The organism is Thalassotalea eurytherma (genome assembly GCF_030161415.1).
Lineage (GTDB): Bacteria > Pseudomonadota > Gammaproteobacteria > Enterobacterales > Alteromonadaceae > Thalassotalea_G > Thalassotalea_G eurytherma.
Map to the genome: position 1 here is coordinate 57,672 of NZ_BSSU01000001.1, position 57,671 is coordinate 115,342.

At 39.6% G+C, this 57,671-nt stretch carries 47 protein-coding genes and 2 pseudogenes (2 of these 49 cut by a window edge); 30 read left to right on the forward strand and 19 right to left on the reverse strand.

The features are described from left to right. Together QQK02_RS00280 and glmS are read left to right on the forward strand one after the other, a co-directional pair. Window positions 1-625: the 3' portion of a DeoR/GlpR family DNA-binding transcription regulator gene (locus tag QQK02_RS00280; RefSeq protein WP_284205920.1), read on the forward strand. Its footprint begins 152 nt before the window's first position; the window shows 625 of its 777 coding nt (coding positions 153-777); its start codon lies off the left edge, out of view; it ends in the stop codon at window positions 623-625. Between the two features lie 13 nt (window positions 626-638). Further along, entirely contained in the window at window positions 639-2,471 is a 1,833-nt protein-coding gene (gene glmS, locus QQK02_RS00285; RefSeq protein WP_284205921.1) for a glutamine--fructose-6-phosphate transaminase (isomerizing), read from the forward strand. Between the two features lie 627 nt (window positions 2,472-3,098). Here the strand turns inward: glmS and QQK02_RS00290 are convergent. Beyond that, window positions 3,099-4,856 (reverse strand): carboxypeptidase regulatory-like domain-containing protein, encoded by a 1,758-nt coding sequence (locus tag QQK02_RS00290; protein ID WP_284205922.1) that lies wholly within the window; start codon window positions 4,854-4,856, stop codon window positions 3,099-3,101. Continuing rightward, window positions 4,853-5,683, reverse strand: a complete 831-nt coding sequence (locus QQK02_RS00295; protein WP_284205923.1) for an SDR family NAD(P)-dependent oxidoreductase — start codon at window positions 5,681-5,683, stop codon at window positions 4,853-4,855. The genes QQK02_RS00290 and QQK02_RS00295 overlap by 4 nt, the downstream gene beginning before the upstream one ends. 83 nt (window positions 5,684-5,766) lie before the next feature. Here QQK02_RS00295 and QQK02_RS00300 point away from each other — a divergent pair, with 83 nt between their 5' ends. Further along, a complete protein-coding gene (locus tag QQK02_RS00300; protein ID WP_284205924.1) occupies window positions 5,767-6,789 on the forward strand; it encodes a helix-turn-helix transcriptional regulator in 1,023 nt (340 codons plus the stop codon). Window positions 6,790-7,209: 420 nt separating this feature from the next. Further along, on the forward strand, window positions 7,210-9,276 hold the full coding sequence (locus tag QQK02_RS00305) for a TonB-dependent receptor (protein ID WP_284205925.1): 2,067 nt from the start codon (window positions 7,210-7,212) through the stop codon (window positions 9,274-9,276). A 340-nt stretch (window positions 9,277-9,616) separates the two neighbouring features. Here QQK02_RS00305 and QQK02_RS00310 read toward each other — a convergent pair whose 3' ends face one another. The 4 genes from QQK02_RS00310 to QQK02_RS00325 form a co-directional block, all read right to left on the reverse strand. Then, window positions 9,617-10,960: a DUF3300 domain-containing protein gene (locus QQK02_RS00310; protein WP_284205926.1), complete on the reverse strand. Its 1,344-nt coding sequence runs from the start codon at window positions 10,958-10,960 to the stop codon at window positions 9,617-9,619. Between the two features lie 75 nt (window positions 10,961-11,035). Further along, window positions 11,036-12,376, reverse strand: a complete 1,341-nt coding sequence (locus tag QQK02_RS00315) for an ATP-binding protein (protein WP_284205927.1) — start codon at window positions 12,374-12,376, stop codon at window positions 11,036-11,038. After that, window positions 12,366-13,043: a response regulator transcription factor gene (locus QQK02_RS00320; RefSeq protein WP_284205928.1), complete on the reverse strand. Its 678-nt coding sequence runs from the start codon at window positions 13,041-13,043 to the stop codon at window positions 12,366-12,368. The genes QQK02_RS00315 and QQK02_RS00320 overlap by 11 nt, the downstream gene beginning before the upstream one ends. A gap of 12 nt (window positions 13,044-13,055) precedes the next feature. Continuing rightward, entirely contained in the window at window positions 13,056-13,313 is a 258-nt protein-coding gene (locus QQK02_RS00325; RefSeq protein ID WP_284205929.1) for a PepSY domain-containing protein, read from the reverse strand. Between the two features lie 206 nt (window positions 13,314-13,519). Between QQK02_RS00325 and QQK02_RS00330 the strand changes: the two genes are divergently transcribed. The 5 genes and pseudogenes from QQK02_RS00330 to QQK02_RS00350 all read left to right on the forward strand — a co-directional run. After that, the gene (locus QQK02_RS00330) at window positions 13,520-14,341 is read left to right on the forward strand and encodes a choice-of-anchor H family protein (RefSeq protein WP_284205930.1); all 822 of its coding nucleotides are present in this window, start codon (window positions 13,520-13,522) and stop codon (window positions 14,339-14,341) included. Window positions 14,342-14,517: 176 nt separating this feature from the next. Then, window positions 14,518-15,582: an AI-2E family transporter gene (locus QQK02_RS00335; RefSeq protein WP_284205931.1), complete on the forward strand. Its 1,065-nt coding sequence runs from the start codon at window positions 14,518-14,520 to the stop codon at window positions 15,580-15,582. Further along, a complete protein-coding gene (locus QQK02_RS00340) occupies window positions 15,582-16,679 on the forward strand; it encodes an HlyD family secretion protein (RefSeq protein ID WP_284205932.1) in 1,098 nt (365 codons plus the stop codon). Before QQK02_RS00335 ends, QQK02_RS00340 begins: the two co-directional genes overlap by 1 nt. Beyond that, complete coding sequence (locus tag QQK02_RS00345) at window positions 16,669-17,706, forward strand: DUF2955 domain-containing protein (protein WP_284205933.1); 1,038 nt, start codon at window positions 16,669-16,671, stop codon at window positions 17,704-17,706. The genes QQK02_RS00340 and QQK02_RS00345 overlap by 11 nt, the downstream gene beginning before the upstream one ends. A 144-nt stretch (window positions 17,707-17,850) precedes the next feature. Then, a pseudogene (locus QQK02_RS00350) lies at window positions 17,851-18,363 on the forward strand (redoxin family protein); the annotation flags it as partial. Window positions 18,364-18,420: 57 nt separating this feature from the next. Here QQK02_RS00350 and QQK02_RS00355 read toward each other — a convergent pair. Then, window positions 18,421-20,226 (reverse strand): GGDEF domain-containing protein, encoded by a 1,806-nt coding sequence (locus tag QQK02_RS00355; protein WP_284205934.1) that lies wholly within the window; start codon window positions 20,224-20,226, stop codon window positions 18,421-18,423. A 154-nt stretch (window positions 20,227-20,380) separates the two neighbouring features. On the opposite strand from QQK02_RS00355, the gene QQK02_RS00360 reads away from it, so the two are divergent. From QQK02_RS00360 to bla, 6 genes are all read left to right on the forward strand, one after another. Then, on the forward strand, window positions 20,381-22,183 hold the full coding sequence (locus tag QQK02_RS00360) for a diguanylate cyclase domain-containing protein (RefSeq protein WP_284205935.1): 1,803 nt from the start codon (window positions 20,381-20,383) through the stop codon (window positions 22,181-22,183). A 120-nt stretch (window positions 22,184-22,303) separates the two neighbouring features. Next, complete coding sequence (locus QQK02_RS00365; protein ID WP_284205936.1) at window positions 22,304-22,516, forward strand: hypothetical protein; 213 nt, start codon at window positions 22,304-22,306, stop codon at window positions 22,514-22,516. Between the two features lie 171 nt (window positions 22,517-22,687). Further along, window positions 22,688-23,314, forward strand: coding sequence for a TetR/AcrR family transcriptional regulator (locus QQK02_RS00370; RefSeq protein ID WP_284205937.1), 627 nt, complete (start codon window positions 22,688-22,690; stop codon window positions 23,312-23,314). 28 nt (window positions 23,315-23,342) lie between these two features. Then, complete coding sequence (locus QQK02_RS00375) at window positions 23,343-23,795, forward strand: RidA family protein (RefSeq protein WP_284205938.1); 453 nt, start codon at window positions 23,343-23,345, stop codon at window positions 23,793-23,795. 23 nt (window positions 23,796-23,818) lie between these two features. Beyond that, window positions 23,819-24,337: a DUF1697 domain-containing protein gene (locus tag QQK02_RS00380; RefSeq protein ID WP_284205939.1), complete on the forward strand. Its 519-nt coding sequence runs from the start codon at window positions 23,819-23,821 to the stop codon at window positions 24,335-24,337. Further along, window positions 24,337-25,062: a subclass B1 metallo-beta-lactamase gene (bla, locus tag QQK02_RS00385; RefSeq protein ID WP_284205940.1), complete on the forward strand. Its 726-nt coding sequence runs from the start codon at window positions 24,337-24,339 to the stop codon at window positions 25,060-25,062. Before QQK02_RS00380 ends, bla begins: the two co-directional genes overlap by 1 nt. Here the strand turns inward: bla and QQK02_RS00390 are convergent. Further along, on the reverse strand, window positions 25,059-25,712 hold the full coding sequence (locus QQK02_RS00390; protein ID WP_284205941.1) for a LiaF domain-containing protein: 654 nt from the start codon (window positions 25,710-25,712) through the stop codon (window positions 25,059-25,061). The two genes, bla and QQK02_RS00390, sit on opposite strands and share 4 nt — an antisense overlap. A gap of 346 nt (window positions 25,713-26,058) precedes the next feature. On the opposite strand from QQK02_RS00390, the gene QQK02_RS00395 reads away from it, so the two are divergent. Continuing rightward, entirely contained in the window at window positions 26,059-27,048 is a 990-nt protein-coding gene (locus tag QQK02_RS00395) for a phosphotransferase (RefSeq protein ID WP_284205943.1), read from the forward strand. Here QQK02_RS00395 and QQK02_RS00400 read toward each other — a convergent pair. Continuing rightward, window positions 27,045-27,597, reverse strand: a pseudogene (locus QQK02_RS00400) (methyl-accepting chemotaxis protein); the annotation flags it as partial. The gene QQK02_RS00395 and the pseudogene QQK02_RS00400 overlap by 4 nt on opposite strands. A 200-nt stretch (window positions 27,598-27,797) precedes the next feature. Further along, entirely contained in the window at window positions 27,798-28,769 is a 972-nt protein-coding gene (glpQ, locus tag QQK02_RS00410; RefSeq protein WP_284205946.1) for a glycerophosphodiester phosphodiesterase, read from the reverse strand. A 139-nt stretch (window positions 28,770-28,908) separates the two neighbouring features. On the opposite strand from glpQ, the gene QQK02_RS00415 reads away from it, so the two are divergent. From QQK02_RS00415 to QQK02_RS00430, 4 genes are all read left to right on the forward strand, one after another. Next, complete coding sequence (locus QQK02_RS00415; RefSeq protein WP_284205947.1) at window positions 28,909-29,934, forward strand: energy transducer TonB; 1,026 nt, start codon at window positions 28,909-28,911, stop codon at window positions 29,932-29,934. A 78-nt stretch (window positions 29,935-30,012) separates the two neighbouring features. Then, window positions 30,013-30,780 (forward strand): hypothetical protein, encoded by a 768-nt coding sequence (locus QQK02_RS00420; protein ID WP_284205948.1) that lies wholly within the window; start codon window positions 30,013-30,015, stop codon window positions 30,778-30,780. A gap of 542 nt (window positions 30,781-31,322) precedes the next feature. After that, complete coding sequence (locus QQK02_RS00425; protein WP_284205949.1) at window positions 31,323-32,930, forward strand: GMC family oxidoreductase; 1,608 nt, start codon at window positions 31,323-31,325, stop codon at window positions 32,928-32,930. 182 nt (window positions 32,931-33,112) lie between these two features. Next, entirely contained in the window at window positions 33,113-34,474 is a 1,362-nt protein-coding gene (locus QQK02_RS00430) for a MipA/OmpV family protein (protein ID WP_284205950.1), read from the forward strand. Between the two features lie 55 nt (window positions 34,475-34,529). Here QQK02_RS00430 and QQK02_RS00435 read toward each other — a convergent pair whose 3' ends face one another. Then, window positions 34,530-35,306 (reverse strand): DUF3313 family protein, encoded by a 777-nt coding sequence (locus QQK02_RS00435; protein WP_284205951.1) that lies wholly within the window; start codon window positions 35,304-35,306, stop codon window positions 34,530-34,532. Window positions 35,307-35,569: 263 nt separating this feature from the next. Here QQK02_RS00435 and QQK02_RS00440 point away from each other — a divergent pair, with 263 nt between their 5' ends. From QQK02_RS00440 to QQK02_RS00450, 3 genes are all read left to right on the forward strand, one after another. Continuing rightward, entirely contained in the window at window positions 35,570-36,613 is a 1,044-nt protein-coding gene (locus tag QQK02_RS00440) for an AraC family transcriptional regulator (RefSeq protein WP_284205952.1), read from the forward strand. Window positions 36,614-36,776: 163 nt separating this feature from the next. Continuing rightward, the gene (locus QQK02_RS00445) at window positions 36,777-38,192 is read left to right on the forward strand and encodes a coniferyl aldehyde dehydrogenase (protein WP_284205953.1); all 1,416 of its coding nucleotides are present in this window, start codon (window positions 36,777-36,779) and stop codon (window positions 38,190-38,192) included. A gap of 17 nt (window positions 38,193-38,209) precedes the next feature. Beyond that, window positions 38,210-39,766 carry an AMP-binding protein gene (locus tag QQK02_RS00450; RefSeq protein WP_284205954.1) on the forward strand — a complete coding sequence of 519 codons (1,557 nt, stop codon included), beginning with the start codon at window positions 38,210-38,212 and terminating at the stop codon, window positions 39,764-39,766. 68 nt (window positions 39,767-39,834) lie between these two features. Here QQK02_RS00450 and QQK02_RS00455 read toward each other — a convergent pair whose 3' ends face one another. From QQK02_RS00455 to QQK02_RS00465, 3 genes are all read right to left on the reverse strand, one after another. Then, window positions 39,835-42,270 carry an ATP-binding protein gene (locus QQK02_RS00455; protein WP_284205955.1) on the reverse strand — a complete coding sequence of 812 codons (2,436 nt, stop codon included), beginning with the start codon at window positions 42,268-42,270 and terminating at the stop codon, window positions 39,835-39,837. A 140-nt stretch (window positions 42,271-42,410) separates the two neighbouring features. After that, entirely contained in the window at window positions 42,411-42,719 is a 309-nt protein-coding gene (locus tag QQK02_RS00460; protein ID WP_284205956.1) for a hypothetical protein, read from the reverse strand. A 4-nt stretch (window positions 42,720-42,723) separates the two neighbouring features. Continuing rightward, window positions 42,724-43,578, reverse strand: coding sequence for an EamA family transporter (locus tag QQK02_RS00465; protein WP_284205957.1), 855 nt, complete (start codon window positions 43,576-43,578; stop codon window positions 42,724-42,726). A gap of 212 nt (window positions 43,579-43,790) precedes the next feature. Between QQK02_RS00465 and QQK02_RS00470 the strand changes: the two genes are divergently transcribed. The 3 genes from QQK02_RS00470 to QQK02_RS00480 all read left to right on the forward strand — a co-directional run bounded on the left by QQK02_RS00470 (window position 43,791) and on the right by QQK02_RS00480 (window position 47,042). Next, window positions 43,791-44,558, forward strand: coding sequence for a SapC family protein (locus QQK02_RS00470; RefSeq protein ID WP_284205958.1), 768 nt, complete (start codon window positions 43,791-43,793; stop codon window positions 44,556-44,558). 164 nt (window positions 44,559-44,722) lie between these two features. Beyond that, complete coding sequence (locus QQK02_RS00475) at window positions 44,723-46,420, forward strand: coiled-coil domain-containing protein (RefSeq protein ID WP_284205959.1); 1,698 nt, start codon at window positions 44,723-44,725, stop codon at window positions 46,418-46,420. 37 nt (window positions 46,421-46,457) lie between these two features. Continuing rightward, window positions 46,458-47,042, forward strand: coding sequence for a YjaG family protein (locus QQK02_RS00480; RefSeq protein ID WP_284205960.1), 585 nt, complete (start codon window positions 46,458-46,460; stop codon window positions 47,040-47,042). Window positions 47,043-47,054: 12 nt separating this feature from the next. On the opposite strand, the gene rsmD is transcribed toward QQK02_RS00480, so the two are convergent. Next, window positions 47,055-47,636 (reverse strand): 16S rRNA (guanine(966)-N(2))-methyltransferase RsmD, encoded by a 582-nt coding sequence (rsmD, locus tag QQK02_RS00485; protein ID WP_284205961.1) that lies wholly within the window; start codon window positions 47,634-47,636, stop codon window positions 47,055-47,057. 126 nt (window positions 47,637-47,762) lie between these two features. Here rsmD and ftsY point away from each other — a divergent pair, with 126 nt between their 5' ends. From ftsY to ftsX, 3 genes are all read left to right on the forward strand, one after another. Then, window positions 47,763-49,001: a signal recognition particle-docking protein FtsY gene (ftsY, locus tag QQK02_RS00490; protein ID WP_284205962.1), complete on the forward strand. Its 1,239-nt coding sequence runs from the start codon at window positions 47,763-47,765 to the stop codon at window positions 48,999-49,001. Window positions 49,002-49,067: 66 nt separating this feature from the next. Continuing rightward, window positions 49,068-49,763, forward strand: coding sequence for a cell division ATP-binding protein FtsE (gene ftsE / locus QQK02_RS00495; RefSeq protein ID WP_284205963.1), 696 nt, complete (start codon window positions 49,068-49,070; stop codon window positions 49,761-49,763). Next, complete coding sequence (gene ftsX, locus QQK02_RS00500) at window positions 49,756-50,727, forward strand: permease-like cell division protein FtsX (protein WP_284205964.1); 972 nt, start codon at window positions 49,756-49,758, stop codon at window positions 50,725-50,727. The genes ftsE and ftsX overlap by 8 nt, the downstream gene beginning before the upstream one ends. Here ftsX and QQK02_RS00505 read toward each other — a convergent pair. After that, entirely contained in the window at window positions 50,705-51,931 is a 1,227-nt protein-coding gene (locus tag QQK02_RS00505; protein WP_284205966.1) for an EAL and HDOD domain-containing protein, read from the reverse strand. The genes ftsX and QQK02_RS00505 overlap by 23 nt on opposite strands. Window positions 51,932-52,172: 241 nt before the next feature. On the opposite strand from QQK02_RS00505, the gene rpoH reads away from it, so the two are divergent. Next, window positions 52,173-53,036 (forward strand): RNA polymerase sigma factor RpoH, encoded by an 864-nt coding sequence (gene rpoH, locus QQK02_RS00510; protein WP_284205967.1) that lies wholly within the window; start codon window positions 52,173-52,175, stop codon window positions 53,034-53,036. Window positions 53,037-53,163: 127 nt separating this feature from the next. Here the strand turns inward: rpoH and QQK02_RS00515 are convergent, their stop codons facing one another. The 3 genes in view from QQK02_RS00515 to QQK02_RS00525 are tightly spaced (each overlapping or abutting the next) and all read right to left on the reverse strand, a layout consistent with a single transcriptional unit that may run on beyond the window. Beyond that, the gene (locus tag QQK02_RS00515; RefSeq protein WP_284205968.1) at window positions 53,164-56,289 is read right to left on the reverse strand and encodes an efflux RND transporter permease subunit; all 3,126 of its coding nucleotides are present in this window, start codon (window positions 56,287-56,289) and stop codon (window positions 53,164-53,166) included. Beyond that, window positions 56,289-57,533, reverse strand: coding sequence for an efflux RND transporter periplasmic adaptor subunit (locus QQK02_RS00520; RefSeq protein WP_284205969.1), 1,245 nt, complete (start codon window positions 57,531-57,533; stop codon window positions 56,289-56,291). The genes QQK02_RS00515 and QQK02_RS00520 overlap by 1 nt, the downstream gene beginning before the upstream one ends. Beyond that, window positions 57,520-57,671, reverse strand: partial view of an efflux transporter outer membrane subunit gene (locus QQK02_RS00525; protein WP_284206134.1) — the end only. The gene runs 1,255 nt beyond the window's last position; the window shows 152 of its 1,407 coding nt (coding positions 1,256-1,407); its start codon lies off the right edge, out of view; the stop codon is at window positions 57,520-57,522. The genes QQK02_RS00520 and QQK02_RS00525 overlap by 14 nt, the downstream gene beginning before the upstream one ends.

Consider the following 57,671-nt stretch of genomic DNA (forward strand, 5'->3'; position numbering starts at 1 on the left):
ACTGCTTCGCCGATATGGTGGTGCGGTGCCATTACCGCAAGAAATTACTGACGCTAAAGAGTCAAAAGTTTCGGTTCAAAAGTTAGCGATAGCAAAAAAAGCAGCAACGCTCATTAAAGATCATTATCGCGTGGTAATAGACAGTGGTCGAACAACATCAACCATCATTGAGCATTTAGCTGATAAACGTGGTTTAGTCGTGATGACTAACTCAATGAAAATCGCGGGTCGTTTACATGAATTAGAAAATGAACCGACTATTTTGATGACCGGTGGAACGTGGGATCCTACCTCTGAATCATTTCAGGGACAAATTGCTGAGCAAGTTTTGCGATCATACGATTTTGACCAATTATTTATTGGTGCTGATGGTATTGATGCTTTGAGGGGTACTACAACCTTTAACGAGTTAATAGGCTTAAGCCGAGTAATGGCTGAAGTTGCCAGAGAAGTTATAGTTGTGGTTGAATCCGACAAAATCGGTCGAAAAATCCCCAATTTAGAGTTGACGTGGCAACAGGTAGATACATTAATTACTGATGATCTTTTAGCTGATTCAGTAAAAAAACAACTAATCGAGCAAGGTGTAAATGTTGTTATTGCACCACTCAATAATCAAATATAAAAAGGAAAGGTGTATGTGTGGCATTGTAGGTGCAGTAGCACAGCGTGATGTAGCGGATATTTTAGTCGAAGGTTTAAAGCGTCTAGAATACCGAGGTTATGATAGTGCTGGTGTAGCAATTATTGATAGCGAAAGCCAACTAAAACGTGCTCGTCGTTTAGGTAAAGTGCAAGAATTGGCTGACGCATTATCTGAACAACCACTTACCGGTGGTACAGGTATCGCTCATACGCGTTGGGCAACGCATGGCGTGCCAAGTGAAGCAAATGCTCATCCACATATTTCTTCAGATAATATCGCTGTTGTACACAATGGTATTATTGAAAACCATGAAGAATTACGTACGCAGCTTCAAGGCTTAGGCTACGTATTTACTTCAGAAACGGATACTGAAGTTATTGCTCACCTTGTTCATCATGAATTAAAAAATCACGATACCTTATTAAGTGCTGTGCAAGCGACAGTTAAGCAACTTGAAGGTGCTTACGGTACAACAATCATGGATACAAACGATAAAGATCGTGTTGTTGTTGCCCGTTCTGGTAGCCCATTAGTCATAGGCTTTGGTGTTGGTGAGAATTTTATCGCATCAGACATGATGGCATTATTACCGGTTACTCGTAAATTTTGTTTCTTAGAAGAAGGTGACGTTGCCGAAGTAACACGCTTTGAAGTTAACATTTTTGATTCAGCAGGCAAGCCTGTAATACGTGAAGCAAAAGAGTCTGAAGTAAGTCATGATGCCGGTGACAAAGGTGAATATCGTCATTACATGCTTAAAGAGATTTACGAGCAACCAACAGCCATTCGTAATACGTTAGAAGGCCGTTTTGAGCAAGGTTTATTAGATACCCAAACATTTGGCCCTGGTGCTGATGAAATCTTTAAAGAGATTGAGCACGTGCAAATTATTGCCTGTGGCACGTCTTACCACTCAGGTATGGTTGCCCGTTACTGGTTAGAAGCACATGCCGGTGTGTCTTGTAATATAGAGATTGCCAGTGAGTTCAGATACCGTAAATCTCACGTGCCTAAAAATGCGATGATCGTGACTATCTCACAATCTGGTGAAACAGCAGATACGTTAGCAGCACTTCGCTTAGCTAAAGAGTTAGGTTACCGTTCAAGTTTAACGATTTGTAATGTGCCGGGTTCGAGCTTAGTACGTGAATCAGATTTGGCGTTTATGACTAAAGCTGGCGCAGAGATTGGTGTGGCTTCAACTAAAGCGTTTACGACACAGTTAGTTGGCTTAATGATGATGACCTTAGCTTTAGGAAAACATCATGGTATGAGTGAAGAAGCGCAAAAAGAAATGGCGAGTGCGCTAGTGACTTTACCTAATAAAGTTGAAGAAGTGTTAGCTTTAGCTGATTCTATCGAAGGTTTAGCAGAAGATTTTGCTGATAAGCACCATTCACTATTCTTAGGGCGCGGTGATCAATACCCTATCGCTATGGAAGGAGCATTAAAACTTAAAGAAATCTCATACATTCACGCAGAAGCATATGCTGCAGGTGAACTTAAACATGGTCCATTAGCATTGATTGATGCTGAAATGCCAGTGATTGTAGTAGCGCCAAAGAATGACTTGATTGAAAAGTTAAAATCAAACGTTGAAGAAGTGCGCGCGCGTGGTGGTTTAATGTATGTATTTGCCGATAATGACGCTAAGTTCGAAAGCGACGATACAATGAAAGTGATTAACGTGCCTCATTGTGACGATTTAATCGCGCCAATAGTTTACACGTTACCATTACAGTTACTTTCATATTACGTAGCTATAATTAAAGGCACAGACGTTGACCAACCGCGTAACTTAGCTAAGTCGGTTACTGTTGAGTAACTAATTGATTTAATCTATTAAGTTGTAGATTCTAAATAAAGTTGGAAACAACACTCAGAAAAGCCCTAGCATTTACATGTTAGGGCTTTTTTTATGATCCCATTGCGCATGCCAAGCACTCGTATGGTAAGTGGCTTTAAATGTTTATGCCTTACCTATGTATATGAAATATATAATAAATAGGAGTTGACGTAATAGTGGCGGCGCTTAACCTTAGCCCTGCCTGTATTAAAACACTATTCGCAGTTGAGGCAGAACCAAATCGTTCTAATCAACATGAATTAAATGGCGTAGCACAACTAAAGACCATCTTGGGTTTACCTAGGCGACCTTTTAATGCACGCTTTTCTATTCGAGGCTAAGGCTGCAGTGGTAGAGTGATTTTGGCCACCTAAGTAGAGGATGTTATGATTAATTCATAGCAGTATTAGGTGAAGATAATGGCGAAGACGTCACGTAAAAATTTCAGTCCTGAATTTCGACTTTTACTACCGAAGCAAGAAAAGTGGCGGTAAAACGGCTGAGGTTCGCGTTCTGGATCAATGATGACCTAATTTAGCCGATAGAAAGTTAAAGCTTTACAACGCCGCTATAGTGGTTATCACTATAGCGGCGTTTGAGTTCACTTCAACGATTCGGCTGCCAGAAACAGATGAACGATGGTCTGCCACCTTCTATGGCATAAGCTGGTAAATTCGACGAGCTGGAGCAAACCTTACCCTCTTTGGTAAAGACCATATCTCGCAGGAAAGTCACACGAGTAGGGCTTGGGAAAGCTCTAAAGCTTTCGGTCACAGGGTCAAAGGTAAACACTCGGTCTGAAGCGTTTGACGTGAGCCAAATTTCACCAGTCTTCGGATGGATATTCAACGCGTACGGTGTTTCGACCTGATTGTCAGCCAAGGTTGGAATGTCATAGGTCGAGAACTTTTTGGTAGCGCTATCAAACTTCATTAGCGCGCCCTCTTCGAACGAAGGAATCCACAGGTTTCCATAGGTATCAAATCGCGGGCGTCGCGGCCCCTTAAGTGGGGTGTCAAATTCTTCGATATCTAATGTATCTGGATCGATGACGCCAATTTTGTGGGCATCTAGTTTCGAATACCAAATTTGCCCTGTCGTTGGGTGAACATCGAGCCCATAGGGCATCGTCAGCACCTCACGACCAATCTGCATTGTTTTATGGTGCGACCAATTCGGATAGATATCCCAATCTTTAAAGTTTGCAGCCAGATCGAGCACCGTTGGAAGAAATGCATCAGTCATCCAACGCTTCCATCCATTAGAGGGAAGATCAATGATTTCCTTTTCTTTGCTAATTGGATCGAAACGTACCACCTGATTCGAGGCCGCCACGGTGAACCAGAGGATCCCATCATCATCAATACGAATAGTATGGAGATAGCGGGTATCTTCTCCAATATCAAACATTTCAAATTGCTTCGTGTGAATATCGAAGCTAATTAGGTACGAGCTTAGTGAATTGGTAATCCACAGCTTATTGGTACGTTTGTCCTCGACCATACTGTGCGGGCCGTGCTTGCCCGTGAAAATACCCAACGGTAGCTCTAAACCCGAAAAGTAGCCACCCACCGGCATGTCGATATCAGGAAGTGGATATTCAACAATTTTGCCAGTGATAGGATCCAGCTCCCAGATAATGTCATGGCCTTCATCCGCACCGTAGAACTTCCCATTACTCGCAACATCAGCATCATGAATAAACGATAAGCCGTCGCCTGCAAACCATTCTTCGATCACTGTTTGTGATAGCTGATCATGATCTTCATAGGTTTTCACCGAATCAATCATTTGACCATCGAAGCCTTCAGCGAGCACTTGAGCGATTCGCTGGGCTTCATCATCTGTCAACATCGAAATATACCCCTCCATGCGATTGATAGTTTGCAACCACGCTCCTGCATCACGACGGGTACGAGTTAGTGAATTACCGATTTGATGACAGTAATTACATTGGCTAACAAACGCTTCATGAGCGTCTTCGACACCGGTCCAATCAAGCATGGCGGCGTGAGCGGAAGCAGGCAGACTCTCTGTTTTTTCACGGTCATTTTTTTCGCGCTCAAGGGTAAAATTGATATCCATCACGTGATCACCCTGCTGGGTAATCGTTTGGGAATAATCGGCATAAAACGGTGTCCGTACGCGAATAGGTAAGCTACCTTCGAATTCGTGCACCAGTTGAAAGTTTCCGTCAGTATCGGTGAATCCAGTCTTGCGAATCTCACTATCGCTAGAAGAGATACTAATCATCGCTCCGCTGACCGGCAGCCCCTCTGGCGAAAGAACCTGCCCGTTGATAGTACCTGCAGTAACTGCTGTTGCCGCCATCGAAAGGCTGAGGCCCATCACTACTTTTCTCATTGTTGAACCTCCTTTCCGTAGCCAACGATCACGCTCAATTTACGAAGTAATCTTCTATAGGTTGTTTTGGGTAATAAACGGCTGATTAAATTGGTCACTTTCCCATTTGGGCCAGTGTAGAGAACCTGCTGTCCGCGCACTACAGCTCTTACGATATCATTCGCCACGACACTCGGGTGTGCGCCATGATTTACGTAATAGTTCTGCAATCGCTCCAATTGTTCCGCAGTGATATCTGAGCCAATCATCCCCGTATTTTTGACAATAGCAGTATTGATCACGGCCGGATGAACGCATAGCGTCGACACATTTGAGCCAGCAAGTTCAATCGCCAGTGACTCGGTAAACCCCTCGACCGCATACTTTGATGACACATAAGCAGTCAGATTAGGCATGGGTGACTTGCTTGATAGTGATGATACATTTACCAATACACAGGATTGGTCACTATCTTTCATTGGCTGTAAAAATGCTCGGCAGCCTGATACTACCCCAAACACGTTGATATCATAGGTTTTTCGCCACATTTCAGGTGTGGTCGCTTCGAAGCCCGCATGAAACCCAATACCGGCATTATTGATGACCACATTAGGGCAGCCCATTTGCGCGATAACTTCATTAGCAACCAGAATAAATTGCTCTTCATTTGATACATCGAGCTGGTATGTGCGGCAGTCGACTCCGAGCGCGGAAATCATTGTCTTAGCGCGAACTAAGCCAGCCTCATTAATATCTGTTGCTGCAATTGAGTACCCCTCTCGAGCAAACGCGAGTGCGCATTCGAGACCAATGCCGTCTGCAGCACCGGTAATAAACACAATATTCATTGTTAACTTTACCCAAATTATTGTTATTGATAATTCATACTACGGGCGTAAACTAAGCGAAAATTGATTTTTCACGCAACTCAATGATTTCTATACGCCACATTCAATTACCGATTACCGCCACCGCCGGCCTCGATTACGTACTCAAGAGTTATGGCTCTTCATTAATTGAGCTATTGACCGAGCTGAAACTGACCTACGCTGATTTCTACATCGATGATAAGACTGTCGATGGGCTTGTTTTTAACGACGTGATCGAGCAGGCCGCATATCAATTTAGCAACGCCAATTTAGGAATTGAGCTCGCGAAGTATCAAAGCTTTGAAATTCTCAACACAGCATCACCCGATATCACCGCCAATTGTATTGGTGACATTGTCGAGCAAATGATGAGTCGATTAGCCATACACTCACCTGCGCTTGCTGTGCACATCATGGGGGAAGACCCTATTGGAATTTGCTATGAGATCAGCACGTCCGCGTTTCCGTCATCGTATCGCCGTCGTCACCTCTCCGAACGGCAAGTCACAGAGCTTGGTTTGGCTATATGCGTTTATGAGTTCAAAGCGTTACTAGGGGCATTGTGGCAACCGGCCTATTGCTTGTTTCGGCACAGTTCGCCCTCAACAAGCGGATTATCAAAGTCGGTATTCGGGGGTAATGTTTTCTATCAACAGGATGTAAATGGAGTATTCCTGTCGAAAGACGACTGGTATCGTCAATTTGACTCTTCATCCACACGTCTTGCAGAGGCGTTCACTCAACGAGAACAGCCCCTCCCTTTGGTCTATCAAGTCCAACGGACAGTCAAGTCATTGTTTTCATATTCCAAGCCTACGCTGGCAACAACGGCGGAGTACTTGAGTCTCTGTAGGCGAACACTGCAGTTTCAGCTCCAACGCGAAGGGCAAACTTTTCAGCGAGTTCTCGACGGCGTTCGCTTAGATCTTGCAAACTACTATTTGGCTACCACGCCATTGAGCATCGCGGCAGTCAGTGAACGACTGCATTTTTCGGAGTCTGCGGTGTTTACTCGGTTTATCAAGAAACATACTGGATTAACACCTAAACAATATCGACGTTTATTGAAAGATGGCATTGATTAAAAATTTGATGCAAAGACATTAACGTACTTCGAGATATTACCGAGTTTGCGCGGTCGACCTAGCTAGACTTAATCGAGCATGCAACACTAAAAACAATGTAAGGTTACAATGAATAGAGCACCGAGGGATGGTGCAGAGAAGATAAGGAATTTATAAATCATGACTTAGAAACGCCGTATTCTCGTGCTGTCTACATACCCCTAACACCGTCTCTGACGTTAATGAGCTTCCACAATACTTCCATCAATGAACAACCACTGAGGGGCATTTAAACGAGATATAAATTGAAAAACCTCAGTTATTACGCCTTTACTAGACCAAAAATTAAAGCCGTCTAAATACGGCACCCCTTGCACTAAAGTACTTATTTTTATCTTTAATTTAGGTAATATTAGATTTACACAGAAAAAGAATCAATTTATGACGAAGCACTTAAAAACCTTTTCTTTATTAGTAAGTAGCGCATTAATATACGCATCAGTATTTTGTAATTTGGCTTTTTCTAAAGAATCAAATAAAGCTGAAGATATCGAAAAAATTGTTGTCACCAATTCGCGATATGCCACCGAACTTGGCGCTATCAGTCGTTCAATAAACATCTATGACGCTACGTTGATCGAACAAGTACAAGTTGACCATATTCAGCAGGTATTAAATCAACAAGCAGGTGTTTTTATTAATCGAAATTCAGGGCAAGAAATGCTGCTTGCAATCAGATCTCCGGTATTAACGGGGGCAGGCGCTTGTGGAAGCTTTTTGACAATGGAGAACGGCGTTCCTTTAAGGCCAACGGGCTTCTGTAATGTCAATGAACTGTTTGAAAGTCATTATGAACTTGCAGAGCGCATAGAGGTTATAAAAGGGCCAAGTTCAGTCTTTTATGGCAGCGGTGGATTACATGGCGGGATAAATATTATCAACACAGCCGCTCAATCTCGCTCACCTTTTATCAAAGGCACGGTTGGTCAATGGGGTTATCAACAGTTGAGTTTTTTAGCCAATAACGATTTGAATGCGCTATCTGCATCTATTTCTCATGATGGCGGGTATCGAGATGAATCAGGCTTTGAGCAACAAAAAATATCCTTTAGTAACTTAACTGAGTATCAAGGTGTTGATATTCAATCGACTATTACCGCGACCAACCTTAATCAAGAAACTGCAGGCTATATTGTTGGCAAAAATAGCTATAAAGATAGAGAGTTAAGTAAGTCGAACCCTAACCCTGAAGCTTACCGTGATGCAAAAGCGTTTCGAATCTCTCAACGTTATGACTTTAACAATGGCCTAATGATCACGCCTTTTGCTAGATATTCCGACATGGAGTTTTTGCAACATTTTGTGCCGGGTAAGCCTGTTGAAAAAAATCAGCATTATAGCTTCGGTGTTCAGAATCAATATCACTGGATCTATTCATCTAATCTAAGTGTAGATGTTGGACTAGATATCGAATTTGCCAATATTTCATTGCTAGAAGAGCAAGATAAACCAACCGAAGGTTCAGCTTTTTTAATGGCAACAATACCGGAAGGCAAACATTATGATTATCAAGTTGATGCGTTAACAGTTGCTGGTTTTGTTGGTGCTAATTATGCGTTGAACGATAAGTTTTCTGTTACTGGAGGAGTTAGGCTTGAGCGCATTGATTATGACTACACCAATAAGATGAATGCTGGTCGTGTTGATGAAGACGGCAATGAATGTGGTTTTGGTGGCTGTCGTTTTTCACGCCCGGAAAATAGCGATGATAATTTTACTATCGCATCACCAAAAATTGGTTTGGTGTATCAAGAGCAAAATTCAGCAGGCTTTATTAATGTTAGCCACGGTTTTAGGGCGCCTCAAACAACCGAATTATACCGTTTACAACGTGAGCAACAGGTATCAGATTTAGCGCCGGAAGAAATGGTAGGCATAGATGCAAGCTGGTCACAAACACATGATCAAATGACCTATTCAATTCAAGCGTATTGGTACGAGAAAAGTAATGTCATATTACGAGACAATGACTACTTTTATGTGAGTGACGGTGAAACCGAGCATAAAGGTTTGGAGCTGAGTCTGTCTTCGCTGATCACAAATAATGTCAGAGTAGATGCTAACCTGGCATACGCTAGGCACATTTACGCTAACAACCCGAATTTAAGCGTTGAAAATATTGTCGGTAATGACATATCTAATGCGCCAAACTTGATAGGAAATGCCGCTGCAATTTATCAAACAGAGGGTTTGGAGCTGTCAATAAACGCCCAATATATTGACGATTACTACTTGAACCCAGAAAATACCTCAACTTATGAAGGGCATACTGTGTTTCATCTTCGTTCAAAAATTGAGGCCTCACCGAATTTAAGTCTTTTTATCAACATAGATAATTTATTTGATAAAAAATATGCTGAGCGAGCAAACTATTCTTCATTTACTGGTGAACGATATTTTCCTGGTCTCCCCCGAAATATCAAAGCTTCAGTGAAGTATGAATTTTAAGTAATGGGGATATGTTGAGGCTTTGAAGTGATAAGCCAGTTTGACGCATATCATGCTAACGTGCTCTTTAACGAGCCGCCGTCAGTATTTAGCGTTCTGTTGTTTTTCTACTATTTAGCTGGTTTTTATAGATCTCATAACTATTTATTAGGAATATGACATATCATTTGAAAGGGCTCCTATCTGAGCCCTTTTTATTAGTGAGTTTAACGACGTTACAAAGTCTTGAATATTCATAAATAGATCATTACCAACATTCACTAAAATAACGCTCAGGCAATTGTTTAAAATGTTATTGAAAAAACGGCCGCCACCAGAACCGCTTTTTTTGATGGTTTGTTTAATGATGGTGACGACCGCCCCTCCCTTGAGCGCTTTTGTTAACGTTTCTAGATGGTTTGTGCCTTGTCTTTGCCGTTTTGAGGCTACTTGGCTTTGCTGTGCTGCGAGGCGCTTTTGACGCTTTGGGTTTTGAAGCGTACTTGTCTTGTTTATATGCTCGATTAAGCGATTTATCGCTTTGCTCTTTCGCGTAACGTGTTTGTTTATCTTGCGTTACATGTTTTGTTGCTCGCTGTTGTTTATTTTTATGGGCGCTGTAGCGGTTTTTGTTTGTTTTAGTTTGGTTTTTACTTTTTCTATGAGTCGTGGTTTTTGTTGTCGTAACACGATGGGTTTTAGCCACTTTACCTTGTAACTTTTGGTGACGCGTTGTCGTAACTTTTGTTGATTTGTGATGCGTTACTTTCTGCTTTTCATGCATCCGCTGTGTTTTTGTGTAGTACTTGCTTGGGCGATGGCTCTTATACTTAGTGCTCACTTTCGCATTATGGTAGGCGACACCTCTACGATGGCTCGGGTTGTGGTGCCAGCGCTTGCCATTACTATATCCACCATGAGATACGTGTTTTTTATGGCCATGGTGCGGCGGTCCATAATGCTTGTGATGGTGCGATACAACAATGTGATGGCTGTGCCAATGAAAGCTACTAAAAAAGAAGTTAAAACCAATATGAACGCCAGTATGCCAATAGAAAGGGGTGCTGTGCACTACGACGCGATGACCATAGTGCGGGTAGTGCCAATATACTGGTGGATAATGAGCCCAGTGCCAGCCACCGTATACAACTCGGGTATCGTAATAAGGTACGTATATAACTTCTTTTTCAGCAGGCTCAATAATAATCGTTTTCTGCTCTTTAACGACTTTCACATTTTCCATTTTGTCTAAGTTGCCGGCTTCTTCAGCTTTTGATCTTAGTTCTTGGATTGTGGCAAGTACTTGCTCTTCATCTTGCAAAAACGCATCACCTAGTTGTTGAGTCCAACTAAGCTCGGTACTCATTTTTTCAAGTACAGTAGGAAATGAAATCAATGCAATAATACTAGGGTCCCAATCAAAAGCTTCCACTGCTTCAGCAATTTCCTTACCTTTTACTTTTGGGTTCTTTTCTGCCCAACGATGCGCTTCAATGACTTCAATTGGGTAAGTTGAGGCAATTAACACATGCGTTAGCAAACTATCTGGATACAGTGCTATAGGTGCTAAAACCTGTGCTACCTGCCCTTTTTTAAGTTCCGTAGCCGGTGAGGTACTTTCTGAGCTTTCAGCATATACCGATGTTGTAAACAACGTGCCAACGAGCAATGTACCGACAATAAAATAATGATTGAAGGTTTTCATGATTCTGTCCTTATCTGAAAAGGTAGAATCATCTTAATTGAACAAAACTGAACGCAAGCTGAACAGTTTGAAAGGTTAAAAACGTGAGTTGTGAAAAGTTAGCGTGAAGCTGGCGCCACCGAGTTGATGTGATTGACTAATGGTCAATTGGCCCTGGTAACTTTCGACGAGATCTTTGACGATGGCTAAGCCAATGCCATGGCCTTGACTGTATGTATCTGAACGTGTGCCACGGGTGAGAATATCTTCTTTTAAGTTGTCTGAAATACCGATGCCGTCATCTTCTACTTGGCAAATCAATGAATTATTTTTTATATCAATCGACAGTAAAACTTTATTATTGGCGGCTTTGCAGGCGTTATCGAGTAAGTTACCCAACATTTCCATGAAATCGACTTCATCGCCTTTAAAAATATCACTATCTGTAATCGACTGTGAGGTTTCAATATGAACATCACGGTAGAGTTTACGTAATGTCTTTGTCAGTTTTTGCACCACGGGCTTTATCGCAACACCTAAGTGCCATGAGGATTCGCCGGCCGATTGTGCCCGTTTTAATTGATGCTCTATCATCTGATTTAACGTACGTAATTGTTCTTGAGTACTTGGCGTTAAGTTATTTTGGCTTTGAATAACGGCAAGTGGCCCTTTTAAGCTATGTGCTAAATCTGAAAGTGCATTTCTAAAGCGCTGGCGCTGTGACTGTTCGGTTTTTAATAATGTATTGAGCTGCTTGGTGACTTGATCTAACTCTTGCGGGTAATTTTTTTCAATGGTCATCGCTCTGCCTGTTTCAATACTATTTAGCTCTTTTTTCAAGATTTTTAATGGTTTTAATGACCACAATAGCCATGCAATTTGCACCACCATGAAAAATACCATAAGGGCTAATAGCCATAACCATAGCTCTTTTCTAAAATCGTTAGTAACGGCAGTAAATGTAGATAAGTCTTTAATAATATGTAGAGTAAAAGGGAATTGTGATGAGGCATCAACAAAGCTGACACTAAAGCTATACACAGCATGTGGCTGGTTATTTATGTCGAGTTGATAAAAGGCAAAATCCCCTAATCGGGGGTATTGAAAGGTTTTAGGTATTGTTAACGTGAGCATCGATGAACTTTGCCATAACACCGGTTGTTTCTGGCCTTGGTTTGTTGATATTAAAGCATATAACCCTGACTGACTGACATTGAATTGATTTTCAAGCAGCTGTTCAGGCATGACAAGTTGCTTATCTTCAACATCTGCTACAGCTAAAATACTATAAACATAAGCACTAAGTTCTTGTTGTAGCGCATTCTTTAGTTTGCTTTCAAATGCTTGGTTTAATGCAACCCCTATGATGGGTAACGTAACGCCAATAATTAAGATCGCACTGGCAACTAAGCGAAAACGGATTGAATTAAGTTTCATAGCTTCTTAATCGATAACCTTGCCCGCGAAGTGTTTCTATTAGCTGGAAACTATTGTTTGGATCGAGTTTTTTTCTAAGTCGTCTGATGAATACTTCTATCACATTTGAATCTAAATCAAAGTCTTGATCATAGATGTGCTCTGTTAACTTAGTTTTAGACATAACTTCGTCAATATGATGCATCAAATACTCAAGTAATTTGTATTCTGAGCCACTCAAGCTTATAAGATTGCTTTCCATATAAACTTGTTGGGTCGCCGTATTTAAACGTAAAGGGCCATTTTCTATCACAGGACTTGCTTTACCTGCTGCCCTACGTATTAATGCATTTAGCCTTGCAGCGAGCTCTTCTGGGTGAAAAGGTTTAGTCAGGTAGTCATCGGCGCCAGCTTCTAAACCATTTACTTTGTCTTGCCAGTGATCTCTGGCGGTTAATACGATAATAGGAAAGCCAATTTTTTGTTCGCGAATTGCTTTTATAACGCTAATACCATCTTTTTTAGGCAGGCCTACATCAATGATTGCAGCGTCGTAAGCACACTCTACCGCTTGAAATAGCCCATCTTCGCCATCACTAGCGACATCAATAGAGTATTTTTCTTTAGTCAGTTGTTCGACTAAGTTAGCCTGTAATTGTTGGTCATCTTCTATCAGTAATAAGCGCATAAGTTATTTTCCCTAGTGCTCTTTTACTCGACCCGTATCAGCATAAACCGACACGTTAACCACCTGCCCGTTTCCTTTGATCAATTTAACTTTATAGACCTTGCTACCTTTAGATTTGTTTGATTTCACCTTTAATACCTTGCCGCCGTATCGTTGTTTAACAATTTGAGCAGCCTGGTTGGCACTTTTCACAGCAGGCGCATTAGCACTATAGCTTTGAGCACTAATAAGCAAATGACAAAGTAGAAAAAGTGGCAACAAGTATTTCATTGTGAAAACAAAGCTCCTAAATAGGTAATGTCTCTCAGTTTAAATTATTGGATCTTGTAAATAAACGATTATTGCTCGCTAGTTTATGTCGTTATACCTGAACCGAACCTGAACAAGGTAATCACAAAAAAATCACACGTGTTCAGCTTGCGTTCATTTTGGTTGGTTTTAAATGAAGTCATTGAAACGGAAAAAGGAATACCACTATGAGCAAGTCTATCCAATTACTCACTAAATTTACTAAAGCTATCGTATCAGGCATTACGCATTTTTCGTTGCTTGCTTGTGTTGTTATGACACCCTTTGCACTTGCGGAGCAAGCAACAGTAGATGCTCCTATTCAAGCTATCTCCGCGGGAGGTTTGAAAAATGAATTAACACCTGAGCGTAAAACAACGCTTTTGACGCAAGCTAAAGAGCAGGCGGAGTTACCTTTAGTAGGAAAAACGCGTGAACAAATGAAGTCGCAAAAGGCTGTGATGAAAATGAACAAGTCGAGCTCACGAGAGAAACATTTGGGTTATTACCACAGCTTTAACCTTTATGACGCAACATCGTATTTAGAAGAAGATATTGATTATGATGGCTTTTATCGTACTTTTTCAGTGGTTTTTGATGCCGACGTGATTAGCGATTTTAGTGAAGTGAGTGAAGTATATGCAGAGCTTTACCTGAGTGTGAATGGTGGCCCATGGAGACATTATTTTACGACAGATTCCTTCCTAATTTATGGAGAGAGTAGTGACGATGAATATGAAGTCGTAACAACGTTACTTGAGGGATATCATACAGATCATTACGACGTGCTTATCGACCTATATGAGATTGGTTATCCTGATATCGTTGCAACACTAAGTTCCGATGAAGACAACGATCTATACGCGCTACCGTTAGAGAGTGTTGAATATGACTATTATGAAGAGTATTACGACAGTCATAGCCATGGACATGGTGGTTCAATGGGCATCTTTTTTATTGCTTTATTAGCGACCAGCCTAGTTTGTAAAAGGTTGTCACATCTAATTTAAAGCGATGCCTACCTATAAAGCGGTTATTTTTGATGACCGCTTTTTCATTTTAATAGAGAAAAGCAGCTTCTCATATATTGTTGATTAATAAAAATATTACGTAATTAGAAAAATATATTGTGTCAGCCCTTCGACAACCCTATAGTGGATTAATAACAAAAAACTAAGGAAAGGCTATGTCTGAATCAGATAATCACGTTACTCGGTTAACCATTGATATTGTTCTAAAGCTAGCGATTGTTGGTGTATTAATGTGGTGGAGCTTTAGTATTATTAGCCCCTTTGTTTTAATGCTTATTTGGGCTGGTATTTTAGCTGTTGCCCTTTATCCTTTGCAGAAAAAACTTATCAAATTCGTTCCTAAAAGTGGCCTAAGTGCCAGTCTTATATCACTGTTCATCATTAGTATTCTTGTCGTGCCTGTGGTTGTTTTTGGTAACTCTACTTTTGATTCAGTCTATGAATTTTATCAAAAAGCTCAACAAGGTGGATTATCTATTCCGCAGCCAAATGAAAGTATAAAAGAGTGGCCGTTAATCGGTGACAAACTTTATGCCTTGTGGCTTGAGTTACAGCAACACACTGAAGTTTTTATTCAAGAATATAAAGAAGAAATTGGCCAAACGTTGAAAAGTGTTATTGGCGCAGCCGCTGGCACATTAGGTACGCTATTAATGTTAGTTGTGTCATTGATTATTGCAGCCGTTTTTATGAGCAAAGCAGCTACGCTAAGTAAAGCGAGTAGTACGCTGATTCACCGTGTAATGGCTGAAAATGGTGAGCGCACCAAAAGTACTATAGTGTTAACGATTCGTAGTGTGGCTACCGGTGTTTTAGGAGTAGCGCTTATTCAAGCGTTGTTAGCCGGGTTAGGTATGATCATCGCAGGCATTCCAGCGGCAGGTATTTTAACGCTTGTTGTTATGATCTGCGCAATTGCACAGCTACCACCACTTTTAGTATTAGGCCCTGTTGCCGCTTACTATTTTTCAGTAGCCGATACTGTACCAGCGGTTATTTTCCTCGTTTTTGCAATTGTTGTTAGCTTTAGTGACGCTATATTAAAGCCTATTTTCTTAGGTCGAGGCATGGATATTCCAATGCCTGTCATTTTACTTGGCGCTATCGGTGGAATGCTGATGTACGGTATTATCGGCTTATTTGTCGGTGCGGTTGTTTTAGCATTGAGTTATGAATTAATGCTTGATTGGCTCAATGTTGAGCAAGAAAAGGAAGTGTAATGTCGACAAAAACAGAAGAGCAAGTAGAACAAAGCAATAACGCCTCAGCGATTAAACTTACCAAGATATTACTAACGATAGCCTTAGTTTATTTTGTTTGGGCAATTGTAGCAGACAGGCACACACCGATAACCGATCAAGCTAGGGTTAGGGGCTTCGTAGTTCCGATTGTACCAGAGGTGGCGGGGACTATTACCAAAATGCATGTCGCTGGTGATATGCGAGTAAAACAAGGCGATATTTTATTTGAACTTGATAGTTCAGACTATCAATTAGCCTTAGAACAAGCCAATAGTCAGCTTGAATTGGCAGGGCAAGAATTAGGTGCTAATACGGCAGCTGTTGGCGCCGCTAAAGCGAGATTAGAAAAAGCTAAAGCCGACTTGATGACAAAACAAGCCAATGCAAATCGAATCTTTGCCTTAAAAGATGAAGGTATTGTCACGCTAGCTGAAATTGATCGCAACAAAGGCATGGTTGAAAAAGCTAAGCAAGAAGTACTAAATGCTGAGCAGTCTTACATCCAAGCACAACAGGTGATGGGTGAAGATGGTAGCAAAAATGCTAAAATTCAAAGTGCATTGGCAAAAGTTGCACAGGCTACATTAGATATTGAAAGAACTATTGTTCGAGCACCGGGTAATGGTTTTGTCACCTATGTAAAAATTGATGAAGGCTATTACGCTAAGAAAGGCGCCACTATCTTAACGTTTATTAGCAATGAATTTGCGTGGATTGAAGCAGCCTATAAAGAAAACAATATCGGTAATATTGTCGCAGGCAATAAGGTTGATATTTTATTAGATGCTCGACCGGGTAAAACCTTCAGTGGTGAAGTCATCAGCATTGGTTACGGTGTCAGTTTCGATAAAAACACGCCAGGTGCCTTACCTGTGCCACAAAAACCAAAAGGATGGATGCGAGATCCACAACGTTTTAACGTAGTGATTCGTTTTACTGATCTAGCTGGCGTGCAAAATTACTTGCGAGAAGGTGGTCAGGCCGATGTGATTACCTATACAGGTGAGCATTTTATTTTGAATTTGCTAGGCAAGTTTTGGAGTTGGATAACGAGTTACCTCTCTTATGTTTATTAGTTTGCAAAATGCTAGCTACCAGACAATACGTCAATATCGTCTTATTTTTGGTATTGCCTTATCGGTAGCGATAGCTTTTGCATTTAATTGGCCCCTTGCCTATTTCATGCCTTTTTTGGTGTGTAAATTTTTATGTGGTGAAAAAGCTACCTTACCCGCATCTGCATTGGTAATGGTCTTAGGTTTAGTGCTTGTTTCATTTGCTATTGGTATTCAGGTCAGCAAGATATTGCTGCCCTATCCAATTGCCTTCTTTATATTCTCTGGTCTCGCTATTTATTGGCTGGCGTATTGGAGTAATAGAGGCGGTAATGAAATTGTCGTGACTTTGCTATTTGTCTGTTTAGCCGTTGTTCCTATGCTAGCGCAAGTACATGCCGAAGCTGTAACGCAATTTACGTTAGGTTTTGCTTACTCATGTTTAAATGCGATCATCGTTACGTTATTAACATTTAAGTTATTTCCATTACCCGTAAGTACTGAAAAACAAAAAGAAACTATTGTTTGTGACAAAAGCGAAGCTCAACTATTGGCTTTATTAACGACCTTAATCGCAATGCCTGCTTTTGTTTTTTTCTTTTTATTAGATATGACAGGTGGGTTGTTAATTTTAACGTTTATCATGATTTTAGCGCAAAAGCCGGCAACCATTTTAGGCGCTAAAGGTAGCGTAGCATTGCTGGTAGGTAATATTTTAGGGGGGTGTATATCACTCTTAATGTTTGCTGTGTTGGTTGCCGTGCCAGACTATTCCTTTATCGTCATATTGTATGCATTATTGGCAGCCGCCTTTTCATTGGTGATCTTCTCATCACGCAAAATAGCGCCGCTATTCACGTTAGCAATGACTACCGTGATTGTCATTATTGGTGGTTCAACCATGGGTGACGGTGGTGCCTCATCAACCTTTTATGCTCGACTCATTCAAATTGGATTGGCTTGTTTATATGTGTTGGCCATGTCTACTGTTATTGCTGTGTTTATGAAGTACGATGCGAAAACATTGAAAGAAAAATATTTACGTTAAAAGAGCAGTGTTATACGGTTTTCGGTGGTTAGCTCGCAGGTTGTTTAATAAAAATTGATCTAGATGTTAGCGTACTTTCGTTTTATCAATTACGCTGTTTATGGATAAACCTTTTAACTAATCAATTAATGAATAGGAATAGCAATGATAACTTCTGTACCTCAAGTCGTTTTTAAAACTCGTGTTCGCAATGATGAGTTAGGCGGCCCGAACCCTTTTGAATGGAAAGATTTAACCACCGCTGAGGTGTTTGCCAATAAGAATGTTGTTATATTCTCATTGCCGGGAGCCTTTACACCTACCTGTTCAACATCACACCTGCCTCGTTACGAAGAGCTCTATGAAGAGTTCAAACAACAGGGTGTTGATCAAGTTGTTTGTATATCAGTTAATGATGCGTTTGTTATGTATCAATGGGGTTTAAGCCAGAAAGCGAAGAACGTTTTTCTATTACCAGATGGTAACGGCGAATTTACGCGTAAAATGGGGATGCTAGTAGATAAATCTAATCTAGGTTTTGGTATGCGTAGTTGGCGTTATGCTATGTATGTTGAAAATGGTGAGATTAAAAAACTATTCAGTGAATCTGGCTATGAGGATAATTGTCCGACAGACCCATTCGACGTAACAGATGCCGATACAATGTTGGCGTATTTAAAGTCTCGTTAAACATTTAAAAATCAGCAGACTACCTGGCGGTTGTTCCTCTTTCTCTTATAAACAGATGACGGGAGAAAGTGTTGAAACAGGCTGTTGTTTGGCAATTGATTGATGAAGTATTTCTACTTCTTTTTCAATTTGTTTATAGTCTTTTACAAAGCTCACTGCAAAGCTTGCTGTGAGCTTTGTTTTGTCGCCTGATAGTGTCGTTATAGTGTGGCTGTCAATTTGCTTTTTCAGATTTTTTACTCTATCTATCGCAACATCTCGCGATGTAAACGGCATAAAAATAAAAAACTCCTCACCACTTAGCCTGCCAACAATATCGCTTTCTCTAACATAGTTAGTTGTTAGCTGAGCGATTTGGTTTAACGCTAAATCACCTGTTAAATAGCCAAAACGCTGATTGAGCAGTTTAAAGTTATCCAAATCAAAAAGCACAATGGCATGAGGTTGGTTTTTAACAAGTTTGGCTACAGATTTTGATTTTTTTAGAGCTGCGCGCCTCGTGTATAGATGCGTTAAATCATCAAAATCAGTTGGTTTGGTTTGCTTTCTATTGAAAATTAAAGTGATGCTAATAAACACACTGACAAAGATGCCAAAAATAATAATACTTCTATTATTAAAGGTTTTTTCTTCTGAATTAAGCGTATTTTCTGTTACGTCAGAGATTAATGCGTTTTGAGATACTTGTGCGATAGCTTGTCGAAGAGACGAGTCTTGTGCTTTGTTTATTTTTTCTTGCCATAGTTGTTGAAATTCAATGATCTGATTACTTAACTCGTTGTGATCTAAACTTTGATATCGAGCAAGAAAATAAGGCAAATATTCTTGTTTATAATCTTCATCGGTTACTTGGTTTTCTAAGTCATCAACAAAGTCTTCAACACATGATGTTTTGTTGAGCTCTAAGCATATTGTGGCGCGGATGATGGCAAGCTTGCCTGAATTGGCGTAGTTTTTAAAAGATTGATATTCAGGGAGTAGCTTTTCTGCATATACAAAAGCCTGCTGATAGTCTTGAGTGGCGAAGTAAAGCTGGAGTTTTAGCACGTTTATCAATGATTCATGCAGTCGTTTGTCACCAGAAAAGTTTTCAATTAGGTCTAAGTAGTACTGACTATCATCGACTCGCCCTAAAGTAAGGTAATCTAGAGATTGATGATAGGTATCTACTAATAGGTAGTGTGGACCATAGGTACTTTTATATAAACTTAGTAACTCTTGGCCTAAATTTGTTGCAAGGCCCAATTCTCCTTCTTGAATGAATAAATTATAAATAGCGTCTAAAGGGATTTTTTTAATGAGTAGATCTACTGAATCGATCACTGATTTGTGGATATTAAGCAATTTTTGATATTGTTCTATCGGTGTTAGTTGCTCGCAATAACTGACATTTTGAACAAGAATATTAGTTTTGATGTACGGATGAACGTCGTTTAGGCCTTCTTCAATACTTTTACTATATAAATCACAACCTTTAATCATTTCAGACGGATTACTTTCACTGGTATAGATATCACCGAGTGTTAGATAAAAGATTGCCCGGCTCTCTACTTGGCTTGCTTGTTCAATACTTGGCCTAAATGCTTCTAATAATGTTTTAGACTGCGCTCTATTTAAATTGCAGTAGTCTTCGAAGTTTGCTTTGCCAATTAATAACCAAATAAGCTCATCCTTGGTTTTAGAACTATGTTGGATTTCGTTTTCAATATTTTTCAAATCATTTTTAATTGAACAGAACTTTTGCTGAAAAGTGGCTGTTCTAATTTGTTCCGTTAAGTTGCTTTGTGCTGCACTAGGGAAAGCAGTAAAAATTGAAATAATAAGAACAAAGAAATTAATAGGGAATAACACAACTACAACTAAAATTTTATGCGTAATGTCCGCATACTGAAGGATATCTCTGCCGTTTTCAACTCTTAGGCATAGAAAGTAGATAGTCTACGCGTTTTGTTTTAAAGTGTGGTTCGAAATCGGATTTTGTCGTCATTATAGTGAAGTTGTCATAATGTTTATCCGCTATTGCTTAGCATGTAGCTTATTTATTTTTTCGTCTTTTATACAAGCGAATTCATCGCTCGTTAATACCGTTATCAAGGCCAATTATGCAGAACACTATTGTGCTATCGGTTCTAAAATGTCGGCTATTGATCAAGCAATTGAATCTCAACAGGCTATGAGTAATGAACTAGCTTGGTTAAGTATTGGAAAGGCTGCTTATCTTGAGTATTGCCTTGGAGAAAGTTCCGAGCAGAAGGCCTTGTTAACTTCGGTTACGCAAAGTAGCGTTGAGAATATATCGTCTGAGGCTAAATCTACCGCTTATACTCACCTTGGCGATTTTCTCATTGAACATGAAGGCCGCCAAGAAGATGCGTGTCATTTATTTTATCTTGCTAAAGGTGATAATTTTCAAGGTTTAACCTATTACACGCGTCATCGTATTGAACTGATGTTGCTGCTTTATTGTGACAACCAAGACCCTATTGATATGTATAAAAAGCTTTTGGATAAAAAAGCGGAAACAGAAAAAATAGGTGATGACTTTCTTTCGCGCAAAGTGCTCGATACGCTTTATTACTTTTTTATTCAAAACGATGAGATGTATTTAGCAACGAATGCTTCAAAAGAGCTCCTGCAAAAATATAAACATACTTTTAGTAATAGTGAATTGGCGCTAGCCTACTATTTGCTGAGTATAGATAGCCTATTGATCGGTAACTTTGACGATAGTAAAAAATATGGTGATGAATTCGCTACTTTGGTTTCTCGTCATAAATTGAGCAATTATGAATATTTAATTAATGTTGTGTATTTGCAGTATTATTTTTCGACACAAGCATATGAAAAAGCATATCGCTATGCCCAGCGATTAGCGCCGATGTTGTCTACTATCCAGCAATTTAACGAAACAGGAAAAATCAACATTATATACGCATCGGTATGTTTTGAGCTTAATAACCGTGAATGTGTTGACGGCTTCATCAATAACTTATCAACATTAACCACTAAACAAGATCAAGATTCACTGCTGTTAAGGGCGCTTTTACTCAAGGTTGAAGCAGAAAAGCAAGGAAACATGGCACTATTAGCGTCGATAAAAACACTTGAAAGTAATTGGCAAAAAAAGCTCTATGATAAACAGGATTCATTATTACTCGTGCAAATCAATGAACTGGCACAAGCATCAATGAAAACACAACAAAGAGCTCAAAGCATTAAAGCAAGTAAGCTTGACGTAGAACAAGATGTTTTACTTATTTTACTAACTTTATGTGGTGTTATCACCTTCAGTATCTTATGGTTTTTACACCGTAGGCAGCAGAAAAATGCACTCGATCCCGTCACCAAAGTATTAAGCAGAAAGGCTGGTTTCTTGCAGTTTCAATCTCAAGGAAAACCAATCGAAGGCAAAACACATGCTTTTATTTTATTCTCGCTAGACAATTATGAAAGCATAAAAGATCAATACGGTTATCAACAAGCAGACGCAGTCCTAAAACAGCTAGTTATCATTGCTAAAAAAGCCGTCAGAAGGGGAGATCTCATTGCACGTGTTGGCAACGAGACTTTTGGTATCATGTTAATCAATAGCACTAAGGCGATTGCTTATAAAGTGGAAAGTAAACTTACAGATAAAGTAAACAGTGCAAGCTTCTTTATTGATAAAAACACGTCATTGAAAAGTTCGTTGCTTACCGGCACATCGTTTAACAGTGACGGTGACAATGGCTTTATCACAAGTTTCAAGCAAGCCGATGAAACTATGCAAGCGCTAGCTATCAATAAACCTGCACTAGCATCTCATTAACGAGAAAAGTCTTTTGTTTCCAGGTAAAGCAGATTTTCAATGCCACACATTTTTAGGTGTAAAAAGAGGAAATGACCCGATCATCATTATGCTCAAAATATCGCCTATAGGAGTGATGATTTGCAAAGCCAGCTTAGTATCATGAGTGCGACACAGGAAATTAGCTATTTACCAAGTATCGTAGGCCATCAGTCTCAACTCATTCCTCTACAGATACAAGAACTTGCCAGTTTACCAACCCCTACCGAGAATATTTGTCTCGTTTATAAACCGAGTATGGCGAGTGGTTTGTTAAGCCAGTTCGTTACTAAGTTATCTCCAAATGATATGTAAATTATGATTCATATTTTACAGGGGTAAACTATAGTTAATATAGGCAAAGGGAGGCGCCTGACGTTTGGTTGTTAGTAAATTGTCCAACCAGTGATTTTTATATTGCTGTTTGACAATAAAACTAGCATTATTTGTGTCCCTTTTTATTTTGTTAAAAATTTGTAAATAGCAATGCCTGAAAGAAGTGTTATTGAACCTAAACAACTACGAAGTCAACAAACTCAGCGAAAGCTATTAGACGCACTTCATGCCTGTTTAGAGGAGAAGTTTTTCGAACATATTTCGATAAAAGAATTAGCTGCCAAGGCAGGAGTGTCGGTTGGAACCTTTTATCGTCGATTTAAAGATAAAGAGTCGTTGTTACCTTTGTTATACCAAGATTTTGGCAATGACTTAGAGCAGTGGGTTATGCAACTTGAAAACCAATTGTTTAACTCGTTAGACGAAGCGGTTAACCAAATGTCATCTCAAACCTTAGGGTTTTTAATTGATAATAAAAGTGTATTTAGAACACTGCATTTAAACTCTCGATTACATTCGCAGCTTCTAGATACTGACAAAGATGTTGATCGGAGCGAGATTTATCAACGGCTTTCAAATATTTTGTTACGCTACAAAGATGAAATGACAGCAGAAAATCCAAGTCAGTCAGCAAATATGGTTGTGTTTGTTTTAATTAACACCTTACTAGAAAAAGTGCTTTATCCAACATTAACACCCGCAATAGCCAGTGAACTTCAGGCAAACGACTTTTCACAAGCTTTACCTAAAATGTTGCTAAGCTATTTAAAAAACTAACTAAAAGGCAAGGTCCACTGGAGTTAACATGAAATATATCCTTATTATCACTATGTTGATTAGTGTGCTTTTTCACCCTATTGCTTCTGCTGATTCGAGTAAACATGTTGAATTTTTAAACACTAAACCTGCCAATGAGAAATTACCTTTTTCTGAAGCCGTTCGTGTTGGTGATACTGTCTATTTGTCAGGGCAAATAGGGATTGATCCAAAAACAGGCAAGCTTGCTAAAGGTGGCTTTAAAGCTGAAGCGCGCCAAACACTAACCAATATCAAAGCCACCCTGACTAAATATGGTTATGGTACTGAAAACGTTGTTAAGTGCTTAGTGATGCTAACGGATATAAATGATTTCTCAGCATTCAATGATATTTATACCGACTTCTTTAAGCCGCCATACCCTGCGAGAAGTGCCTTTGCGACAAGTGAACTTGCATTGGGTTCTTTAGTTGAGGTTGAATGCATTGCTGTAGCTCCCTAATGTTAATTTTTAGTAGGTAACCAATGACCAGATATTTGATTTTATTTCGAGGTATTAATGTCGGTGGCAATAATTTGATTGCCATGAAATCGTTAAAGCAAATATTAACGAATGCTGGCTTTGCTAACGTACAAACGTACATTCAAAGTGGCAATGTGTTACTTGAGGCGAACAACAACCCTGCACAAACGATACATGATCTTGTCTTAAGTAATTTTTCTGTTGATGCTGATTTAATGGTGTTAACCAAGGAAGAGTTTGAGTCAAGTATTGCCAATAATCCATTTTCTGAATTTGAAGGTAAAACCGTTCACTTTTATTTTTGTCACCAGGAAATAGATATTAACCATGATCATGTCGAGAAGTTTATTAAAGCGAGTGAACAGCTTTTAGTTTCAGGTAAGGTGTTATTTCTGCACGCTCCAGAAGGTATTGGGCGTTCTAAGTTAGTTGCCAATATTGAAAAGTGTTTAGGGCAAGCAGGTACAGGTAGAAATTTAAATACGGTGAAAAAAATACACACGATGTTTGGTAACGCTTAATGTTAATGCGTTTGATTGCTTGTTTATTGTTAATAGTAACCTGTTCTAGTCTTGCAAATGAAAGTAAAGCGTTAGAAATTTCAAAAGTTGTTGATGGTATTTATCAGCACACCTCATATCAACATGTTGAAGGTTATGGGCAAGTTGGCTCTCACGGCTTGATTTTGATTGAGGGGAAGAATGCTTACCTAGTTGATACACCATGGACAAATCAAGATACCCAAGCACTTTATCAGTGGCTCATCGATAAAGGTCTCACATTAGTCGCTAGTATTTCGACTCACGCTCACCAAGATCGAACAGGTGGTTTAGGCTATTTAAATGAACAAGGTATAAACACGCTTGTGTTTGATAAAACGCAGTCGATATTGCGCAACGAAAATAAAACGTTAGCCAAAACCTCTTTTTCTTCAAATGAGTATCAATTGTTAAAAGGCCGAATTGAATTGTTTTACCCAGGAGCTGGCCATGCTAAAGATAATGTAGTCGTTTATTTTCCTAAGGAAAAATTATTATTTGGTGGGTGCCTTGTACGAAGTGGTAATTGGAAAACATTAGGCAATACCGCAGATGCTGATATTGATGAATGGGCACAAAGTATAACGCGGGTGCAGCGTCGTTATCCAAATATCGACATCGTTATACCGGGCCATGGAAAAATGGGCGATCAGCAATTGCTAGATCACACCATTTCATTAGTACATCAATATCAAAATAAACATTAAAGCTTAGGGTCAAACATCGCTTTTAGTTCATTGGCAAAGCTGACAAATTTCTCTTTGATAGTGCGTCTGATTTGCACCTTTACTGAGCCAAGCCACATGTTTCCTTTAATAACGATTGTTGGTGATTGGCGTGTCGAAATAGATGGCGCTTTATTTTCTATACTGCCCATAAAGCAGAATGCTTCACAAACAACATTGACCCCTTCTGGCACATAAATAACACTTTCTCCTAAGATACAATCTAGATTTAACGTCACATGTTGGTAGCTAAACTCTGCATCCGTAAAATCTAAAACATCTGAGCCTAATATGTTCGTGCTATTAATTTCTTGAGGAACCTGCCAACGACCGCTTCGTTCATTCTTGCTCAAAATTGTTTTTAGTTTTAACGATTCACTACTAGGGCTTTTGGTGTAATTAATGCTAAAACTTTCGTCTTTTTGCTGTTTAAAAGAAGAGTCTGCTTGCATTGGTAAGTCGGCTGCAAGATCAACTATTTTTTGGTGATCATCACTAGCCATTGCATCATCAAGGCGGCGCTCAAATGCCTCCGCTGATATGACACCACGACTGTAATTGTAAATTAGCTTATCAATTACTTCTTCTCTTACTTGTTCTATTGGTCGGTCTTCTAGTGTTACGCTAGTCATTTTCTATTACCCTATTATATTTTTGATGTCCGTTTACTGTGAATGGCATCACAAGCTTTACCTTAGGCGTAAGTAAAGCAATTAACAAACCAAAATATTTTGTTTTTTAAAATCAGTGCCTTAGTTTGTTGTTTGGTGGTGGAGGTAGTGCTTTTTATCAATTAATAGTGAAGATGACACACAAAAGTCATCAAAATAACCATACCTAAAACTATTTTTCGTGCGCGTTAATTTCAATTTTTAGCGACACTTTTGCCCTTGTTTTAACGTCTGGTACATAAATCATTGAATCGCTATTTCATGATATGATGGCAATAAACAAAGATATAGCTGTAAGAGTATTATCATGGAGCTCACTAGAGATTGCGTTCAAGCACTTTTACAATCATTGTTAAAAGATCGCACGGTAGAAATTACCGAATCACTGCAGTCTTTATGGAGTGGTTATGGTCAAATATTTCGCTGTTACAGCAACGCGTTAGGTGCATCATATGTTGTTAAAATGGTGTCTCCCCCAACAGAAATTAACCACCCTCGAGGTTGGAACACCGATATCAGTCATCGTCGTAAGCTTATATCTTACGACGTAGAAAGTCGTTTTTATCAAAACGTCGCAAACACCACAGATAGTTTTTGCAAGGTGCCTAAGTTACTCGCAAGCCATCAAACAGATGAATACACCTTACTTGTTTTGGAAGATCTTGATGACTTAGGCTTCGATGTGCGTATAGACGAGCAACGAGGCAATGCGCTAGTCTTGGCACTGCGATGGTTAGCTTATTTCCATGCAAAATTTTCCCAAACAAAAGTAGATGGCCTTTGGGATACTGGCAGCTACTGGCATTTAGCGACAAGACAAGATGAATGGAACACAATGCCCGATGGTGAATTAAAACAGATGGCAAGTGCTATTGATAAGCGATTGAATCAGGCAAATTTTAAAACCTTAATTCATGGTGACGCTAAGTTCGCTAACTTTTGCTTTCATCATCAAGGTAATGATATTGCAGCGGTTGATTTCCAATATGTTGGTTATGGCTCGCCAGTTAAAGATTTAGCCTACCTTGTTGCGGGTTGCTTATCTGAACAACAGCTCGAAACGCAAGAATCATTTGTACTATCAACCTATTTAACTTATTTACAACAAGCCTTCGAATTCTATGATATTAAAACTGATTTCAATCAAATTACAGATGAAATCAGAACGTTATACTGTTTCGGTTGGGCTGACTTCTATCGCTTTCTTGTCGGTTGGAACCCGCAAAGTCACAAAATGAGCCAGTACATGAAAAATCAAACACAACGCTGTTTGTCTCTTTTGCGAGAAGAAAACTAACCTGCTTTGTTTAGTCGCAAAATACCTTTTTTCAAAGCTCTTACAACGTCATTTAGCTGCGCTGTAGACAATTCAGTTTCCTGAGCACCACTGCGTGTTTCTGTTCCAATATTAGCGATTTCTTCTACTTGTGCCGATACTTGCTGGGTTGCTGCTGAGGATATTTGAGCATTTAATTGATTTATTTCTGTGATAACACCACTAATCGTCTTTAAAGGGCTGCCAACCGTGCTCACTTCATCAACACTCGTATTCATTCTAGATTGACTAAGCTCCATACTTTTTTGTGTTTCCTGAGTCGCTTGTTGTAACGCGGAGATAATAGTATGAATTTGGTTTGTTTGTACTTGCGTTCTTTGAGCTAAATTTCTCACCTCATCAGCGACAACAACACAACCTCTGCCATGTTCACCAGCGCGTGCAGCTTCAATTGCAGCATTTAGCGTCAATAAGTTTTGTTTGTTCAGCTATTTCAATAATAGCAGTTGATACCTGGCTGATATTGTTACTGTCTTCTATCAATTTATTTAAGGCAAGTTGGGAATGATTGGACTCTTGTTCCATTTCATTCATCACATGTTCTAGTTGAGCTAGCAGTTTTTGACTATGTGCCGCTTGAGCATCTGCTTTCTCTGCCGACAAAGAAGCATGTTCAGCGTTACTATCTTTGTATTTTGCAACATTTGTGGTATCTGTCATTGATTGAGCGATGTTTCCAATGCCGTATGATTTGATTTCTATCTTTTTATCTAATTCGTTAGATAATTAAGTGTGTCATCAGGAAAATCTGAAAATAAACCGTCAACGGCGACTTGCTTGAATAATAAATCTAAAAGCTCATGTTTATTTAGAGAAAAAGGCAAATCGTCTCGGCGATAGGTGTAAGGATGGATCATCAGGCTAGATTGTTTTGCCAATAACGCAAATGGCGTAGTGTTACCGTTTTTATCAATAAGTTGTGGTATCCAAGGGCCAATTCCCTGCGCTACTTTTGCTATTTCCTTTAAGCCTTGTTTGGATTTTAAGTATTGATAGTCTGTTGGTGATTCTTGCCAACTATTTTCACCAATTAGCTGTATAAGCTTTACCTTTGCACCTAGCTCTTGTCGAATACGTTTTAATTCATCAAAGTCAAAACATTGCAGAAAGATCGCTGCTTTAGCATGATCAAGTTGATACTTTCTTAGTGTGTTTAGCACAATTGCACTGATATCTGCACCTTGCGCTTTATGCCATGCTGGCGCCTTTATTTCGGGGTAGAAGCCAACCTGTTTGTTAAATTGGCGGTTGAGTTGGTTTATTAATTCTATTTGTTCTTCAAATGTCGCTATTTTAAAATCAGCATTACCTTGATAGCGATTAGGGTAAACCGCTTTGCCATTGAGATTTTTGCGCTCATTAACGGTCAATGTTTTTAGCTCAGCCAATGTGAAGTCAAACGCATAAAAGCGCCCATCTTTTCGCATTCTGTTTGGATATATGTCAGCGACATTGGTCACTGTATCTATGTGGATATCATGTAACACAACAGGCACTAAGTCTTTGGTTAAAACGAGATCTTGTTCAATATAATCAGCACCTTGTGCATGAGCTAATGTAGCTGCAGCTACGGTATGCTCAGGCAAATACCCTGAAGCTCCGCGGTGAGCAATAACGATAGGATCAGCCAAGCTGTTAAAGCTAAAGGCTAAAACCCAACATGTTAATAAAATTGATTTCACGTACTTTTCCTTTCGTAAAACGCCTATTTTGACGTAAATAGATGTCAGCTTTATTACGGCTAAATCAATTATGTTTAGCTTGTTATCTTTGGTTTTTTTATTGAAAATATCAATGGATTACTAATAAAGAGTCAATGGAATGAAGTCATTTGTTTTTTGTGTTTACTTACTGCTAACTGTCAGTGTTGGGGTTGCTGCTAGCGATAAAATTATCCCGCCTAAATTAATTGAAAACCTAAACTCAACGCAAACCAAAGAAACATCTAGTTATTCTCGGTTAGAAGGCTGGGTTTATATGGCGTATATGGTCAATGAACAAGGTCGTGCCGATCATATTGCGGTTATTGCCCATTCACATAATGATAAATTTATACCAGCATCGATAAGTTATTTAGAAAACTTGCGCTTTGAACCTGCTACGGTGAATGGCCAAGCAACAAGCTACCTGCAAAAGTATTTTATGCGTCATAAAAAGAGTTTTGCTGAAAACTCAAATGAGGGCATTACGACCTATTTTCAAAAAAAATATAATCAAGCTGACCAACATATTAATCGCGGAAAACTGGCTGATAGCGAACAGCTACTGCGCGATTTAGTTGAAACGAACACGAAAAACTTAACGGAACAAGCGCTTGCCGCTTGGTTGTTATCAAAGCACTTTTTTAAAGCCAAAAATTGGACTCAATATCGAGATCATATGCTAGACGCTTTTTATTTAAGAGAGCATTTACCTGCGGAGTTGGCAATCAAAGCGACGCAAAATTTACTGGATTGGCAGATTTATAAAAAGCTATATAGCGATGCCTTAATGACAATGGCAGAGTTAACGTTGGTCGCCGAGGGTAATATTAATACGAAATCAATTGCTCAATCGATGGTTGAATTAAATCAGGCATTAGAGAAACCCGTCATAAATACGCGTTCAACCATTTCACCAGGAGCGTTATGGCAACATCGATTACAAAAACAAAACCTTTCTATTACGCCGATAAATGGCGAACTAAGTTTTGTCGAAGTGCGCTGTGCCAATGGTCGGTTTGTTCAATCAGCAAAAGGCTTTAATAATTTATCTTTGGGTGATGAATTAGGTCATTGCTTTGTCTTTGTTGGCGCAACGAAAGAGACTAATATCTCAATTATTGAAACGGGGAAAGTGCGTCAATAAGCGATTACTTTACAGGTTAGTTTTCTTCTACTACTTTTCTTAAAAAGGAATTTTTAACCCTCGTTAAGGAATAACGATATGAAACTAGCCAAAAGTTTGGGTGGCATGGCGGCCGCCTACCTATTTTTAAATACGACAACTCACGCAGGTATTATCCTTCAAGAAGACTTTGAAGATAACATTTACCCTTATCAAGTGACACAAGAGTCTTTATTGGATTTAAGCAATAACGACTATTTTGGACGGGTAGCGCAAAATCAATTGCCTGCAAATATTAACTTTGTAAATGTTCAAGGAAGTCATTTTTTTGCAGTGCAAGATACCGACGGTGCATTACCAAATGCCGTTGATAGCGTGCGTTTGTCTTGGCAAAATATTGATATTAGTAACTGGCAAAACCTCATGCTTTCTTGGTTTATAGCTGAAGATGATAGTAGCGATGGTCAAGAAGATATTGATACATCAACGCTATTTGAAATCAGTGCTCAAATAGACAAAGGGGGATTTAGCTCAATATTTTCAGTAAGGTCGGCTGATGGAACCAATAGTCAACCAGCCGTTGATACAGATTTTGATGGTGTAGGTGATGGCGTTGAAATCACAGATGCCTTTCAACAGTTTTCATATAATTTAGCTGTTGGTCAGATCTTAGATATAGCGGTGGTTTTTGAAAACTTTGATGCTGGTGACGAAGACTTTGCCTTTGACCAACTTACATTAAGTGGTGATCCTCGGCTGAGCCCTGTTAATGTGCCAGAGCCTTCAACCAATATTTTGTTGGCTGGTGCAGTTTTTGGCATGTTTTCTTATAGACGCCTGTTAAAAAATAGACAATATGGTCGTTGAATTTATAATTCACTCAAGATAAGTGCCGCACTGTCTATTTTTGACGTTTGAAGGTTATATACTCTCTCCATCGCTTAGGACGTTGAACATCAATAAACTTGAACGCTTTATTGACTGCTAATGCCATGGAAGACGCCGATGATTGTTAATCAGATAATTAACACACTCATTAAATCATTAAAAAAGTCAGCGATTGCTGGCTTTTTTTGCTTTTTACCCCTTAATTAACTCTGTTTCCATACTCAACTATTCCACTTTTTCGTCTTTACGACGAACAAAAAAATAATAACAGTGGGCTTGCTTTTGCGCTAAGTGATGTGTGTTTTTAAACGTATGTTTGAAGTTTCACTTGATGTTGCTCATTTGTTATTCAATGATGACTAGAAAATGTGCTAAAAAATATTTGCGCCAAGTAATAGTCATTCCATGCCAATTGTTCTTGATACAACACACTTAACAGGAAAAATTGGTTATAACCGAGTAAACAATAAAAAATATAAGCCTTATTTAAAAGGGTAAATTGCAACAGTCGAGGAATTATAATGTCTGATAGGTATGATTTTGTTATCGTCGGTGGGGGCTCTGCAGGCTGCACATTGGCTGGCCGACTAACTGAAAATCCAAATGTTAGCGTGTGTTTGTTAGAAGCAGGTGGCCCTGACACAAGCCCGCTTGTTCATGCGCCAATGGGGGTAGCAGCCATGCTACCAACAAAAATTAATAACTGGGCTTTTGAAACGGTTCCTCAGCCCGGTCTCAATGGTCGCAAAGGCTACCAACCGCGAGGTAAAACCTTAGGAGGCAGCTCTTCTACTAATGCTATGTTATACGTACGTGGTGCACACTATGACTACGATCAATGGGCAGCGTTAGGAAATAATGGTTGGCGTTATGATGATGTCTTACCTTATTTTAAAAAATCAGAAAATAATGAGCGTTTAACTGATGAGTTTCATGGTACTGAAGGTCCGTTGCATGTCTCCGATGCAACCGATGCCAGCCCACTAAATGATTTGTTTTTACAAGCGTGTCAAGCAAATGGTATCCCTCACTCTTCCGACTATAATGGCGCAGAACAAGAGGGTTGTTTTATGTATCAACGTACCATCAAAGATGGTGAGCGTTGGAGTGCAGCCAAGGCCTACTTGACGCCTAACTTATCTCGTCCTAATTTAACGGTGATCACTCACGCACTAACTGAAAAAGTGATTATCGACAATGGTCGAGCGGTCGGTGTGCGTTACAGCATTAAAGGGCAAGGTTACGAAGTTTTTGCAGATAAAGAGGTCTTGTTAAGTGCAGGTGCTTTTGGTTCGCCACAAATTATGATGTTGTCTGGGTTAGGCCCTAAAGAGCATTTACAAAGTCACCAAATTGATGTCATTCAAGATATGCCCGGTGTTGGACAAAACTTACAAGATCACATCGATTATGTTCAAACCTTTAAAGTCGAAGCGAGTGAGGATACGTTTGGCCTAAGTCTCACTGGCAGTGTGCATCTGGTTAAAGAAATTCTTAAATGGAAAAAATCACGCACAGGCAAGGTAACCACATCCGTTGCTGAATCTGGTGCTTTTTATAAAACGAATGATGATGTGCCGGCTGCCGATGTTCAGCTCATTTGGGTGCCAGGTATTGTCGATAATCATGCTCGTACAATAAATCTAGGGCATGGCCATAGTTGCCATATTACCTTGTTACGCCCTGAATCGCGTGGTGAAGTAAAGCTAAAGTCTGCTAACCCGAGCGATTCATTAGCGATTGATCCTAACTTTTTTGATGATCCACGTGATATGGAAGTGCTCATTGATGGTGCGCAACGCATGCAACAAATTTTAGAATCTGAGCCGCTGTCGGCTATAAATAAAAAGATGCTTTACCCTGTTGGTTTAGGTGATAGAAAAACAATGGAGGATGAAATTCGTAACCGTGCAGACACTCAATACCACCCAGTGGGCACCTGTAAAATGGGTACTCAAGATGATGAGATGGCGGTGGTTGATGAGCAGTTGAAAGTTTATGGTGTTGAAGGTTTACGTGTTGTGGATGCGTCAATTATGCCTAATTTAATCAGCGGAAACACTAATGCACCAACAATTATGATCGGCGAAAAAGCAGCTGATATGATAAAGAACGATTATCAATTCTAGTTGCATAAAATAGACAAGTTGTGCATCGAGGCTAAGGAATAAAACCCCTTAGCCTTTTTTATGGGGTGTTATTTAGGTAATGCTTTTGTAGAACATTGCAACCCTTGCCATTTCAAATAGGTTAAATCGTTAATCTTGTGTTATTTTTATGGGAAGACTTTGTTGTGCTGGAAGCTATCTAAATGAAATACCTAACGATTATTTTGATCATATTCACGGCTTGGGCGAGTACCGCGCATGCAGAAGATATTACTGATAATCAAGATGCAAACGTGAAAAAGGAATTTAAAGTAAAGCCTATTGAAGACGTTGAATTTGAATGGCCTGAATGGGGTTTAGCTGCACTAGTGAGAAATGCATCTATCCCATATTCGGTGGATTTTGGTGTTGAAGATACAACCGTAACCTCGTTCTTACCTATGATGTTTTATAACGGTGAATATGTATTCCTTCAGGGTACAGAAGGTGGTCTTCATATCATTAATGAACCTAAGCACGAAGTAAACTTTATTATTAGAAACCATTTCATCGACATTCCGTCTTCATTGCAAAACTCTATTGGCGGAGACACCACTGATTTTGGTTTTCAGTATAAATATCAATGGAACGACAATGTCTTTACTGCCATTGATTTGATGACCGATCCTGAAGGTACCATTCATAGTATTGGCCGTGTTGGTGGTCGATACGAAAATGGCGATTGGCTACTACAACCTGAATTGTCGTTGAGCTGGCGAAGTGCTGAATATAACAGTTTGTATTATAACCTTAGCGATGAACGTATTGGCGCGGGTGTTGATACCGAAGTAGGCATTGCCGCTCGTTATCATTGGTTTGATAATTTATATTTACTTGGAGGCGCCTATGCATCTTACCTTAGCGGTAACGCGCGTGAGTCAGCTTCAATTAATGACGATTGGCAAACTGAATTTTACCTTGGTTTTGGTTTGTTTAATAATGTTGATAAGAAATATGAAGAACCCCTGGGGCTTCCTAAGTATGTTCGCGTTGCTCATGGTTGGGCAACGCCATCAAATATTGGCGATATTCTTAGGTTTAATCGTGTTAAAGATGAATACAACAACCAGCTTACCTCGGTGTTTTATGGACACCCATTAACCGATGAGTTATTTGGTGCGCCCTTACAAATTTATTTGACGCCAGGTTTAGTTTGGCATTGGTCGTCAGATGTACAAGATAGCTTACAAGAAGCAGTGATGGCGATTAAAGTCTACTACACCTTTGATTGGTCGGTTAGAACACGTATTGGCTTTGCCGAAGGTGTTTCCTATATTAATGAGCTTACTTACATCGAACAAACAGAAATGGATGACAAGGGTTACCAAGGCAGTGAGTGGCTCAATTACTTAGATTTTTCGCTAGATATTAACCTTGGTGACTTGTTTAATGCTAGTAGCATGAAAGATGTTTGGCTTGGTTATAGTATCCATCATCGATCAGCAATATTTGAGTCGGCTTCGCAATTTGGCCGAATCAAAGGCGGTAGTAACTACAACACGGTTTATTTACAGTTTGATTTTTAAATCAAGCCGCGGGCTATTTGGTATTTGAATAGCCCGCGATTGGTTAAATTGTCTCTTAAAAAAATCTAAAAAACTCACGGGGCGGTAGTTTTTCTGTAATAACTTGATTGGAAGACTCAACAAGCTCCTTCACCCAAACATCAATGATCTTTTTTAACCCTTCATCGACAGTCAGCTTATCTAAATCGATCGCACGGTAAGTAGGAAACGCTCGATCTGCGATGGTGGCAATAACTTCGTTGTCAACAGAATCAGTAATGATGACTTCAAAGGCTAAATAAGGTGTTGTCACTGATTCCACCATCAAAGAGCTCCCTGGAATAGGCACAGCTAAAGATGTTAAGTAGGCTGATGGTTCATTGAATACGATTTCAGTTATTGCTATCTCGATTATCATGGTATGACCTTGTGGGCTATCAACTAACGCTAATTTTCGTTTGCCGTCGAAATGCGCAAGAGACTCGCGCAGCGATTGGTTAAAATAGTCAGCAAGCTTTGCAACACGATTATCGTAACTTTCAGCGGATAATGTACTGGCTTTTAGAAATTTTTTTCGTACTTCTTGGTTGATATACCCTAAATTAATCGGCTTTAGATGAATGTTTTCATATTTTCCGTAGTCGCTTTGCAACTCCCATGCATGCTTCCAAGGCTGTCCTAAGTGCTTTGCCTTGTTCTCTTGGGTATCAATACCTACATTTTTCAAAAACTGAGATGGTTCGAGCGTTTCGTTTGCTTTTAGTAAAGCGCAACTTGTTAGCAATAGGCCGATGCTAACAATAACAATCTTTGCAAGTAAAGAACGGTACTTTGCTGTTTTTGAGCTTGTCATGTAATTGATTTGTCTCACCGCAAACTAAACCACTAAGTAATAGCTTAACTATAACAAGCTTTTGCAAGAAGAGAAGCTTGATAAATAAGCTTATTTTAATTGCAGATATGTAATAAAGTAAGTGTCTTATCAATAGGCTAGCTTACAAATATAAATAGAGAGTTATTGATCGTAAATAGCGAGCTGCTCAGGCCAAAAGATTGTCATTTTAGAAAAAACACGTTAGTTTGTGGCAAGGAATATTTATAAGAAAAATGAAGATTATGAGCAGTTATTTTTCTGTGGGTAGTGGTTGGATGATCCCAATTACCAGAGCACTAGAAAGTTGGAATATAGAGTTGTCTGATGTCATGCGAGAGTGCGATGTACGTCAAGAAGACTTTGTTGATCAGGAATCTAGGCTGTCAGCAGAAAAAACTGTATTGATCATGGACTTTTGTAACACCTTCGCTAACCGCCACGACTTTTCTATTGCTATTGCCCAAGCATTTCATCCAGGCATGTTTCATGCGTTAGGCTATGCAATGATGTCTTCTGATACCTTGCTAGATGCATTTTCTCGAATCGCTAGATATAAACGTGTGGTCTCTAATACTTGTACCTTAAAGTTAGAGACTCGTGGTGAGAATATGCACTTTTTAATGGATGTCATCGCTTATGATGACTCTGGCAGAGCGGTATTAAGCCACGATTGTATTTTTAGTTTTTTGGGTACTATTACGCAGTTTGCTCGAGAAACATTAAAAAGTGACTATAGCCCTTTAGCGGTTCACCTTAATTGGCCTAAACCTAATTATGATACTCAGTTTCTTAACGACTATTTTCAATGTGAGATTTTCTTTGATAGTGATGAAATCAGTTTAGTTTATGATGAAGAAACACTGTCAAAACAACTTATTGGTCGTAACCCATTACTCACACAAAGCCATGAAAAGTTACTCGATGAATACCTTTCTAGACTAGATAGAACAGATGTAGAACAGTTGGTTCGTAATCGTATTTATGAAATGTTGCCATTAGGAACCCCTTCTCAATCAGAGATCGCTTCTCATTTAGGGATGAGCCTAAGGAACTTGCAGCGACGCCTCCACGAGAAAAATACCTGTTTTCGAGACATTTTAGAGCATACCCGCCGAAAGCTAGCTTTAGAGTATATTTTACAAAGCCACCTCTCGTTTAATGAGATAGGTTATTTAGTAGGGTTCTCAAATATCGGGAATTTTAATCGCGCTTTTAAACGTTGGACGGGTGTTACGCCAGGTGTTTATCGCAAACAACAACGCTCTGTATTTAAGGCTGCTCAATAAACAAACTAAGATATGGATTTGATGATTAGCTTTTGGCGGAGTTAATCATTTTTATAATGCAGTAATTAATCAATAATTCTAAGAAATGTTGTGTCAAAGTAAGCGTAATTGTTAGCGAACCTACACACAATACGCCCACAAGAGGGCAAGTATGGGGAAATTTATGGAAAACAATCAAGACTTACAAAGGTTAGACTACTTATTAGATCAACAAAAAGTCGCCTTTAATGCACAGCCATTTTTATCGTATGAAGAGAGAATTTCAGATCTGAATACGCTTAAAAATATGGTTTTAGACAACCAAAGTGCATTGATCGACGCAATGAAAGAGGATTTTGGCAACCGCTCTGCTGATGACTCTAAAATTGGTGACATCTTAACAACGGTTGCGGGTATTCATTACGCTAAGAAAAAATTAAAAAAATGGATGAAACCTCAACGTCGCCATGTTGGTATTCTATTTCAACCAGCAAGTGCTCGAGTTGAATATCAGCCCTTAGGTACCATCGGTATTATGGTGCCCTGGAACTATCCTTTGTTTTTGGCACTTGGCCCGCTTACTACAGCATTAGCTGCAGGTAACCGCGCTATGATAAAAATGTCAGAGTTTACGCCGAAAACAACGCAGGTATTATCGCAACTATGTGCAAAATACTTCAATGAAGACAAGGTGGCCATTATTGATGGTGACGCCAGTGTTGCTGCTAAATTCTCGTCGTTAAATTTTGATCATCTCTTTTTTACCGGTTCAACAAATGTTGGCAAATTGGTCATGCGCGCAGCAAGTGAAAACTTAACGCCAGTTACACTTGAGCTTGGCGGTAAATCACCAGCGATTATTGCACCAGATATGTCAATTAAAACCGCCATTGCACGATTAATGTTAGGTAAAACGCTAAATTCAGGGCAAACCTGTGTAGCGCCAGACTACATTTTTGTACCGCGTGGGAAAAGTGGTGAAGTGGTTGAAGAGCTTCGAGCCCTATTTAATCAAATGTTTCCTACGGTTGATAACAATAATGACTATACGAGTGTTGTAAATGATGGGCAATACAATCGCCTTATGGGTTTATTGCAAGATGCAAAAGAAAAAGGTGCGAAAATTACAGCGCTGGGTCAAAACCCTCATTGCGATAAAACACGCCAACTTCCGTTAACGGCCATTGAAAATGTCACCGAAGAAATGACGGTAATGCAACAAGAAATTTTCGGACCGCTATTACCTATCATTGAATACGAGACAGTAGATGATGCAATCGCTTATATACAGCGTCATGAGCGCCCATTAGCCTTGTATATTTATAGTTTTGATAAGCAAATACAGCGTCATATTTTAGCCAATACACACTCTGGTGGTGTTTGTATTAATGAAGCAGCATTTCATGTCGCCGTAGAAGATTTGCCGTTTGGCGGCGTGGGTCATTCGGGTATGGGGAATTATCATGGAGTCGAAGGCTTCAAAACTTTTTCTCATGCAAAAGCAATTTTAAGTCGAGGCAAAATTAGTTTAACTAGTCTACTTTTCCCGCCTTACGGTAAATCATTGCACAACCTAGTATATAAACTCTTTATTCGATAAAAATGCAGGAAAATATAATGACAACTGCAAATTCATTACAACATAAAAGTATTGCCGATTTCGTTGAATCGACATTACAAACGTATTCAGAAAAACCAGCATATGCTTGTTTAGGACAAACATTAACTTTTGGCGAGATTGAAGAAAAATCGCGTGCTTTGGCGTGTTTTTTACAGCAACACCCTGAGCTGCAACCAGGCGATCGTATTGCCATTCAATTGCCTAATTTGATTCAATACCCGATAGCAGCGTACGCAGCGTTTAGAGCCGGTTTAGTGATTGTAAATACCAACCCTCTTTATACGCCCCCTGAAATGCAACATCAGTTTAAAGACTCTGGTGCTAAAGCATTGATCATTCTACAAGACTTATTACCGAAATTTGATGCAATTAAAGCGCAAACGGATATTGACTTAGTGATTGCGACATCAGCGCCAGACTTGCTAACTAATGATTTAGCAGACGCGCCTGATGGTTGTATGAGCTTGAATCAAATTCTGAAGGAGTTTGCAAATCAAGATTTGGCAGAACGCTCTTTGGTATCGTTAGATGACAATTGTGTATTGCAATATACCGGTGGTACTACTGGTGTATCCAAAGGCGCCTGTTTAAGCCATGGCAATATTTTATCTAACGCATTGCAAGTTCATGAGCGTCTAAAAGTAAAACTCATTGACGGTGAAGAGGTCTTCATTTGCCCTCTACCGCTTTATCATATTTACGCCTTTACGGTGAACATGATGATGATGTTCTCAAATGGTAATCTAAATGTGCTGATTCCGAATCCTCGCGATATTGACGGTTTTGTTGACGCTATAGCGCCATTTAAATTTACAGCGTTCTCTGGCATCAACACGCTATTTGTCGGTTTAGCGCATCATGAAAAATTTAAATCATTAGATTTCTCTAAATTTAAGTTTACTGTGTCTGGCGGCACTGCTTTAACGTCATCAGCGGTTGATGTTTGGCGCACTGTTACAGGGTGTTCTATTACCGAAGGTTATGGTTTATCTGAGACCTCGCCAGTATTGTGTTTAAACACGCCGGATCACGAAATACTGGGTACTGTGGGTCAGCCTTTAATCGATACTGAAATTCAATTGTGGGATGAAAACAATAACCAAGTAGAAGAAGGTGAAATTGTAGCCCGTGGACCACAAGTGATGAGTGGTTATTGGAACATGCCTGAGGAAACGGCCAAAGTGATGAATGACGGCTTTTTCAAAACAGGTGATGTTGGGGTGCGTTTACCAACGGGTGAAATTAAAATCGTTGATCGCTTAAAAGACATGATTATTGTCTCAGGCTTCAATGTTTATCCGAATGAAGTTGAAGATGTCTTAACTAAGCATCCGAAAATTTTAGAGGCTGCAGTTGTTGGTGAGCAAGATGAAAAGTCAGGTGAAAAGGTTTGCGCATATATTACGGTGGCCGATGAATTACCATCAGAACAGGTAATTGCTCACTGTCGAGATCATCTAACCGCATATAAAATACCGAAAAAGGTTGTCGTTTTAGACGAATTACCAAAATCGACTGTAGGTAAAATACTGAGAAGAGAACTACGTAAATAAGACGTTTATCCCTATTTAAAAGCGACCTTAATGGTCGTTTTTAACTCAATGGCGCTAAATGATGCAGGTTAGTTAAATTGCTTTATTTTAAAGGGATGAGAGCGCTTTATCGTGGCTAATCGTTTTGCCAATTGTACTGGATCGAAGGGCTTAGTAATCACATCTTCCATGCCAATAGCTAGGCATTTTTGCCTAGTAACCTCTTGCACATCGGCGGTTAATCCAACAACGGGAATATTGTCTGTAGTGTTACATTGCTTAATCGCCACTGTCGCTTCAAAACCATCCATTACCGGCATATGTAGATCCATCAAAATTAGATCGTAAGATTTAGTTTTTAGCTGTTTTACAGCAACCTCACCGTTTTCAGCTATATCAACATTTACCTTGAAGTTCTCGAGGGTTTTCTGTGCAACCAGTTGGTTCATCGGTGCATCTTCAACAAGCAATACTTGTAAGCCTGATAAATCAATTGACTCCCACGGTGCTGGGCTTTCGTCTTGCTGAGTTGGCGTGTTGGCAAGTAACAACACACGAGAAACCTGACTTGGTAAAAATGGAGAAGCAATAGAATGAACGTTGTCTAGTGTATATGGCACCGTTGATAATGGCTGAAATTGTTGATGAATAATGCACACTTGTAAAAAGTGCTCACCTAATTTTTCAAATTGACTTTTCGTTAAGCGATTAACAAAAACTTGTTCAATAAATAATATCGAAGCATTAATGGTTGTTGCACTGTAAAGCTCTTCAAAAGAGTGATAAATACTATAGCGGGGAGCTTTTATCAGCTTTAGTACATGGCAAAGTTGTGCTGCCATATCAGAAGCGGAGCCTAGAATGCTGATATCTTTAACGTCTTTAATCGCGAAGTCTTGCAGCGTTTTCGACGATTGCATCTTCATTGGTAAATGCACAGAAAATGTAGAGCCGTGATTAAGCTTGGCATTAATGGTTAACTTCCCTGACAGCAACTGACAAAGCTTTTGAGTGATGGTCAAGCCAAGCCCTATACCACCATATTGGCGTTTACTTGAGCTATCTGCTTGCTCAAACGGATGAAGAATTTTTTCAATCTGATCCTGTGCTATTCCAATCCCAGTATCTTGAATATCAAAACGTATTTTTTGAGTAGAGTGGTCAGCATGAATCGATAAGATGATACTGCCTTGATGGGTATATTTAATGGCATTGTTAGCAAGATTGGTTAAAATCTGCTTGAGGCGCACTTCGTCAGTTGAAAAATAGACAGGACAGTCATCATCTATTTTGATTAACAAGCTCAAGTACTTGCTTTGGCATTGTTCAGCCATCAATGCATTTAAGTATTGAGCAACGTTTTCGATATTGCATGGTTGTATGTTTAAAGACAGGTGACCGCCATCGATATTTGATAGATCGGAGATATCATCAAATAAGCTCAACAGCACTTTTGCAGCGTCTTGCGCGTTTTGTACGTATTGTTGCTGAACCTTTTCTAAACGTGTTGATTGCAATAGATTATTAAAGCCAATTATCGCGTTTAAAGGCGTACGCACTTCGTGATGTGTGTTGGCAATAAATTGGCTTTTGGCTAAGTTTGACTGCTCTGCTTTTATTTGAAGCTTTTCCCGTTGAATAGTTTCGTCTTCTAGCAATTCAATATGGACACTAATCTCTTGGAATATTTCGTTAATACTGTGTGTTAGTTGCTCGATTTCATAGACCGTTGGTTGGGTTTTTAATTCGGTAAAGTACTCAACATCTTGTAGGTATTTTTTTGTTTCAATATTGAGTTTTTCTAGCGGTTTAGCGAGTCTACTTCTGAAAACAACAGTGATAAATACCATCGCTAAGATGTTAATACTGAGCATGGTTATTACAATCAGAAAAAGCTCATTGATATCTGATTTGATTTTTCTATAGTGCTGATTAATGCGGTTTTCAAAAAACGACTGGTAGCCATCTAAGAAGCTGTTAAAGGCTGTTAAAGAATCTAGATAGTGCTGAGAAATTAGCGTGCTTTGCGCTTCTTGCTGGGCTTGTGAACCTTGCTTTTTTTGTTTGATTGCGTTTTGTTCAGTGCGAATAATATTTTCTGAAAGCACTATCACTTCAGCAAGTAAAGAGAGTTCATGTTGCGTGAACTCTTGTCGTTTTAGTAGTTCAAAATCCGAAATGTAATGGCCAACATATTTGCGCGCCTTATGCTGGCTAGATTGTGGGAAATAAGGGACTAATGTTTCCAGGCTACGAGCTTTATCACCGCGTGATTCATCTAATAATTGTACGTACTGCTGTAAAGCATAGCCGTCGTTCTGGGAAACAAAACGTCTTGCATAGGTTGCTAATAAAAAGCGGTTCTCTTTAAGTTGTTCTACTAAATAGTCGGCAGCATATTGTTTGTTCTTTAAGTTTTCAAGGGACGTAACACTGGAAGAGTAATGACTAAACGCATATATCACTGTGCCCATCAATGAAGCACAGCAAATAAAGGTAAGTGAAAACAATGTCGATAGTTTCATCAAGTGACCCCCAAGACTCTGAAGTGAATAGTTGTTATGCAAGTCGTTGAAAAAATAGTCTACAGAAAAGGCGCTATGATGTCGGTAACCAAACCCGTGAAATTTGTTTCTGGAATGTTTCTTTGTTGTTGCAGTGCAAGTTAGTTTTCGCGATATCGCTGATAACTAGGATGGAACTCTAAATAATCGCACCACGTACTAAAGTGCTTGTAATTGTATGCCATATTGGTTGCTTTATACCAAAGAGACGGCTTTAATGCGTCCAATACAAAGCGCTTTTTATAGCCATCAATAGCGACATAACAGGCTAATGGACGTGTTGTACTATTGATTATTCTTAGGCGAGCATACCCTTCTAAACTTTTACCATGCTCAACGCGAATGTCGGGCATGGCAAAGGCATAATCATTGATTAATATCAAAAATAATAGTGTGCACCATTTTAACATAACGTTATTTTGCCTGTTGTTTGTGAGCCCATAACAGGCTGACAACAATAAGTGTGGTTCCTAAGAGTAGCTTAGCAAAATCAGGACGTTCTCCAAACAGCGTAAAAGACAAAATAATAGCTAACGGTACGTATCCATTATTCATAATTGCTAGTGAAGCAGCTGATACGTGTTTAGCGCCCCAATTCCATAAGAAAAAACCTAAACCTGAGGCAATCGCCCCTAAATAAAGAACAAAATAAAATTGTCGAGAGGTGATCTTTATATCCGTAAGGCTTTCACCTGTTTGCCAAAACATCATAATGCCTGAAAATAAGGCAGCACCAAAATACATATTCGCCATGTTGCTTGAGTGCAAAGCGAGTGAGGCTTGACCGTTATCATCATGCTTGTAATAAATTTGACCGAAGGCAAAAGCTAAATTAGCAACTTGTAAAATTAAAAAGCCAATTAGCCATTGTTGTGCATTATTCTCTTGGTAAACCAAAATTCCAGCACCAAGGATCGACAAAATTATAGGTAAGAACCACTGCCCGTTAAATCGCTTCTTTATCATCGCGTCAAAGATCATGACGTAAAGTGGTGTAAAAATGGTTAATACGGCCACTAAATAACCAGGTAAGTATTGATAAGAAAAAATATAGGCGATGTACATCACACCAAATTGAATAACACCTAGCCCAATGAGTTTGAAAGATATTGATGTTTTTCTTAACCATAAAGCAACAGGTAAGAAAACAATAAAGCTTATCAATAAGCGTAAATGTGCAACTAAAGTAGGTGGTAAATCCGTTAATTCGCCTTTGATGATGCCAAAAGAAAATGCCCAAAGTAGTGAAACAAACAGTAAAGCGAACAAAATTTATCCTATTAAATCGTTTATCTGAGAAATTTACGCTGACTAAGCTTGACTTGCCAGCCTTTTTTTGAAGAATGAAGACAACAATGCAGTCGCGGAATAAAAAAATGCAGTCTAGCTATTGAAACCGCATTACCCCGTCTCCATAACAACTATTAAGAAATTATTATAAGCCTCTTGTACAGGCAAACATATCAAAGAAGAGAAGAATTATGGCTAACTTTGCCCCAGTAAAAAAAGAATTACACCAGAATTTAAAAGTTGCAGCACAACGTGGCTTACCAGATATTTCAGGTCAGCACATCATTGCAACACATGCGCGCGAATTTCCACAGTTAGCAACAAGCTTCCCAATTTTTTTAATTAAAGATAACGAGCGATTCCGTCCAGTATTAATGACGGGTCTAGAAGCAGGTGAGAACTTATTCTACAAAGATGGCATCTTAGATTCTTTATTTATGCCACAAGCAATTGCATTAGCACCATTTAGCTTAGGTTTAGATCCTGAAAAAGAAAAAACATTAACGACATGTGTTGATTTAGACAGCGAATACGTTGGTGAAGATAAAGAAATCCCACTATTCGATGAAAAGGGTGAAGAGTCAGAGTTATTTAAGAACATCCAAGAAGCACTCGGTAACCTTTATAACAGTGAAGTATTAACTGAGAAATTCGTAAAAGAATTAGAAGATAACGACTTACTTGTTGAGCTTCAGTTAAACATTGATTTCGCTAATGGTGAAAAGAAAAAGCTAGTAGGTTTATACGGTATCAACGAAGAGAAACTTCAAGCGCTTTCAGACGAGAAAATTGTAGACTTCACTAAGCGTGGTATTTTCGTGCCAATTCACGCAATGTTATTATCGTTTGGTCAAATTAATCGTTTAGCTAAACTACGCAACGAAACTGACGGTAAAAAAGTTGTTTCATTACGCATTGCTCCAGCAGAGGCTGAAGAGCAACAAGTAGCTAACGCATAATTACAGCGATATCATTGGAAAAGCCTAGCTAAAGCTAGGCTTTTTTTTGCCCTAAAAACGCGTAAAGAGGTGTTGTTGGTTAAATATTGATTAAAAATTAACACCTCATCATTGATGTGCTAGGGTAAATAAGCATGATTGGTAGTGGGCTGTTAGAGGATGATATGGCTGATAATAATAAATTAATGCACGCCGTCGAAGAAGAATTGCAAAACTTAACGGGCGAGATATATCTCAAACTTGAAGAAAGATTCAATGTTTTGCTCGCGCAAGCACAGGAAAATGCTGACCCCATTGAAATTAACCAACAGCCTGAATATATCAAGGTTGAAAAAGGGCTTGCGAATGCTTATCAGCAGATCGAAAAACTCAACGAGCGTATCGATCTCAAAGAAGAGCAAGTCACTGCACTAAATAACGAGAATGTTGAATTAAAGTCTCAAGTCGCAGGCAAAGAAGCAAGTGAACAACAAGCCTCACAAGACAGTCAAACGCTTCAGCAAGCCACCGAACAGCTCAATCATCAAATCAATGAACTAAACGACGCATTAAAGCAAAGTCAAAAAGCGCATATGCAGCTCAGTACTGAGTTTGATGAGTTTCAAAAATCCGCCGCGCACGATTTATCTCAGCGTGAACAAGCTGAATTGAGTTTACAGGAAGAGTTAACCAACCTAACAAGCCAATTGCAGCTGAGTGAAAAGCAACACTTAAATGATCAGCAAGCTGTTCATCAGCAACTTGAAAAACAAGTGGCAAAATTACAGCAAACAGAAGCTAGCCTGCAAAATGAGTTAAGCCTGGCAGAGCAAGCGCTAGCACAACAACAAATAGAATTTAATCAACAGCTTGAACAAAACCAAACGAGTCAACAATCTGCAGAAGATTGTATAAATGAGCTCAGAACCACGCTAGAGCGCAAAGAGCAGGCGTTAGAAACGCTACAAACTAATTTAACAAATGAACAGGCAAACCTTGCTCAGTTAGCACAAGATAATCAAGCATTAACAATGCAGCTTGAAGATCAAGCTGAACAACTATCGAACGAGCAACATAGTGTTGCTGAGTACCAAGCTGCCATTGAGGCGCATCAAGAAAAACAAAACAAGCAACAACAAACTATTAGCGAACTATCGCAATATAATGAACAAAAAGAGCAAGCCATTGTTGCATTACAAACGGATATTGCCGAGCAGCAATCTGTTGCAGAACAATTGCGAGTTGATAAGCAGGTATTATCGGAAAGTTTAGCTACAGCTAATGGGCAACATGAAGGTGCTCAACAACAATTAACTGATTCGCTATTGCTGATAAAAGAAAAAGATCTGGCTCTCAATGCACTTCAGCAGCAAGCCTGTGATGATCAGAAATCCATTGGAAAGCTCACGCAAGATATTCAACAAAAAGACAATATTGCCTTAGAAAACGAGCAAAAAATATCGCTATTAGCAGGTGACTTGAACACAAAAAAAGATGCATTAGCAGAAAGTCATACGCTTACAGAAAAACTGAACAAACAGTTGTCTGAACTTGTTAAGGCTCATGAAGAAAGTGAGCAAAAGAATACGCAGCTGTTAAGTGACAATGAATTCTTAGTGGAACAAAATCAAGCGCTACAACGCGAATATGAGCAGCTTATCGAAGACGGTAAAGTACAAAAAGAAAAAGCGATAGCACGCAGAGAAAAAGAAGAAGCAGACTACGAAAAAGCGCGTGAAACGATTAAATACCTGCGCGATGAAAATTTTGAATTGTCTGAAAAGCTGTCGACCTCAACAACTGAGCTTGAAGAGAAACTGCAAGAATATCGTTTACGATTTGAATACGCTCAAAAGCAATTGGCCAAGCAAACCTCTAACTAGGTATAATACGACCAATTAAGTTGATTAGAGAAAAGTCGTGACGATAGATATCTCCCGTTTTAGCCATTGGCAACAAATCGCCTATAGTGCAGCGTTGCTTGAACGTATGTTGCCTAATTTAGTCATGTTTCATGAAGTCACTGAGTTTGGCGAACCAAAATTATTGAGAAATCAGCTCAACCTAGTGTGGCAATGGTTAGATAAAAAGCAGTCGTGCAAAATCAACTACAATGCACAGTTAGCGAAGTTAGAACCGCTAATTCCCGATCCCGAACAATTTGATAGCTTTGGTGTTTTTCCTGCAATCGACGTTACCATGGCAATGCTTTCTTTACTGCAAGGTATGCAGGATAAAGAGCTAGAAAACTTCGAAAGCGTTGCACAATTATCTCTTAACTCTGTTAATTTCTATTGTGAACTAGAGCTCTCTGAGCAAGGTGAGTTGACTGAGCAAGCGTTAGATGAAGCAATAGCGCAACACCCTTTAATGCAATGGGAACAAGATACACAAGCGCAGTTGTTTGATTTTATAAATCAGGCGCCTGAAACTAAAGAAACTTGTCAAAAAGCCAAAGCATTGGTTTTAGAAGAAGGCATGTCTAACTTAGGTATTGAAATTTAACACTAGGTTCGACTATTGGGTATTTTGATAGAGGCGATAGGCTACTTGACCGGCAACTTTCTCTTTGAGAAGTTGCCAATGTGCAGGAATAGCAGTCATTGAAAGTTCTGATTCCACTTCAACATACACTAAGCCGTCGTCTTTCAACCAACCGTTATCAATCAATTTAATCGCTTTATCCGCTAGGCCTTCTCTAAATGGAGGGTCAATAAAAATGATATCCATTGCTGTTGGTTTATTGGTTAAATAATTTAGCGCATTCCCTTGGATTACCGATACATTATCCGCATTTAATAATAGAGCATTGCTTTTAAGTTGTTTTGCAGCACTTTTATCAAGCTCACACATAATGACTTGGTTGGCACCTCTTGAAAGTGCTTCAAAACCGAGAGAGCCGGCACCAGCAAAACAATCTAAACATAGGCTTTGCCCTGTATAAGGCATCAACCAATTGAAGACGGTTTCTTTAACGCGATCTGTTGTTGGGCGTAAGCCTTGCGCATTGAGTACAGGTAATTTACGGCCTCTATGTTTACCGGCAATAATTCTAATTGCGCCAGTTGACTGTTTTTTCGCTGATGGATGTTTTGCCATATCGGTATATATGCTGTTTTGTCTAGTGCATTAAGGTGGTAATATATCGCCAATTTTATCGCTGTTTGTTACTAAAAAGCTATTAGCAAACTGCCCTATTTACTTAAAGTATTGAAATAAAGCGTTATGAGCAAAAAGAAAGGTTTATTTTCCTGGTTAGGATTAGGCAGTAAAGATGAAGCTGAAGAAGCTAAAGTACAGGAAAGTGAACACGTTGCCGATGGCAATCAAGTAACGACCGAAGATGGCCAAACTGAAACACCCGAAAGTGTTGAAACGACAGTCAGTCTTGAGCAAGCTCCTGCAGAGCCAGAGCCAGAGCCAGAGCCAGAGCCAGAGCCAGAGCCAGAGCCAGAGCCAGAGCCAGAGCCAGAGCCAGAGCCAGAGCCAGAGCCAGAGCCAGAGCCAGAGCCAGAGCCAGAGCCAGAGCCAAAAAAGAAACAAGGCTTTTTTGCGCGTCTTAAATCAGGCTTAACCAAAACACGCCAAAGCCTTGGTGGTGGATTATTTGATTTATTCCGTGGCAAAAAAATTGATGACGAACTCTTTGAAGAGCTAGAAGAGCATCTATTACTCGCCGATGTAGGTGTTGAAACAACGACACGTATCATAGACTCGCTAACTGAAACAGCGAGCAGAAAAGATCTAAAAGATGCTGAAGCGTTATATGAACTGCTGAAACAAGAACTGCAAAATACTATTGCACCTGTTGATCAGCCGTTATCTATTGAAAACGCAGACGGCCCTTTTGTTATCTTAATGGTTGGCGTTAATGGTGTCGGTAAAACGACAACCATTGGTAAATTGGCTAAGCAATATCAAGCGCAAGGTAAGTCTGTCATGCTAGCTGCTGGTGATACATTCCGTGCTGCTGCCGTCGAACAATTGCAAGTATGGGGCGATCGTAACGATATCCCAGTTATCGCACAACATACCGGTGCGGACAGTGCGTCAGTTATTTTTGATGCGCTAAGCGCAGCCAAAGCGCGAAATGTTGATGTGTTAATTGCTGATACAGCGGGTCGATTACAAAACAAAGGCCACTTGATGGAAGAGCTGAAAAAGGTTGTTCGCGTCATGAAAAAAATTGATGGAAATGCGCCACATGAAGTTATGCTAACCTTAGATGCAGGTACGGGGCAAAATGCGTTAAGTCAGGCGCAATTGTTTAAAGAAGCCGTTGATTTATCGGGCATAACATTATCTAAGTTAGATGGTACTGCAAAGGGTGGTGTTATTTTCGCGATAGCAGATAAGTATCAAATTCCGATTCGTTACTTAGGTGTTGGTGAAGGTATTGATGACTTACGCCCGTTCGTTGCTGAAGATTTTATTGATGCCTTGTTTGAACAAGATGACACGTAAAAATAGGTAGTTGTCAGCATCAAGGTAAAGGCGCTAAGATAATAAAAATTTATAAAAAGTAGCCAAATGATTGAATTTAATAATGTAAGTAAAACCTACCCTGGTGGGTTTCTCGCTTTAAAGCAAGTCAGTTTTAAAGTCGGCTCTGGTGAAATGGCCTTTTTAACCGGTCATTCTGGGGCGGGTAAAAGTACGTTATTAAAGTTAATTTCCATGATGGAAAAGCCAAGTAGCGGCAGTATTAATATTAATGGTACTGAGCTTGCCAATATTAAATACCAAGATATTCCCTACGTTAGGCGTGGAATTGGTATGATTTTCCAAAACCATAACTTGCTCATGGATCGCACGGTTTTTGATAATGTAGCCTTACCTCTGGTGATTGAAGGTTTTAGCGCTAAAGAAATTAAAAAGCGTGTTGAAACCGCACTAGAAAAAGTCCATTTACTTGATAAAGTTCGTTGCTTTCCATACATGCTCTCGGGCGGTGAACAGCAGCGCGTTGGTATTGCTCGGGCAATTGTTAATAAGCCTCCTATCATTCTGGCTGATGAGCCAACAGGTAACCTTGATCCAAAATTATCCTTAGAAATCATTCAATTATTTGAAGACTTTAACGCAGTTGGTGTTTCTGTTTTAATCGCGACTCATGATTTAGGCCTGATTGCTCGCATGAAATACCGCACCTTAACATTAAAGCAAGGCAATATGATTAATGACGGCGTTGTTGAAGGTTTAAACCTTGGAGGCGACCATGGCTAATTCTCATTCTGCTTTAGCGCATCGTCCAACCCTTATACAGAAATTACTGGCACTGCCTGTTCGTCATTTACAACAAGCTATTGGCAGTTTGGGGGATTTATGGCGCACACCTTTCACGACAGTAATGACTATTGTTGTGCTAGGTATAAGTTTAACGTTGCCTGCAACATTACACGTCTTTGTTAAGAATGCTCAGGCTATTTCTCACCAGTGGAATAGCGCATCGCAAATTACCCTCTATTTGAAACTTTCAACGTCGGATAAAGCCGCTCAGGCACTTGTCCAACGTGTTAGTCTTTATCCTGAGGTTGATAATGTCGTTTTTATTTCGCCTAAGCAGGCGTTACGAGAATTTAGCCAATCCTCTGGTTTTGGTGATGCGCTTGGCTATTTAGATAAAAACCCATTGCCAGCAACGCTTTTAGTTACCCCTACTCAACGTCATAGTCAGTCTCAAGCTGCTCAAGAATTGTTAGCCAAGCTACAAAAAGAACGAGAAGTGGATATTGGCCAACTCGATTTAGAGTGGTTAACCCGCTTAGAAGCGATAGCTCATTTGATTGAAGATATTGTTATGTCGGTTGCGTTGCTTCTGTGTACCTCGGTTGTCCTAATTATCGGCAATACCATTCGGTTGCAAATTTTAAATCAACGTCAAACTATTGCTGTGATGAAGCTTGTTGGCGCTACTGATAGCTTTATCCAACGGCCATTTTTATATTCGGGTATGTGGTACGGAATCTTTGGTGGTTTATTAGCAACCGTGCTTATATGGCTGCTCGTTAATTATCTATCGAGCGCCATAGCGAAATTAACCGAAGTTTATCAACAGCGCTTTGAGTTGGATGCATTGTCAGGCAATGAAGTCGGCTTATTGCTGCTATTTGCAATCAGTTTAGGTTTGCTAGGTAGTTATATCTCAGTGAGAAGACACATAAAGGCTATTGAACCGTCTGCTGAGTAAGCATCATGTCATCTGCCCATTCAATTGCTTTTGCATGGGCTTGATAATATTGTTCAAGCGACACATTGAGTGCTTGAACTATTTTTTCTGCTTCTTGCCATAAGCCTTGTTCTGACTTTCTTGCCAACATTAAGTAACCTGTTAACGTATTCTTTTCACCAAGCAAAGCTGCTTTAATTTCAGGATGAATAGGCAAAATATCAAGTACCGAATTAAGCTCGTAATTCAGAATGCCATCTATCATCGATAACATACCCGTTAAGAAAGCTTTAGGTGGGTTTTCTTCGTCTTTTTTAAAGTTCGATATTTGTTCACAAAACTTTGCTCTTACCAATGATACACGCATGATTTCACTAGGTTGTGAATCGCTTAAATCAGATAAGGCGAGCAAAGCTATAAATTTTTTCAGCTCGACTTCGCCAATATAAATGAGCGCGTGCTTTAACGATGTAATTTCCTGGCTACGACCATAAGTAGGGCTGTTGATAAAGCGCAATAATTTATAAGTAAGACCAGGATCTGAGCTGAAAATATCACTGATTTTATCAAAGTCTAAACCTGCTTGGTTTGCTTGTTCTATTAGAGACAAGATACTTTGCTTTGATGTCGTAACTTTCTTTTGCTTGATCATTTCTGGTCGAGCGAAAAAATAGCCCTGAAATTGAGTAAAACCGAGTAACTTTAACTGAGCAAATTGCTCAGCAGTTTCAACTTTCTCAGCTAATAATGTCAGATTAAAGGCTTCTAAGCGCCTGATGTAACGACTGATCGTTAACATATTGGTACTAAGTATATCGACTTTAATAATGTCGACTAAAGGGAAAAAAACATCCCATTTAGGATCAAAGTCATGATCATCTAAGGCAAATTTATAACCTTTATTCTTAAGTTCACGACACGCCGCCAATAATTCATCACTAATTGGCACATCTTCTAGAATTTCGATGACCACTTTGTTTGGATCGAGAAAGCTTGGAAAGTTTCGAATGAGAGTATCTGCATGAAAGTTAATAAACGCTGGAAGATCGCCAGTAACTTTTTCAACACCCATACTTAGATGGTTATTGGTGAGAATGTTAGATGTTGCTTGATCGGGGCAAATATTCGGAAAGTGATTACTTTCACCGTCACGAAACAGTAACTCGTAAGCAACTAACTCTTGGTTAATATCTAAGATAGGTTGTCGTGCTACATAAGAATACAAAAAAAGCTACCTCTTCAAATGCTCTTATCGATTAATAACTATGCGAATTTCAGTTTACACAATTTTAGCGGCAAAAACCTAACGATTTATTCAATAAATGTTACAAATTAAGGCTATTAATTGATTTTACTTGAAATTATTTTATATGACCCAAGGTCTATTGAGATACATGAAAAATCGACGTAGCAAAAGGGAAAATCGCGTGTTATTATCGCGAGTAATCTTATAAACGAGGATCAAAATGAGTAATACGATGCAAACAATGGCGTTAACGGTTCCACAAAGTGGAAGCATTGAAGCCTATGTACAATCTGCATATAGCATTCCAATGCTCAGCGCGGAACGCGAGCAAGAATTGGCAACTCGTTTACACCAAGACAATGACCTACAAGCGGCACAAGAACTGATTATGTCGCACTTGCGTTTCGTTATCCACGTCGCTAAAGGCTACGCTGGTTACGGTTTACCGCAAGCAGACTTAATTCAAGAAGGTAATGTTGGCTTGATGAAGGCGGTAAAACGCTTTAACCCTGAAGTAGGTGTACGTTTGGTATCTTTTGCTGTGCACTGGATCAAAGCAGAAATTCACGAATTTGTTTTAAAGAACTGGCGAATTGTTAAAGTTGCAACAACTAAAGCACAACGCAAATTGTTTTTTAACTTACGCAAAAACAAGAAGCGTCTAGGCTGGTTTAGTCAAGACGAGATCAATAACGTTGCTGAAACACTTGGTGTTTCGGAAAAAGACGTATTGGAAATGGAATCTCGTATGAGTAATCAGGATCAAGCGTTTGAATTAAGTTCAGATGATGACGATTCTGGCAGTGCTATTGGTAGCTTTTCTCCTGCACAATACTTAGAAGATAAAGGTTCTGATTTGGCGACATTGGTTGAAGATGAGAACTATGAAGCACATGCTAATAAACGTTTAGCTAATGCTTTAGTCGCACTTGATGAACGTAGCCAAGATATTGTTAAAACACGTTGGTTAGACGATAACAAGGCGACATTGCAAGATCTTGCAGGTAAGTATGGTATTTCCGCTGAACGTGTACGTCAGCTTGAAAAAAATGCACTTGGTAAATTAAAAACTGCATTAGTTTAGTTTTAAGCGGCGCAATTTCATATGAAAAAGCCCGGTGATTTCACCGGGCTTTTTTTATGGTTCATTTTTTATGAATGGGCCGCATCAAGTTGTCTTTAAAAAACGACTTTTTGCGACCTGTACTTTGCTAAAATGTTGCGGCCTTGCCATCTACTAAAAGGCTTTGTGATGCAACCTTATTGCCCTTTACACGCTCTACGATGAGGTAGTTTACCGGTACCAGTATCAATGTGATAAACGTCGCAAATAAGATACCGAAGCCTAACGAAATTGCCATTGGAATCAAGAATTGTGCTTGAGTTGATTTCTCAAATAGTAGCGGCATTAAACCGATGAAGGTTGTTAAACTCGTCAACATAACCGGCCTAAAACGCGACGCACCAGCGGTTAGTACAGCGTTGGCTGTTGTTACCCCTTCTTGGCGTTTTTTATTAATAAAATCAACTAAAACAAGAGAGTCGTTCACGACTACGCCAATCAGCGCCAACATACCAAGTAAGCTAAAGATGGTTAAGTCCATGCCCATTATCCAATGACCAACAAAAGCACCAATTAAGCCAAACGGTATCACGCTCATGACAATGAGTGGTTGAATATAAGACTTAAAAGGGATCGCAAGTAACGCATAAATTATAAAAAATACAAAGACTAAGCCCCAACCTAAAGAACCAAATGATTCTCGCTGCTCTTTGGCTTCTCCCTCAAGTGAGTGATTAATACCTGGGTATTGTGTCACTAAATTATCAAGGAATACTTTAAGATCGGCATTGAGCGTTGTCATATTCGTGCTTTGCTTATCTATATCTGCCGTGACATTTACCGTACGGTAGCGATCTATCCGGCGGATGGTAGAAGGGCTCTTACCTGGGATCAGCTGTGCGATATGTGATAACGGCACTTCGTTACCCGATGGCGTGGCAATTAAAATGTGATTTAGGTCGGCAAGCGAGCGGCGCTCTTCAAGTGGCAGTCGTACCATAACCCTGACATCGTCACGTCCACGCTGGATACGTTGTACTTGAGCACCAAAATAGGCATTACGCACTTGGCTTGCTACATCTTGCCTTGAAAACCCGAGTGCTTTACCTTGTTGCGTCAGCTCTATTTGCAACTCTTCTTTGCCGTCAGACAAACTGTCAGCAATATCAAACACTGTGGGGTAATTCGCAAGTTGCACTTTGACTTGATCAGCCACTTCTTGAAGCGTTTCAAGTGAGTTACCTGTGAGCTGTACATCGATAGGATCTGATGAGCGACCAATTTCAGCGCGATAAGTCATCGACTCAGCGCCAGGGATTTCTCCCACTAATTGTCGCCACTCTCTAACCATTTGAGCAGAAGTGATGTCTATTGTTCTGCGCTCAGGAGGAATCAGCTCAAAACGTACACCACCAACATGAGAAGTACCGCCTCGGCCGCCAGTTGTGGCAAGTACATTCATAATAACGCTTTCACCACTATCTTCGTCAACGTATTTGTTTTGTAGCTCTTCAGCTTTTGACGCAATATTAATGATATGCATATTGGTCACTTCAAACGGCGTTCCATTTGGCATAGTGAGGTTCAAACGTACTGTTTCACTCGGAATACGAGGGAAGAAAACAAACTTACTCCAACCGGATGTTAGTAATGCAATAATAATGAGGAATGTGCCGACAAACAGAGAAATAGTTGTTAGCTTGTTCCGCAATGCTACCGATAGTAACGGTTGATAGAACTTTAAAATGGCACGTTCAAAGCCATCGGCAAAACGTTGCTGTAGCTCTTCAAGTTTGTTTGGTTTAGAAACCTCATTGCGCAGTTTAATTTTCTTTAAATGGGCGGGCAGTACAAACTTTGACTCAATTAAAGAGAAAATAAGCACAGGAATAACAACAATGGCGATTTGCGAGAACAGTGCACCACGTCGTCCTTCAATAAACAGCATAGGTAAAAAAGCGGTTACTGTCGTTAAAATACCGAAAGTTACCGGCGTAGCAACTTCCTGTGTACCTTTGATCGCTGCTTCTTCACCAGATTCCGCTTTCCTTAAGTGAGTATAGATATTTTCTCCGGTGACAATGGCGTCATCAACGACAATACCTAGTACTAAGATAAAGCCAAATAAGCTCATGATGTTTAGGCTAACACCGAAAAACGGCATGAAAATAAAGGCACCCATAAACGATACCGGTATGCCGATAAACACCCAAAAAGCGATAGATGGGCGTAAAAATAGCGTCAATAAAAGTAAAACGAGAAAACCACCTTGTAAGGCGCTTGTCGTTAGAGTTGAAATACGGTTTTTAACGATTTCTGAATCGTCATCCCAATAACTGATGCCAAAGCCTTCAGGCAAAGAGTCTTGGCGATCATCAATGTACTGCTTTACTTTATCCGCTACATCGATAGCACTTTGTTGGCCAATGCGATACACATCGATAAAGGCTGCTTGCTCGCCATTAAAGCGTGTTCGAATAGGTGTTTCTTCAAAGCCATCATCAATGGTAGCAACATCTCTAAGCCTAATAATGGTACCGTCAGGTTCTGTTTTTATCGGGATATCAGCAAATTCATCTTTGTAATAGGCTTGCCCTTTTGAACGTAGTAAAATATCACCGCCAGATGAGCGAAGGTTACCTGCTGAAACATCGGTACTAAAACTATTCACCATACGTGATACTTCAGTGATGGTTAAACCATACTGACGTAATTGATCTTGCGATAATGTTAAGCTGATTTCGTAGTTTCTTACACCACTTAGATCGAGTTGAGTGACACCAGGTAAACGCAGCAGTTCATCACGAACGACTTCAGCAAACTCCAATGTTTCTTTTTCGCTGTAGCGACTTGTTACTGTTACTGCGATAACTTCACGTTTACGTTGAGCAAGCGCAATAACCGGCTTTTCAGCATCAGCGGGGAAGGTGTTGATGGCATCAACGCGACTCTTAACATCAGAGAGCATTTCGCGAGGATCATAACCGGGTTCAACTTCTATGCGCACAGAAGAGTTGTTTTCAGAAGAACTACTGACAATTCTATCAATACCTTCAAGGTCTTGAACCGCTTCCTCAACGCGAATGGTGACACCTTTTTCAACATCCTCCGGTGTGGCACCGCGCAGAGAGATATTAACCGAAACAACTTCAGAGTCGACCGACGGGAAAACTTCCAATGGTATTTTTAAGGATAACGAACCAAGCCCGATCACCAAAATAAACACCATCAATAAGTTTGCGGCGACAGAGTTTTTAGCAAACCATGCAATCATTAGTTAGCCCCCTGCGAAACGTTTTTTGACCCTTTTTCAGTTTTCTTTGCTTGCGATAGTTTTAACTGCTTGCCACGTTTGCCGTCTTTAGGTTTAGTGTCACCTAAAATACCCACTTTTGTTCCTGAGCTTACTTGACCTAATGAGGTAATAACGAGCTCTTCTCCGGCGTTTAATCCTTTGTCGATAATCGCTTCATCATTGTTTTGCCACAGAATGTTGATATCTTTCCTAAATAACTTTCCATCTTCGACAACATACACATAGCTACCTTGGTAAATGGTATTATTCGGTACAACTAAGGCTTTTTTAATGATGTTACCTTCAATATTGGCTGTCAGGTATTGACCTATTTTGATTGGCATCGGTTGTTGGTCATTCACGTTGAATGGTTCATTGATCTGTGCAACCACGTAGAGTTGTTGAGATGAGTTATCTATTGCCGCTTCTGAGCGAATAACCTCACCTTGCCATTGCTGGTTACCAACAAGAGAGGAGTTAAATACAACACCAATGATATCGGCGGCGTTGTAGGCTTCAGGTAATGTCATTAGTGACAAATCGTTATTGTTGATCGGTAATCTTATTTCTACATAATCAGTAGCATAGATGCTTGCTAATTCAGTGTTGGTTGAAACCACTTGACCCATATCAACATTTTTTGTTAACAAACGACCATTAAACGGTGCGATTATTTGGCTGCGCTCTAATGCGATTTCCTTCACGTCTAGTTGTGCTTGTGCCGACATTAAACTTGCTTTCGCCGCTTCTAACTGTGGTTTGCGTAGCACCAAATCAGTAGGTTGTTCGCCATTAGCTAAACGATTCCAGTCTGTGAGTGCTTGCTTACTTCTTGCTTCCTCTTCTGCCAGAGCTTGGCTTGCAGAAAAGACAGCAGCTCGAGCTATTTTAACTTCTGCTTGGTAGTCTCTATCATCGAGTTTGATCAGTAATTCGCCTTTTTTAAACGTACCGCCTTCACGAAAATTAGGGCTGATATAAAGAATCTGTCCAGATACTTGCGTGACCAATGAGCTTTGTGTTCTTGGCTTGACGGTACCAAAACTTTCAATGACTACCTGATAGTCTTGTGGCGCCATGGTCTTGGTTTCCACGACTATTTGTGAGCCTTGGCTTATTCGACCACGCTTCGCTTGAGGTGGATTACTCGTGATAAAAAATATCACTAAAATAGTAGCGGTGACGATAGCGGCGGGTAGTAAATACTTTTTATTGATTTTCATTTGTTAACTCGTTCTTAATTAACCCGTCGGTAAAGTCGCCGCCTAATGCAACGTAAAGGTTAATACGGTTGGTAATTAATTGTTTTTTAAGTGAAATAACATTGCTTTGAGCATTAAAAGCACGCTCTTGTGCATCAA

What these genes read in the sequence shown, in the direction of transcription:
- glmS (WP_284205921.1), top strand. Translation starts at nt 639, where the DNA reads ATGTGTGGCATTGTAGGTGCAGTAGCACAGCGTGATGTAGCGGATATT.
- QQK02_RS00290 (WP_284205922.1), bottom strand. Translation starts at nt 4,856, where the DNA reads ATGAGAAAAGTAGTGATGGGCCTCAGCCTTTCGATGGCGGCAACAGCA.
- QQK02_RS00295 (WP_284205923.1), bottom strand. Translation starts at nt 5,683, where the DNA reads ATGAATATTGTGTTTATTACCGGTGCTGCAGACGGCATTGGTCTCGAA.
- QQK02_RS00300 (WP_284205924.1), top strand. Translation starts at nt 5,767, where the DNA reads ATGATTTCTATACGCCACATTCAATTACCGATTACCGCCACCGCCGGC.
- QQK02_RS00305 (WP_284205925.1), top strand. Translation starts at nt 7,210, where the DNA reads ATGACGAAGCACTTAAAAACCTTTTCTTTATTAGTAAGTAGCGCATTA.
- QQK02_RS00310 (WP_284205926.1), bottom strand. Translation starts at nt 10,960, where the DNA reads ATGAAAACCTTCAATCATTATTTTATTGTCGGTACATTGCTCGTTGGC.
- QQK02_RS00315 (WP_284205927.1), bottom strand. Translation starts at nt 12,376, where the DNA reads ATGAAACTTAATTCAATCCGTTTTCGCTTAGTTGCCAGTGCGATCTTA.
- QQK02_RS00320 (WP_284205928.1), bottom strand. Translation starts at nt 13,043, where the DNA reads ATGCGCTTATTACTGATAGAAGATGACCAACAATTACAGGCTAACTTA.
- QQK02_RS00325 (WP_284205929.1), bottom strand. Translation starts at nt 13,313, where the DNA reads ATGAAATACTTGTTGCCACTTTTTCTACTTTGTCATTTGCTTATTAGT.
- QQK02_RS00330 (WP_284205930.1), top strand. Translation starts at nt 13,520, where the DNA reads ATGAGCAAGTCTATCCAATTACTCACTAAATTTACTAAAGCTATCGTA.
- QQK02_RS00335 (WP_284205931.1), top strand. Translation starts at nt 14,518, where the DNA reads ATGTCTGAATCAGATAATCACGTTACTCGGTTAACCATTGATATTGTT.
- QQK02_RS00340 (WP_284205932.1), top strand. Translation starts at nt 15,582, where the DNA reads ATGTCGACAAAAACAGAAGAGCAAGTAGAACAAAGCAATAACGCCTCA.
- QQK02_RS00345 (WP_284205933.1), top strand. Translation starts at nt 16,669, where the DNA reads ATGTTTATTAGTTTGCAAAATGCTAGCTACCAGACAATACGTCAATAT.
- QQK02_RS00360 (WP_284205935.1), top strand. Translation starts at nt 20,381, where the DNA reads ATGTTTATCCGCTATTGCTTAGCATGTAGCTTATTTATTTTTTCGTCT.
- QQK02_RS00370 (WP_284205937.1), top strand. Translation starts at nt 22,688, where the DNA reads ATGCCTGAAAGAAGTGTTATTGAACCTAAACAACTACGAAGTCAACAA.
- QQK02_RS00375 (WP_284205938.1), top strand. Translation starts at nt 23,343, where the DNA reads ATGAAATATATCCTTATTATCACTATGTTGATTAGTGTGCTTTTTCAC.
- QQK02_RS00380 (WP_284205939.1), top strand. Translation starts at nt 23,819, where the DNA reads ATGACCAGATATTTGATTTTATTTCGAGGTATTAATGTCGGTGGCAAT.
- bla (WP_284205940.1), top strand. Translation starts at nt 24,337, where the DNA reads ATGTTAATGCGTTTGATTGCTTGTTTATTGTTAATAGTAACCTGTTCT.
- QQK02_RS00390 (WP_284205941.1), bottom strand. Translation starts at nt 25,712, where the DNA reads ATGACTAGCGTAACACTAGAAGACCGACCAATAGAACAAGTAAGAGAA.
- QQK02_RS00395 (WP_284205943.1), top strand. Translation starts at nt 26,059, where the DNA reads ATGGAGCTCACTAGAGATTGCGTTCAAGCACTTTTACAATCATTGTTA.
- QQK02_RS00415 (WP_284205947.1), top strand. Translation starts at nt 28,909, where the DNA reads ATGAAGTCATTTGTTTTTTGTGTTTACTTACTGCTAACTGTCAGTGTT.
- QQK02_RS00420 (WP_284205948.1), top strand. Translation starts at nt 30,013, where the DNA reads ATGAAACTAGCCAAAAGTTTGGGTGGCATGGCGGCCGCCTACCTATTT.
- QQK02_RS00425 (WP_284205949.1), top strand. Translation starts at nt 31,323, where the DNA reads ATGTCTGATAGGTATGATTTTGTTATCGTCGGTGGGGGCTCTGCAGGC.
- QQK02_RS00430 (WP_284205950.1), top strand. Translation starts at nt 33,113, where the DNA reads ATGAAATACCTAACGATTATTTTGATCATATTCACGGCTTGGGCGAGT.
- QQK02_RS00435 (WP_284205951.1), bottom strand. Translation starts at nt 35,306, where the DNA reads ATGACAAGCTCAAAAACAGCAAAGTACCGTTCTTTACTTGCAAAGATT.
- QQK02_RS00440 (WP_284205952.1), top strand. Translation starts at nt 35,570, where the DNA reads ATGAGCAGTTATTTTTCTGTGGGTAGTGGTTGGATGATCCCAATTACC.
- QQK02_RS00445 (WP_284205953.1), top strand. Translation starts at nt 36,777, where the DNA reads ATGGAAAACAATCAAGACTTACAAAGGTTAGACTACTTATTAGATCAA.
- QQK02_RS00450 (WP_284205954.1), top strand. Translation starts at nt 38,210, where the DNA reads ATGACAACTGCAAATTCATTACAACATAAAAGTATTGCCGATTTCGTT.
- QQK02_RS00455 (WP_284205955.1), bottom strand. Translation starts at nt 42,270, where the DNA reads ATGAAACTATCGACATTGTTTTCACTTACCTTTATTTGCTGTGCTTCA.
- QQK02_RS00460 (WP_284205956.1), bottom strand. Translation starts at nt 42,719, where the DNA reads ATGTTAAAATGGTGCACACTATTATTTTTGATATTAATCAATGATTAT.
- QQK02_RS00470 (WP_284205958.1), top strand. Translation starts at nt 43,791, where the DNA reads ATGGCTAACTTTGCCCCAGTAAAAAAAGAATTACACCAGAATTTAAAA.
- QQK02_RS00475 (WP_284205959.1), top strand. Translation starts at nt 44,723, where the DNA reads ATGGCTGATAATAATAAATTAATGCACGCCGTCGAAGAAGAATTGCAA.
- rsmD (WP_284205961.1), bottom strand. Translation starts at nt 47,636, where the DNA reads ATGGCAAAACATCCATCAGCGAAAAAACAGTCAACTGGCGCAATTAGA.
- ftsY (WP_284205962.1), top strand. Translation starts at nt 47,763, where the DNA reads ATGAGCAAAAAGAAAGGTTTATTTTCCTGGTTAGGATTAGGCAGTAAA.
- ftsE (WP_284205963.1), top strand. Translation starts at nt 49,068, where the DNA reads ATGATTGAATTTAATAATGTAAGTAAAACCTACCCTGGTGGGTTTCTC.
- ftsX (WP_284205964.1), top strand. Translation starts at nt 49,756, where the DNA reads ATGGCTAATTCTCATTCTGCTTTAGCGCATCGTCCAACCCTTATACAG.
- rpoH (WP_284205967.1), top strand. Translation starts at nt 52,173, where the DNA reads ATGAGTAATACGATGCAAACAATGGCGTTAACGGTTCCACAAAGTGGA.
- QQK02_RS00515 (WP_284205968.1), bottom strand. Translation starts at nt 56,289, where the DNA reads ATGATTGCATGGTTTGCTAAAAACTCTGTCGCCGCAAACTTATTGATG.
- QQK02_RS00520 (WP_284205969.1), bottom strand. Translation starts at nt 57,533, where the DNA reads ATGAAAATCAATAAAAAGTATTTACTACCCGCCGCTATCGTCACCGCT.